This window comes from Stenotrophomonas sp. YJH_SMC_82 (assembly GCF_059368875.1).
This window is the reverse complement of sequence record NZ_JCAFSE010000003.1, coordinates 169902-225831: the sequence shown is the minus strand read 5'-3', so window position 1 is coordinate 225831 and position 55930 is coordinate 169902. Positions and strand designations below refer to the sequence as shown.

Here is a 55930-nt window from a genome sequence, read left to right as displayed (position 1 = left end):
TGCCGCCACCGTAATACGCGCTGTCGGTGTTGAGCCGTTCGCTCCAGCGCCCCGGTTGCGGCACCCCGACCCGGTAGCCGTCGCGACGCAGCGGGGTGAAGTTGCTCACCACCAGCAGGGTGCGGCCGCTGCCGGCAGGATCCCGGCGGATGAAGGCGTAGACGCTGTTGCGACTGTCGTCCGCCACGCTCCAGTCGAAGCCGCGTTCGTCGCGTTCGTCGCGATGCAACGCAGGTTCGGCGCGGAGCACGTTATTGAGGTCGCCCACCAGGCGCGACAGGCCTTGGCCCTCGTTGCTGGCCGCCCGTGCCCAGTCCAGTGCCGCATCGTGCGACCACTCATGGCCCTGGCCGAACTCGCCGCCCATGAACAGCAGTTTGCTGCCGGGGTGCGCCCACATGAAGCCGTAATACGCGCGCAGCTGGGCCAGCCGCTGTGCCGGCTCGCCCGCCATCTTGGCCAGCAGCGCGCCCTTGCCATGCACCACCTCGTCGTGGGACAGCGGCAGCACGAACCGTTCGGAGAAGGCGTAGACCAGGCCGAAGCTGATCTGGCTGTGGTGATGCGAACGATGGACCGGATCGCGCCCCAGGTACTGCAGGGTGTCGTGCATCCAGCCCATGTTCCACTTGTGGGTGAAGCCAAGCCCGCCCTCCTCCACCGGCGCTGTCACCCCCGGCCACGCGGTGGATTCCTCGGCGATCACCAGCACGTCCGGGAAGCGCTCCCGCAGCGTCTGGTTCATCCGCCGCAGGAAAGCGACCGCCTGCAGGTTCTCGCGCCCGCCCTGCTCGTTGGGTACCCACTCCCCCTCGGCACGGCTGTAATCCCGGTACAGCATCGACGCTACGGCGTCCACGCGCAGACCGTCGACATGGAAGCGCTCCACCCACTCCAACGCACTGCCGATCAGGTAGGCGGCCACTTCGTTGCGGCCGTAGTTGTAGATCAGCGTGTCCCAGTCGGCGTGCACCCCTTCGCGCGGGTCGGCATGCTCGTACAGCGCGGTGCCATCGAACCCGGCCAGGCCATGCGCATCGTTGGGGAAGTGCGCGCTCACCCAGTCCACGATCACTCCCACGCCGGCCTGGTGACAGCGGTCCACGAAGCGTGCGAAGGCCTGTGGCGTGCCATGGCGTGCCGTCGGCGCGTAGATCCCCAGCGGCTGATAGCCCCAGGAACCGCCGAAGGGATGCTCGCTCACCGGCAACAGCTCGATATGGGTGAAGCCAAGACCGGCCACGTACGGAATCAACCGGTCGGCCAGGGCATCCCAGTCCAGCGGCGCACCATCGTCGCTGCGCTGCCAGGAACCGGCATGCACTTCGTAGATCGACAGCGGTGCGCAGGTTCCGGCCAGGCGGCGGGCCGCCAACCAAGCATCATCGTGCCACTCCATTGGCCCAGCCGAAGGCACCCGCGATGCGGTCGCCGGTGGCAGCTCGGCCCAGCGCGCCATCGGATCGAACTTGTCGGGCATCACCCGGCCGTCGGCGCCGACGATGCGGAATTTGTAGCGGGCACCGGCCTGCACGCCCGGCAGGAACAGCTCCCACACGCCGGCGGTGTGACGCAGCCGCATCGGATGGCGTCGGCCGTCCCACCCGTTGAAATCGCCAACCACGGCGACCCGCTGGGCATTGGGCGCCCACACCGCGAAGCGCACGCCCGCAATGCCCTGCACCTGCATCGGCACCGCACCCAGCTGCCGCGCCGCATCGGCATCACCGGCATGGAACCGCTGCAGCAGGGCTTCGTCCAACAGTGGACCGAACGCATAGGCATCGTGCACCTGCTCCACGCCCTGTTCGAAATGCAGGGCAAGCAGCGGTATCGCCGCGTCACCGGCCGCGCCCTCGAACAGGCCGGGCAACGGGCCAGGGGACAGGTTCCAGCGCCGCCCATCGTCTGCAATCACCTCGACGCGCTGCGCATGCGGCACCAGCACGCGCAACTGGCGTCCGCCTTCTGGCTGGCGATGCGGGCCCAGCCAGGCGAATGCATCGGCCGGGCGCGCGTGGACGAGGTCCTGCAGCGCCGGGGCGATACGCTGATCCAATCCCGTCTCCGTGATCGCTTCATCCTCCAGGGCGGCCAGATGCAGGCTGTCGTGGCTCATGCGGCCACCTGGCAGGTCTGCTGGTACAGGGCCAGATACGCGCGACCGGCCGCATCCCAGCCACCCGGCCGCAGCATGGCGGCGCGGCGCATGGCCTGCAGCAGGCCGGGCAGGCGGAAGGTGCGCATCGCCCGTTCCACGCAGCGGCGCAGGCCATCGGCATTGGCGCCGTGGAACAGGAATCCGGTCACGCCATCCTCGACGGTATCCACCAGCCCGCCGGTCGCGTGTGCGATGGGCAGGCAGCCGAAGCGCTGCGCGTACATCTGGCTCAGCCCGCAGGGTTCGAAGCGTGAAGGCATCAGCAGGAAGTCGGCGCCGGCAAACATCTGGCGGGCCAGCGCCTCTTCGAAGCCGATGAATGCGCCCACCCGTCCGGGGTAGCGCCGGGCCAGCGCCTGCACCTGCGCTTCCACCTGCGGCTCGCCGCCGCCGATGATGACCAGCTGGCCGCCGGCCGCCACGATCTGCGGTGCCACGTCGCAGGTGATGTCCAGGCCTTTCTGGTGCACCAGGCGGGAGACCACCGCGAACAGCGGGCCGGTCGACGGCGCCAGCCCGAACGCCTTGCGCACCGCATGCGCGTTGGTGGCGCGCCCGGTCCATTCGCCGATGCCGAAATGGGCCTTGAGGTGGATGTCGCGGCGTGGATCCCAGCTGGCGTCGATGCCGTTGACGATGCCACTCAGGTGTCCGCCGGCCGCCCGGCGCGCCAACAGGTCATGCAGCCCGCAGCCGTCATCCGGGGCGGTGATCTGCTGCGCGTAGCGCAGGCTGACCGTGTTCAGCCGCGTGGCATTGGTGATGCCGCCCTGCAGGAACGACATCTGCCCGTGGAAGTGCAGTTCATCCAGGTGTTCGGCCGGCACGCCCAGCACCGGCGCAAGCGCGTAGGGAAACAGCCCCTGATAGGCCAGGTTGTGGATGGTCAGCAGGGTCGGCACGGCTGTCCGGTCCCAGCGTACGTAGGCGGCAGCCATGGCCACCGGCCAGTCATTCAGGTGCAGCAGCTGCGGCGCCCAGTCCAGCCCGGCGCGCCCGGCCGCAATCTCCGCAGCCGCATGCGAAAGCGTGGCGAAGCGGACCGCGTTGTCTTTCCACTCCTGTCCCTGCCCATCCACGTAGGGCGAGCCCTCGCGCTCGTACAGCCCAGGCGACAGCAGCACGTAGATAGGAAGGCCGTCGGCCTGCACCGCCATGCCGATCGTGCACGCGGGCAACCCGGCTCGGGCGCTGACCCGCCCCACCGGTCGCAGCTGTGGCAGGCGCTGCAGAACCTCCGGGTAGCCGGGCAGCAGCACGCGCGAATCACATGCACCGCGCACCGCACGCGGCAACGCCGCGGCCACATCGCCCAGTCCGCCGGCCTTGATGAAGTCGGCCATCTCGGTGGCGACGAACAGCACGCGCTGCACCAGTTCTGGGAGATCCAACGGTTGCGAGTGGCCGCGGCGAGTGCCGATCGGCACGGGCGTGAGCGGAGAGATCGCAACGGGTGAAGCGGACTGGGCGGCGCGGGCCATGGGGATGATCTCGGATGCTTCAGGCAGACAGACGCCAGCGGCGCCCGGACGGGCGCTTGTGCTGGGAAGGAAGTCGACGCAGGACGTGGGGGACGTCAGCGAGAGGCTCAGGACGACAATAGCCCTCCATGCGATCAATCAACCGTGAAGCCATGGCGATTTCTTTGTGACAAGGCGTCATGAGCTCAGTACACATGACAGGCGCCCGCCTCCTGCCCGTGTCTCTCATGTAGAGCCGAGCCCGCGCCCGGCTGCCGGCAATCCCGTTTGCCCCGTGAGCCGAGCATGGGCTCGGCTCTACAGGGATTCTTCCTGCGACACCCGGTCGCAGGCCATCGAGCGACGCGCTTGACCAATGTCAAACCGCCCGCCGCCGCGCGGGCGTATTTCTATGCAGGACCCGAACACGCCGGCACTGCCGGCATCCACAAGGACCCTGCGATGAGCTACACCCCCGACAACGCCCAGCTGCTGAACGCCATGCAGAACGTCATGGTGATCTCCACCACCGACCTGCAGGGCAACATCACCTACGCCAATGACCTGTTCTGCACGCTCACCGGCTTCGCCCGCGAGGAACTGATCGGCCAGCCGCACAGCATCGTGCGCCACCCGGACGTGCCCAAGGCCGTCTACAAGGACATGTGGGACACCATCAAGGCCGGCAAGACCTGGACCGGCATCGTGCCCAACCTTGGCAAAGGCGGCGTGCTCTACGTGGTCGACACCACCGTGCAGCCGCTGTTCGACGCCGACGGCAACATCACCTCGTACATCAGCATCCGCCGCGTGGTGAACGACCTGATGCAGAACTACGACCTGGTCGAGTTCAGCAAGGAAAAGTTCGACGACTTCTACGAGGCCGCGTGAACGCTCTCCCGACCAGTACGCCCTTCAGCCGCCTGCTGGTGGGTTTTGCGTCCGAGTCGGGCAACGCCCGCGCCCTGGCCCAGCGCCTGGGCGCGGGCCTGCAGCTGCACGGGCCGCAGGTACTCCCGTTCAACGACATCGACGTGGCCAGTCTCGGCCAAGGCGATGTGCTGCTGGCAATCTCCAGCTCGTTCGGCGATGGCGAACCGCCGGCCAATGGCGAGCAGTTCTTCGAAACACTGCGCCAGATCCCGACGCTGCGCGGCCTGCGCTATGCGGTGTTCGGCCTTGGTGACACCGGCTACCCCAGCTTCTGCGGCTTCACCAAGGCGCTGGATGCTGCATTGAGCGAGCGCCAGGCCCAGCCGCTGCTGCATCGGGTGGACGCCGACCTGGGCTACGAGCAGTTCTTCCAGCAATGGCAGCCGGTGCTGGGCCAGGTGCTGGAGGGTGACCTCAGCGCTGGCCAGCACCTGCACCTGCAGGTCACCGCCTATGGCGAAGACAATGCCTTTGCCGCGCGCATCCTCGAACGCCGCCGCTTGAACAGCAGCGACCCGGCCGCGTGGCACCTGCAACTGGACATTGCCGGCAGTGGCATGGCCTATCGCGCGGGCGACACCCTGCACGTAGTAGCCGAGAACGATCCTGCCCTGCTGCAGGCATTGGCCACCTGGTACGGCGACACCACCGCCGTGGCCGCCCTGCACGACCGCGAGCTGCGCCTGCTGAGCAAGGGCGTGCTGCGCGAACTGGCCCGGCTGGGCGGTAGTGAGGCACTGAAGGGCCTGCTGAAGGTCAGACAGAAGCGCGAGCTGGACGCCTACCTGCACGGCCTGGACCTGCTGGACGTGCTGCAGGACCACGCCACGCCGGACAGCGTGCCGCTTGCCCGGCTGCGCGAACTGCTGTCACCGCGGCTGCCGCGCGCCTATTCGATCGCCTCGCACCCGTGCGACGACCAGCTGAGCCTGTGCCTGCGCGAAGTGCGCTACACCCTGCGCGGCCGCGAACGCTTCGGCACTGCCACCGGCAGCCTCCTGCATGGAGGCGACCATGCCCGTGTGTACTGCCGCTCCAACCCCGGCTTCCACCTGCCCGATACCGGCGAGGCACCGCTGCTGCTGGTCGGTACCGGTACTGGCATCGCACCCTTGATGGGCCTGCTGCAGGAACTGCAGGCCAACGCCTGCGAACGCGAAGTGCACCTGGTGTTTGGCGAGAAGCACCGCCAGCACGACTACCTGTACCGTGACCAGCTGCTGGACTGGCGCACGCGTGGCGTGCTGGCCGGCCTGCATACCGCGTTCTCGCGCGATGGCGCCGAAAAGATCTATGTGCAGCATGTGCTGCAGCAGCGCGGCGATGAAGTGCGCGATGTGCTGGCCCGCGGTGGGCATCTGTACCTGTGCGGCAACAAGCGCCACCTGGAAAGCGCGGTGCGCGAGGCCATCGATGCCATCGGCGGTGAAGGCCACTGGGACACGCTGCGCAATGAGGGCCGCACGCACTGTGAATTGTACTGATCCGTTGATCCTGTAGAGCCGAGCCCACGCTCGGCTGCTGTTGGCGTTGTCGCGCAGAGCAGCCGAGCATGGGCTCGGCTCTACAGGTGCAGGTCAACCGTCGACAATGCGGCCGTCCACCACGCGCGCCACCTGCTGGCCGAACATGGCCACATCCTGCGGGTCATGGCTGATCAACAGCAGCGGAATGCCGGTCCTGTCCAGCACGGTCTCCAGCTCCTGGCGCAGATGATGGCGAAGATCATGGTCCAGCGCGGAAAACGGTTCATCCAGCAGCAGCGCCTGCGGCTGTGTCACCAGCGCGCGCGCCAGCGCGGTACGCTGGCGCTGTCCGCCGGAAATCTGTGATGGCAGCAGATCGCCCACCGTGTCGATGCGGAAGGCGTGCAACCACTGTTCCACCGCGTCGAAGCGCTGGCCGATCCGCGGATTCAACCACCCCTTCTGCAGCCCGAACGCCACGTTCTGGCGCACGCTCAGGTGCGGGAACAACGCGTAATCCTGGAACACGTAGCCCAGCCGACGGCGCTGCGGTGGCAGGTCCACGCCGGTGGCCGCGTCGAACAGGGTCTGCCCCTGCAGGCGCACATGGCCCTGGCCTGGCCGCAGCAGCCCGGCCACCGCCTTCAGGGTCAGGCTCTTGCCGGCGCCGGAGGGTCCGAACAGCACCACCTGCCGCTGCGTGCACTGCAGCGATACGTCCAACACGAAATCCTGGCCGGCCGCCTGCAGGCGACGCTGCACCTGCAGGTCAAGCCACATCACGCAGCTCCCGGCGACGTCCGCCCACCAACCGCGCAGCCAGCAACAGGATCACGATGCAGACCACCGAGGTCAGGATCACCAGCGCATTGGCCTTGCCGTCCTGACCGGCCTGCACCGCCTCGTAGATGGCGATCGACAACGTCTGCGTCCGGCCCGGAATGCTGCCGGCCACCATCAACGTCGCGCCGAATTCGCCCATCGCGCGTGCAAACGCCAGCAACAGGCCGGCAAGAATGCCGCGCCAGGCCAGCGGCAGCGTGACGCGGAGGAACACCGCCGCTTCGGACACACCCAGCGTCCGCGCGGCCTGCTCCAGCTGTCCGTCCACTTCCTCGAACGCCGCGCGTGCCGGCTTGAACACCAGCGGCAGCGAAGCCACCGCCGCCGCAATCACCGCAGCCTGCCAGGTGAACACCAGGTTGATGCCGAACCACGACTGCAGCCACGCGCCGATCGGGCCGTTGCGACCGATCAGCACCAGCAGGTAATACCCCAGCACCGTTGGTGGCAGCACCATCGGCAGGGTCAACAGCGAATCCAGCAGCTCACGGCCGGGAAAGCGCCGACGCGCCAGCAGCGCGCCCAGCGCCACGCCCAGCACCAGGTTGGCCGCGGTGGCCCAGCCGGCCACCTTCAGCGACAACCCCAATGCACTCCAGTCCAGATCCATGCGTCAGGGCTTGCCGAATCCGTGCCGGGCCAGGATCGCCTGGCCCTGCGCCGAACGCACAAAGGCGACAAACCGCTTGGCCTCTGCCGGCTGCGCGCTGGCCCTGGTCACCGCCAGCGGATAGGCGATGCGCCCGGACACCGGTACCGCGAAGGCACGGCGTACCCGGTCCGGCATCGCCTGCGCGTCAGTGGCATAGACGAAGCCGGCATCCACTTCACCGCGCGCCACGTAATCCAGCGACTGGCGCACGTTCTGCGTGGTGATGATCCGGCCCCGCACCGACGGCCACAGGCCGGCCGCTTCCAGCGCGCCCTTGGCATAGCGGCCGACCGGCACGCTGTCCGGGTTGCCCAGTGCGATGCGTTGCACGCCGGCACCGGCCAGGTCCTTCAAGCTGCGCGGCGCGGCCCTGGCCTGCGGCGGCGCCACCACCCACAGCGCGTTCACCGCGAACACCGCGCGGCTGCCGGCCGCCAGCAGGTCCTGCTGCTGGGCCTGGTCCATGGTGGCTTCATCGGCCGACGCGAACACATCCACCGGCGCGCCGCGGCTGATCTGCTGCAGCAGTACGCCAGAGGCGGCGAAGTTGAAATCGACCCTGGTTCCCGGGTGCGTCTTCTCATAGGCCGCACCCAGTTCGCGGAAGCTCTCGGTCAGGCTCGACGCCGCCGACACCGTCAGGTCGGCCGCCCAGGCCGGTACCGTGGCCAGCAGGCCCAGCCACAACAATGCCACTCGCTTCATGCCCAGCCCCCTGCCTGATCAGTCCAGTCCGGTGTCCCGGGCTACGGCCAGTTCCGCCAGCCGGTCCGGGTCCAGCAACAGCATCTCACGTTGGTTCACCGCAATCACACCGTCGTCGCTCAAGCGGCGCAGTACCCGGCTCACCGTCTCCGGCGCCATCCGCAGGTAGTTGGCGATCTCGGTGCGGGCCATGCTCAGGTTGAAACGGGTGGCGGAGAATCCGCGCCGGGCATAGCGCTCGGAAAGATCCAGCAGGAACGCCGCCATGCGCTCCTCGGTGCGATGGTTGGCGGCCAGCGTGGCGACCTTGCCGATCTCGGCGCTGAGCAGGCTGAACAGCCGCGCCTGCAACCCCGGCATGCGCGTGGCCAGCAGGCTCAATCGCGGAAACGAGATCCGGCACAGGTAGACGGTGTCCAGGGCCACGGCGTTGCAAGGGAAGCGCGCGCCGTGGATGGCATTGAGCCCGATCACCTCGCCCGGCAGGCTGAAACCCAGCACCTGCTCGTTGCCCTGGCTGTCATCGACGAACGTCTTGACCATGCCGGCACGCACCGCGGCGATCGAGTCGAATGGATCGCCGGCACGGAACAGGTAGTCGCCGGCCTGGAACGGGCCGACGTGGTCGACCAGCACATGCAATTCGCCCAGCGCGGTCTTGTCGTAGCCCTGCGACATGCAGGCGTCGGAGAACGCACAGGTGCTGCAGAAGTGCAGCGCGTCTCCGTCATCGGCTGCTGCCGGATTGGGCGTGGCCGGCCGGGACGCAGAGGGAGCGGAGGGGTTCAGAGGCATTGCAGCGAGGCAGGAACGAAGGCCCTCATCATACGACAGCGCACCGCCCGGCCCTGCGCAACGTGCACCTACTCTGGCGCGGGTTCGGAACGCCGCTGCGGGCCACGCTGCCGCATGCTGTCGCGCACGTCCACGTCGAACTGCAGCTGCAGCATGCTGTCGTCATCCAACGCGATACCGAAGCCCAGCCCATCCCGGCAGGGCAGCCTGCCCGCCAGCGACTCAACGGCCTGGCGAGGCAGTACCAACCGGCAGAATGTCCCGCCATCGAGCAGCACCGCCTGATCGCCGGCATGCAGCGACAGCGCCACGCCCCAGCCACCGCTGCCACCAAAGCGCGTCAGGTTCTCCACTGATTCGCCGGCCAGCAATCCTGCCAGTTCTTCTTCATCCACGCGCAGGCGCATCGATTGCTGTTGCAGCTGGACCTTCATGCTGTGATGGACTCCCATTCCGACGGGGTGTTGCAGTTGAGCAGCAACGCCCGATCCTCCGGTGCCAATGGCAGCCGGATTACGCCCAGGCGTTGCTGCAGGGCGCGCAGTGAACGGCGCGCCGTCGGATCCTCAATCAGCTCCTGCAGCACGCGGCGGCAATGATCATCGATCCGCAACCGCATAGGCAACGGTTCATCGTCGAATACCGTGCAGGCACGCCCTTGATCGGCCTGCAGCCGCTGCAACAGCGCGGGTGTCACCCGCGGCGTATCGACCGGCACCACCCAGGCGGGGCCGTCTGGCATCTGCATCGCCACACTGTAGAGGCCGCCCAGCGGGCCGCAGCGTGCGACCCGGTCCGGGATGCCACCAAAAGCTGGGTAGTCGCCGCTCACCCATACCCTCCCGGCGCCGGCCTGCAGCAGCAGGCCGCGCATGTGTTCCAGCAGCGTGCGGCCGTGCCAGGGCAGCAGCGCCTTGTCGCGGCCCATCCGACTGGACAGGCCGCCGGCCAGCACGATGCCATCAATGGGGATGTTCGTGATCGTGCGCATGGTCATGGCCGGGTTCGCCGTCCGCATGGCACAGGCTGCAACCCTCGCTCCACGCGCTGTCGCCGTCCTCGTAATGCTCCTGCTTCCAGATCGGGCACTGGTGCTTGACCACCTCGATCAACTGCCGGCAGGCGCGGAACGCCTCGTCACGGTGCGGGCTGCCGGCGGCCACCACCACCGCCACATCGCCGATGCCAAGCCGGCCCTTGGCATGCGCTACATACAGTTTCAGCTTCGGACCGAACGTGGCTTCGACCTCGGCGGCCAGGCGCTTGAATTCGTTCAGCACCAGCGGTTCGAACAGATCGTAGGTGATCCCGGTCACCCGCCGGCCCACGTTGACGTCGCGCACCTTGCCGATGAACACATCGATGCCGCCGAAGCCCGTATCGGAAACCGCCGCGATGCCCTCGGCCGGATCGATTGCCGCCTGCGCGCGGTCCACGACCTTGGCGATGATCGTCTCGCTCATCGCTCAGCCCCCGCTCACCGGCGGCAGGATCGCCACCCGGCCATCGTCGGGCAGCGCCTCGTGGTCGCGCAGCACGCGTTGCTGGTCGGCGAATGCCGAGTAATCCAGCAAGCCGGCACGGAAACCCGGCCAACGCAGCGGCAGCAGCTCGCGCAGCGCCTGGCGCAGATCGGCCACGGTGCCACCGGCTACATCCACGGCGATCTCGCGGCTGGCATCCAGATCGGAAAACGCACCGAACAATTGCAGATTCACCTGTCTCATCACGGCTCCTGGCTTGCCAGCTGCACAGGGTCCTGATGACCCCAGCCCTGCACGCGCACTGGCGTGCCGGCAGGGGCGAGACCGCCCTCGCCGTCCAGCACCACCCAGGCGTTGGCCTGCAGCATGGACATCAAACGGAACGACTCCTGCCCTGCCAGCACGCGCGCACTCAGGCGGCCCTGCGCGTCCACTTCCACCCGGGCCCGCGCATGGAAGCGCAGGCCCGGCGGCGTGCGCACGTCGGCCTGCAGCGGCAACATCAGCACCTGCTCCGGTGCCAGCCCCAGCAGGCGGCGCAGCACCGGCTCGACAAAGAAGCGCTGGCCCACCGCAGCGGAGACCGGGTTGCCCGGCAGGCCGAAATACAGCGCGCCATTGGGCAGCACCGCGAACAGCAACGGCTTGCCGGGGCGGATCGCCACCTTGTGGAACACGATGCGCGCACCCCGGCCGCGCAGCGCGTCGGGAATGAAATCGTAGCGGCCGGCCGACACCGCGCCGGTGCTGATCAACAGCTGCGCACCCGCGTCCAGTGCTTGATCCAGTACGGCATTGAAGGCGGCCACCTCATCGCCCACCGTGCCCTGCCAGACCACCTCGGCACCGGCGGCCTGCAGGCGGCCGACCAGGTACGGCCGGTTGCTGTCACGGATCTGCCCGGATTCCAGCGCCTGCGCCGCCTCGGTCACCAGCTCCTTGCCGGTGGCAATCACCGCCGCCTTCGGCCGTGCCACCACCGCCACCTGAGCCACGCCGATGGCATGCAGCAAGGTGCGCGCGTTGATGTCCAGCACCTGCCCGGACTGCAGCACGCGCTCGCCGTCGCTCACATCCTCGCCACGCAGGCGCACGTTCTGGCCCGGCTTCACCGATGCCTTCAGGGCGATGCGGGTCGGGCGTCCATCTTCGCTGGCGAGGATCTCCACATTCTCGACCGGCACCACCGTATCCAGCCCGACCGGCATGCGCGCACCGGTCATGATTTCCCAGGCACCCTCGCCGCCGTCGGCACCGGCATCGCCTGCTGCCTGCCAGCCCTGCACAGCGAATTCGGTACCAGCCTCGAACGTCGCGCCGTTGGCGCGCAGCGCGAAGCCGTCCATCGCCGAATTGTCGAACGGCGGCAGCGATTGTGCGCTATGGATGTCACGGGCCAGCGTGCGGCCCGCGGCCTCGTGCAGCGGCAGGCGTTCGGCCGGCAGCGGCGTGGCCGCGTCCAGCAGGTGCTGCAAGGCCTCGCTGTAGGCAATCATCAGTGGCCATCCCCCTCGACCATCGCCAGGGCGTGGCCCAGCACCGGCGCCAGGATGTCCAGGCACTGCGCCGCCGCCTTCGGGCTGCCCGGCAATGCAAACACGAGCATATTGCCCAGCTGCACCACCTCGGCGCGACTCAGCCAGGCCATCGGCGTGTGCTGCGCACTCAGCGCCCGCACCATCTGCGCCAGGCCATGCACCGGCCGCGCATTCAAGGAACGCAGCGCCTCCGGGGTCAGGTCACGCGGGCCCAGCCCGGTACCCCCGGTACACAGGCACAGGCGCACGCCCTCGGCAGCCAACGCCTGCAGGCGGCCCGCCAACGGCTCGATGCCATCGGGCAGCACTTCGGCGGCCACCACCTCGCCCCCCAGCTTCTTCAGCCCGATCACCAGGGTCGGGCCAGAGGCATCCTCATAGGTGCCTTCGCTGGCGCGATCGCTCAGCGTGATCACCGCGCAGGCCGCGCCTTCCAGGCCCTTCGGCGCACGCGGCTTGAACCGCTCACGCTCGGCCTCGTCCATGCCGTCCGGGTGCAGCCAGACACCGCGCTTGCCGCCCTCCTTGAACAGCAGGCGGATGCCTTCGATGCGCAACGCCGGCTCCACCGGCTTGCTCAGGTCGTACAGGGTCAGCAGCGCCGCGTTGACGCCGGCCAGTGCCTCCATCTCCACGCCGGTGCGCGCCTCGCTGGCGCACTCGCACCACACGCGGATCGCCTGCCGTTCCGGTACCGGCGCGCAGAACACCTGCACCAGTTCCAGCGGCAGCGGGTGGCACAGCGGCATCAGCATCGAGGCCATCTTGGCGCCCTGCAGGCCGGCAATCTCGGCCATCACCAGCGCATCGCCCTTGGGCAGGCGGCGCTCGACAATCAGCGGATAGGCCACTGGACCGGCATGCAGCTCGCCCACCGCCACCGCACGGCGGCGGCTGATGCGCTTGTTGCGGACATCGGCCATGTGGAAGGCCGCGTTCAATTCCCCACTCATCGTGTTGCTCATCCTCCGATGGAGGCCAGGTGCGGGGTCAGCCCGGTCTGGCCCTGGTGCAGTCCATGCCCGGCCGCTTTCAGGCCAAGCTGGGTGGTGATGCGTGCCAGCAGCGCGTCGTGGTCCTCATCGCGCTGCAGCAGCGGGCGCAGCGGCACGCCGAACTCGCCAAACAGGCACAGCCGCAAGTCGCCCTTGGCGGTCACCCGCAGGCGGTTGCAGCCCTTGCAGAAGTCACGCGAATATGGGGCGATGATGCCGATGCTGCCGCGATGGTCGGGGTGGCCGAACTCGCGCGCCGGGCCAGCATCGGCCGCGCGCGGACGCTCGTGCCAGCCCGCGGCCAGCAGCTGCTCGACCACCACGTCGGCGCGCAGGTGGTGGCGCTGGAAATAGGCTTCGTTGTCGCCGGTGCGCATCAGTTCAATGAAGCGCACGCTGAAGGGGCGATCGCGCAGGTAATCCATCCACTGCGGCAGCTCGTCGTCATTCAGGCCCCGCAGCAGCACCGCGTTGAGCTTGATCGTCGGCAGGCCCAACGCCTGCGCCAGCGCCAGGCCCTGCTGGATCTCCGGCAGGCGGTCGTGCCCGGTGATGGTGTGGAAACGCTCGCGTTGCAGGCTGTCCATGCTCACGTTCAGCGCGGTCAGGCCGGCCTGGTGCCAGCCCGGCAGGCGCCGCGGCAGCAGCGTGCCATTGGTGGTGATGGCCACCTTGCGGATGCCCGGAACCGCCGCCACGGTGGCGATGATCTCGTCCAGATCCTTGCGCAGGCTGGGCTCGCCGCCGGTCAGGCGGATCTTGCTCATGCCCAGCGCCGCAAAGGCCCGCACCAGGCGGCCGATCTCATCCACCTGCAGGAAACGCGGGCGGCCGTCGGCCTGGTACCCGTCGGGCAGGCAGTAGCTGCACCGGAAGTTGCAGGCTTCGGTGAGCGACAAGCGCAGGTACGGAAAGCTGCGTCCGAAGCTGTCGGTGAGTTGGCTCATGGCTGTTCCGCCTCCTGGTACCACCCTGCAGCCCTGCCCCTGAACGGGTTGTCGACCCCAGCCCGCAGAGTGCGCTGGGGCGTTGAAAGCGTCAACCCGGGAGGCACGCAGCCTGAATTGGTACCGCCTGTCGCGATAGGCCCTCCGCGCCCGTCCCGTTCGCCGTGACAACCTCGACACCTGTCGCAGATTGCACGCTGCGGGCGGATCACTACGCCAGCCAGCACTGGCGGGGCTTAACAGCGTAGGACAATGTCAAAAGCGTCTCCAATCGAGTGATGTTTGCAACTCTTCTGATTGGCATTGCACAGCGCCAGGGGCTCAGATGGCGTGCCACCGGAAAAGGGTGGCCGGGCTTCGAACACCCGAGTTGATGTTGATGTATGCGCTTGCCAGCCGGCGCCACCCTAGCGTGGCGCCGGCTGGCAATCCGTCTGCCGGCTATGGCGGGCGGTGCGTGGGGGCCTTCGGGCCCACCGGACTGACATCAACCCGGTGTTCGAACCACGTACCGTCCGCCACTTTTATGGGTGGCGGCTACCGATTGCCCTGCACGGAGCCTTGCCATGAACGAATCGGACCTCCCGCATCTGCACGCCCACCGCAGCACCGCCGGCGACGACGGTTCGCCTCCGGCTGCGCCAACAGTGGACAGGAACACCTTCATTGCCAATCTCCACCGCATCGGCTCCGGTGCGGCGGCCGACGGACAACCTTGGCCGGAGCGTCACCAGCTGCCCGGCCGCTGCCTGGCCCTGGCCGACGCCGATTGCGCGTTGACTGGGTTGCGGGTGGTGCTGGAAATGCTGCTGGCAGCCGAACGCACCCGGCAGAACGGCGAACCCGGGCAGTACGTGGGCGACCGCGTGATGGAGGGGTTGGTCATGGCCTGCCAGTCGTTGTGCGCGCAGGCGGTGGGGCGGTTGCAGGTGGGTGAGCAGTAGCCTCTATCGATGTCGCGCCTGCCCTCTTTTCGCCCCGGCGTTCGCCCGCTCAAATGCGACGCCCTTCGCCTTACTCACCCTGTGACGGCCGCTCCAGACTGGCGCGCGCCACCATTCTTCTGACGACACGACCATGCTGGCAAGGGTGATCAGGGCAATTGAATCACTCGCACTTTCAGAGCTGTGCAGACGGAGGCATCAGAAACCAATGCAGAATTTCAAAAGCACCTTGACGTTGCTCGTGGCCGCCGGTTGCTGCGTGGCCCCAGACATGGCGCACGCGTTCCAGCTGATCAGAGAAGAGGCAGATATCAGGCTTGTGGATGGCACACCCGCGATCTGCATCCCGGAAAAAGCGAAGGGCTCGTTCCCAGTGGCCAACCTGCTACTGCTGGAGTACTACACGCTCGAATCCGAAAGCTGGGCCATCCGCCTGAAGGACGATGCCAAGCCAATGAAGCTAAAGCCTGGCAACTGCATTGCATACGGCTCAATACCAGACGGCTACGAGCGGGATGGGCCCGACAACAGGGAGAATTTTCAACTGAAATTGAACACAACCTACTACTTTCAAGCAATTCGACAAATTCCAAATCTCTGGTATCTGCGTACCGCAATCTATGAGGCCACATTCTGTCTCAAGACAGATGCCGATGGAGCCCTCAGCATTCAGAAGAAATCAGCATGCCCCGACTTCAGCCGATGAAACTTCCCATCCCCGCAACAATCCTCGCCCTCCTGCTTCTGAGCAGCTGCGGCCACACCCCGGACCGGGAGTTACCGGACCGAAGCCTATCTCCCAGCACCGACGCAGGCGTGGTCAATGTGGCCATCAAAGTCCCTACTGAGCTCGAAACGATGGACGTGCGAGTCGTGTACCGTTCAAAGACTTGCACCATCACCAGCTACTCTGCCTCCGGAATTCCGTATGATCGAGATGGCTATCAGCGGATGGACTTGAAGCCCATCCAGCAGCGAGAGAGCAGACTGTTCGAGGCCAAAGTGCCGGTGAATGGAGGTGGCACCTGCAACTGGCAACTGAGCAATATCACCTTCGGCGCGGAGTACAAAGACACCTCCGCGTTTGGCGAGGGCATTCGATCCGGCCGTCCCGCCGGCATGATTGTCTTTTTTGATGACAACAATTCGCCCAACGGCCGCTGGGGTATCAAAGTCGACGGAGATCTGACAGTTGTGCGGGACTACTACCCATGGCTCAGTGAAAGGTTCCTTGGAGGCCATACAAAGTCAATGAGCCTGATCACGAACGGGGATTACCACCTAACTTACAAGGCACCTGATGCCCGCAATGTCCATTTCGAACCCATCCTACATTCGCAGTTTCTCACGCGATCCGTGGGACCTAAAGTCAAAGCCAAAGGCAACAGGACGATCTTCTACTATCCGGATGGCAGCAATTCGTTCGAAGCTTACAGCTGGCCGAATCACTCGAAACTGCAGGCAATCCGGATGGCAGCCGAAGCGCAGCGCCAGGCCCTGTCCGAGTCCGAAGGGTGAATCCCATGCGCAGCGCCCTTCAGCGAGGATCGCCTTCAGCAGGCGTCAGTGCTCGCTGAAAGCGCTCCTCAGATCGACGCCGATGATCGGCGAGAAGTCCACCTTGCACAGCTCCAGCTCGAAGAGCTGATCGTGATTGTCCAGGCACAGGGTGACTCTCACCGGCACGCCGTCGGCATCGGCAAGCATCGCCGTGGCAATGTCGCTTCCGAAGACCTGGGTCGTGCTGGACAGGAACACCACGCCCCCGAATCCGACAACCTCCACGTCCTCCACCTGGGCGAGCGCCAGATCCTTCAACAACCGTTCGGACAGCTCGGTCGTCTCGGGCAGCAGCCTGTGGATGAGGGAGACCTCGTCGGGGGTGAGGAATCTGGGCACGGAATGTCCTTCAGGGCACTGCATCCGCCATCGGCAGATGCTCGATCCGCCATGTTCTGGCGTAGATGAGAATGACGCTTCCGGTCGAGGTGGTCTCGATACGGAAACACTTCAGGCCGGACAACGGATAGCCGACCGCCTTCCAACGATCAAGGAGATCAGCGAGTCCCGGCGCGTCATCGTCGACCCTGGCGAACTCTATTCCCTCCTCCCCCAGTACGCCGAAGTTCATGAGCGCGGAGCACCCGTACGCTTCCGGGAAGCAAACGATTGACTCCCGACCGTCCGGCCAGCGCACGTGGACCTTTACCTCATCGCATACGCCTGGATTCCTTCTATCGATGTTGATGGCCAACAACGTGGCATCACACCATTCGAGCGCGTTGAAATCCTTCATCTACTGGAATTCCCCAAACCCATACAACAGAACGACCGAATCACCGCCGTCATCATTGCTGCGGCGTGTACGGGGTATTTCTTCAGCCTCGCAACGCCCTACTTCACGCAAGACGCCTTCAACGCGTGCCTAGCCTGTGCTGATCCGACATTGGCCGACACCAGCTGATCGACGAGTTGACAAGGGATTCTCTGTTCCCCGTGCATAGGGACGACAAACAGATCCCCATTGTCCCTCATTGTGTCCAACGCAACCCAAACCCTCGCTTGCGCGTCTATAGAGAACCCGGCGAGCAGATGCCCGCCCCTTCTTCATAGATCAGGTCGCCAACCGGCTGGCGTCTGTACTCCAGCTCTGCTCTCTGCAAAGCGGCATAAACCGGCTTCTCGCCCAGCTCACCTCGATGGAGTTTGCGAAATGAAAATAGCGCCGCACCCGTGAGAAGGATGAAGAGCAACACGTAAATGAATCTCATGGACTAGATTCCCGATCAGAGCTCTGGGATGCGCGAGGACGATCGCCGGTCACCGCTCCTGAAGCTCCCCAAGATTGAGATCCCGGGCATAGGACCGCCGACTACTGATCTGCACCGGCTTGGATGCGAACCTCCGGCCATCCCTGCATTCGACGGCGAATTGGTAGCTTCTGGGTTCCGGCCCTGCAACGACCATCATGTGGACCGAGAATGTGCTTCCAACCGGTTTCGACGAGACTACACCTTCGTCCTCCCCGAGCATACTCAGCTCACAATCTAGAGCGCGAACGTCACCCTGACCTGGCGGCACGCTTCCCGAGACGCGCACGATCATATCGCCACCCGATGTTGCACAGCCGGCCAGAACCAGACCGGCAACGACAGCGGCGGCATACCTCACCTTCGGCATCCCCGAATTCTCAGTACGCACTGCGACGTCTACGCCGATAGCCATTCAGGGATGCATCAATCTCATCAATAGATACCCGCCATGATACGAATGTAGTCGTCGAGCGAATCCACCCGCCGATCGACTGCAATACCACGCTTTTTTGCGAGCGATTGAAGCTCGAATATCAACACCCCATACCCCGAGTCCCAGCCATGAGCTTCACCAGGCGACAGTTCCTTCGAAAATCGATCTCCAGGACGGAGCTTCCCAGAGGGCAAACGAAGCTCGTCTGCAACATGCTCCAGCAGCTCCACTACGGTTTCCTGATCCAGGCCACTCTCCGCATAGTATCGGTCATGGAAGCCAGTTGGCGACAGCGCCTCCCTTTCTCTCAGGCTTTCCTTCATTTCCATTCGCCTCTATCCACCGCCTGCGCTGCAGCCACAATAGACCATGGAGCCGATATCCCAGAACCCCTCCCATACAGTCGTCACCACGACCACGCGCCCCAAAAGTCTTCCTGCCGAACTCCACGACGCTTGAACTGGACCGAATCGGCGTCCGTTTGCCGCGCGCTGCATCGCCTGCCCGGCCTGGGAACCCGCAGCATGCTGCCACGTCGTGGCATGCAACCGCAGAATTGGCAGCAGCGCTTGCCATCTGTGCGCCGGATGCGACTTCACAAGTTGTCGACGTACTTTCCGGCCCGCTAGCGCCAAGCTTGCCCCAGTCCCATCGCCTCTCCGAAACGCAATCGGCGAAGGTTGCCTGAAGCCCATGCGGATCATTTAGGGCAATCGGCATGGATCCAACATAGGCATAGGTGTTTACTCTACCTTCCAGCCCGATTGGATCACTCTGCGAGTACCGGCGCACCGCCGGGTCGTACTCGCGCTGGTAGTTGTAGAACAACCCACTCGCACTCGTCGCCTGCTGACCCGGGAAGCGCAGCGCCAGCTCGAACGACACACCATCCCCGTCCAAGTCGGCACTCGGAATCTGGTTGCCGAACACTTCGCTCTTTCTGCTCCGCGCCCAAGCCGGGACATCGGGCGACCGAGCGATTGCCACGCGCGGCCCACCCGGATGACATCGAGTGAGCGCAACTTCGGCTTAGCTGACCTATTGCGCAGACGCGCTGGCCCGATGCGTCAGCATCAGAGGCAGCGCCGACATCAAGGGAGGTCCGTACTGACGGAAACAGAGCCGTCTTCCCTCAGCCAGACGTTCACGTAGGTATCTGGGGGAGGTATCCGATTGATCGACGCCCCTGCAGGAAGGATCTCCCAGCTGGTGATCGAGCCGCAAACTGTTTTATGGATCAACCTGCGACTGTCCAACCCCCGTCTGGCCAGTTCGGTAACAACCACTTCGGGAGGCTGGCGATCAAAGCCTTTGTAGGCAGTGCAACTCTTTCCCGTCTGACCCATGGGGTACGTTGAACTCTCAACCTCATCCCGGCACCCCAGCTGGCCCAGAACGAGCGAGAGGATGGCTAGTATCCGAATGCATCGCATTGCCTGTTGCTCCTTTCCTTTACTGCCCTGCTGTAGGCCTTGTCTACTGCGGCGCCTCCGAGTCCTCCATCGCGCAGCCGAGTTGCACAGATCATCTGCTCTTGATATGCACGACACTCAAGCTCATTGGCCAGCTGCCGATGCTCGATCCCATCATATTCCCAGTCCTTTGGGAATGGGCTTGCACCTTTAGGCCTCCCCACGCAGGCATTAGGAACCCTCTTTTCCAATAACGCCTTATGGTTTCGCTCATGCATAACGGTGCATATCTTGTCGCAGCCTGAATTGCAGACACTGACCAGAAATCCTCCATTGCCATCACAAGTAACCATTCCCAGCTGTCCGCCGCACGTACTTGTATCGAACACGGGCTCAAGCCCAAGTGGGTCAGCCGCGAGAAGCGGAGAGGCATTCGAATACCCGTACGCGGAAATGCCGCCGGACAAGCCTATGGGATCCGCTTGCGTATAGCGTCCGGTCGCAGCGTCGTATTCCCGCTGGTAGTTGTAGAACAACCCACTCGCATCCGTTGCCTGCTGGCCCGGGAAGCGCAGCGCCAGCTCGAACACCACACCATCGCCATCCGGGTCGGCACTCGGAATCTGGTTGCCGAATACCTCGCTCTTGTTGCTCCACTCCCAGATTGCGACATTCCGCACCGGATCGATCACCACGCGCGGCGTACCCAGATGATCTGGTTGGACGTAGGCCAGTGCCGGCACGCCGGTAGCCGGCACATTGATCAGCGCCACCGGGTAGTTGTCCAGCCAGATCGCCTGTTGCTGCGCCTGGCCCGTGGCCGAGTAGTTGCCCAGCCATTGCCCTGCTTCGTCGTACAAGGTGATCTGCGCTGCGCCGCCGGCCGGGGCGCGCAGCACGCGCTCGCCGCGATGGTTGTAACCGTAGCTTTCCAGCACCGCACTGCCCTGCTTCACCGCGTTCATGCGGTTGGCATCGTTGTAGGTGAACGTCTTGCCGCCGATGCTGGTGGTGTTGCCCACCGCGTCATGGTTGCGCGCTTCGCCGTCCACGGCGGTCAGCCGGTGGCTGGTTGCGGGATAGGTGTAGCTGGCGGTGCCTGCCGAGGTGGTCAGCGCAGTGCGATTGCCGGTGGCGTCATAGGCATAGGTTTCAATCGGCGTGCCGGTCGTACCGTCCTGGGTCTGGGTCAGGCGACCCAGCGTGTCGTAGGCGTACTTGGCCAGCACCGTCGAGCCTGTGCCGTTCTTCAGTTCGGTGATTGAACCGACCGGGTCATAGCCATAGCCCAGCGACAGGCCGCCCGCGGCCGGGTCGTGCACCGCCTGCGGGCGATAGTCCAGGTCCAGCGGACGCTGCAGCTGGCGGCCGTTGCCATAGGTCCAACCGGTCGCCGGGCCGAAGGCCGCGTAGGTCACGTTGTTCACCACGATCTGGCGCGCCTGGCCGGGCCGGGTCAGGCCGATCTGGCTGACGCGCCCCTGGGTATCACGCACGTAGTCGGCAACGCTGCCGTCTGGGTAGGTCAACGCGGTCAGGCGACCCGACTTGCTGTAGGCGTAGCGCAGCGTGCTGGCGACGCCGTTGACGGTCTGCACCTTGCGAGTGACCTGGCCGAAGCGGTCGTGGCAGTACTGGGTGCTGCCATTGGCGTGCAGCACCTGCCCCAGGCGCCCCTTGGCAAAGCGCTCGTCGGCGGTGCACGCAGCAGGCGCCACGTCGTAACTGTAGCCCACGTCCAGATTGGGGTCCGGATAGGCGATGCCGATCAGGCGGTTGAGTGCATCGTAGTGATAGGTGGCAGTGACGCCACGTGCATCGGTGGCCGTCTTGCGGTTGCCGGCGGCGTCCACGGTGAAGCTGCTGGCGCCACTGTCCGGGCTGACCTGCCCGGTCAGGTCACCGAATCCGTTGTAGGCGTAGGTGGTATGCAGGCCCTTCGGGTCGGTGACCTGGGTGACCTGGTCCAGCGCGTTGTACTGGCTGCGGATCTCGGCGGCCACGCCACCCACGTCCTGCAGGGTCTGGGCCAGGCGGTTCAGCGGGTCGTACTGCTGGCTGGTCACGCGCTGCAGGGCGTCGGTCACGGTCTGCGGGTTGCCGTTGGCATCGTAGGCAAAGCCGGTAGCGTGGTTGCCTGCGTCCTTCAGTGCGGTCAGCTGGCCGAGTGTGTTGAACGTCCGTGCCAGGGTGCGGCGCAGGGTACCGCCTGCATCGAGCGTGTCTTCCTTGAGGCGATTGCCGGCATTGTCCAGCGTGTAGTGAATCGTGTTGCCCGCGTTGTCCTCGATATCGGTCAAGCGCAGCGCCGCATCGTAGACATAGGAAACGCTGCTGCCGTCGGGCTCGGTGATCTGTTGCACCTGGCCGGTCGGCCAGTAGCTGATCTGGGTGACCCGATTCTCGGCAGTGGTCGCGCCACGTACGGTGACCGAGGTTGGCCAGCCGCGAGCATGGTAGGTGTAGTCGGTGACCACGCCGTTGGCATCCTTGACCGACAACGGCCGCCCGAAAGCGTCGTAGGCCAGAGTCTCGACCGTCTGGCCCAGCGCATTGGTCACGCTGCGCAGGTCGCCCTTGCGATAGCTGCAGGCACCTCCGGTCGCGCACCCTGCATCATCCGCCGAGTAATAGGCATAGGTAACGGCATCGGCCACATCCGTGCGCGGGCCATCCACACTCTTCAGCAGCCCCTCCACCGGGCAGCTGCCTGCCGCTGCCACGTCAGCGGCTTCGCAGTACGTGTAGCTGGTGATGCGCGTCTGACCGGAAGCGGTGTCGGTCACCGTGTTGGCCGTCGGCTGGCGTCGGGAATTGAAGGCCGTGTGGGTTTCGCGGCTACCGATCCGGGTGGTCAGTACCGCATTGGTTTCGACGTCGCGCGCCGTGGTCACCACACGCTGCTCGGGCAAGCCGACCGCTTCGGTCACGGTATGGATGCTGACGGCACGACCGCTCACCGGATCGGTGCCTTGCGCATAGGTGTGCTTGGTCTGGATACCGCGGCGATCGGTGTAGGTATCCAGACGCCGGCGGAAGTCGACACTCTGGTCGTAGTAGGTCCGGCTGACGGTTCCCTGCGAATCACTCAGGCCGGTCACCTTGCGCGACGGAGCGGTGTCGCCCCCGGGTGTCAGGGTGTAGTCGGTCTGCCGCCCCAGCGCGTCGGTCACCACCGCACCACCATTGGGGCTGTAGGCCAGTGTCACGCCATCGGCACCGCCGGCATGTTGACTGGAGATCACACGACCGATGGAATCGTAGGTAAAGGTGCTGTAGCGGCGACCGTCCTCAGCGGTGATGCCGGTCAGGTGCTGGGGGAAGTCCTGGTTCTCGTAGTGATATGTCCGCACACCACCACCCGCATAGGTCACCGTGGCGACCTGGTTCTGCGGCGTGTAGGTATAGGTGGCGAGCGCAATGCCCTCGACCAGCACCGAACTGATCAGCGCCTCATAGTCGTTGGACTGGTAGACGAACTCCAGTGTGCGGCCACTGCTGTGGGTGACGGCCGCAAGGCGTTCGCTGTCGTCGTAGATATAGGTCAGGGACGTGCCATCCGCGAAGCGCTTGGCGGCCAGACGCCCGTCCGCGCCGAAGGTCGAGATGGAGCCCGCCGAGTACAGTGTCCAGTTGCCGTTCTGGACCAGACGGTCACCACTGTCGTCGTCCGCCTCATAGGCTTGGCCGATCTTCTTGAATGCACGCTGGAAACCGGTGCTTTCAATGATGCCCACGCTGTCAACGCCGTCCAGTGCCAGGTGGGCGCCCAGCGAATGGGTCCAGCCATAACCGAAGCCACCGGATGAGGTGGAGATGCCGGAGTGATAGAAGCGCGTCAGCGCGATCCAGCCCAGATCGAAGTCCGGCGCGATCTCGTACTTCTCGCCCGTTTTGACATCACATGGGTTGCCGACATTGCCGTCGCAGGTGCCGCCGTTGGAGGCCGGGTCCTTGTCGGGAATCGGACTCATGTTCGCCGCTGTATCGTTGCGGGACATGGGGCAGTTACCGTTGCCGCCGTCCTTGTCGCACTTCTGCGACTTCGATGTGATGGTCGCAACGAATTCTTCGCTGACGCAGGCGTTGTGCTTGTTGGACCACTGTGTGAGGGGAATCGGGCAGTTCAAGCGCCGGGTACGCGCGACCGCCACCGTTCCGGTGTACGGCGTGCAGGGTGATTCAGCCGTGTTGTTGCCAGCCATGGAAGTCAGATCGTAGTAGCGCGACTCGATGACACCTGCCTGATCGGGCGAAGCTGCAAACCACTCGCCTGACGGAGTTACCGCTGCACCGGGGCACACGGGATTGCTGGCTTGTTCGTCCGCAAGAAAATCGGCAACCATCGCCTCTTCCGTCGGAAATATGTCACGCCCTATGTAGGACCAGTCCGGGTCGGAGGGCTGCGACTTCCCCATCCAGTAGGTGATCGACGTATTGCCGTTCAAGTCCACAACTTTCGACTTGATCTTGTCGACAGACTGCCAGCCGAACTGGAACTCCGGCGGGAATGGACTGGGTGCGGGAAGGCTCTTGATCGCCTGCACCGCCTGCTGCTGGGTCTTATACTGCGTCGAATTGCCGCCGGGCTGCGAAATGCGCCAGGTAATCTTGCTTTCCTGCGCCTGCGCCACAGCAGGGGCGAAGCAGCCGAGGGCAACAATCGCCAGCGCGGCACGCGAGAGGGTCTTCAGTCGTTCCAACATCCCTGTTCTCCTTCCTGGACGAACACAGCGCCGGCGGGAACGAGAACGCGGAGCTGTGCCCACGCGTCATGCATCGGATCGTCCTTGGTCCGGAATGCGGCAGTGCCACATGCCGCCTTTATCGTCGAGGACGCTTGCACATTCAAGTGTGGAGTCGCGTAACCGATCACAGATTCAAGCATCCAACGCCATTCAGCGGTCTACGCTCCGCCCCATGACTTGCTGCACAGGGAGTCGGTGTTATACCTCACTACATTACCAGCACGACCTGTCGCGAGGTCGGCAGGCTGCGGCGCTCCGCTGCAGACCTGACCCATCGGAAGGGCTGGCACGCGTCACGGCCCAGGGGAATGGCAATGAAGAGCAGCCGAGTGACGTTGTGGGTGCTGGCCGCGATGATGGCCACTGCAGGCACCGCCCACGCAGGGGAAATCCAGGTGGATCGCGGCGCCTACGCGCTGCAGGCCGAAGAGACCGGGGCCGGCCCGATCACCGTGGTCTTTGAATCCGGATTCGGGCAGGGCGCGGGGGCCTGGAAGGAGGTGGTTGCCGGTCTGGGGCGCGACTACCACAGCATCACCTACGCCCGTGCGGGACTCGGCAAGTCCGGCAGCGACGGTCACCCCAAGCGCATCGATGCGCATCTGGCCGACCTCACGGCCGTGATCGATACGCTCGCTCCCGGTCGCCGCGTTGTGCTGGTGGGTCATTCCTATGGCGGCCTGCTGGCCACGGAGTTTGCACGCCGCCATCCGGAGCGCCTGCAGGGCCTGGTGCTGGTGGACCCGGCCACGATGGGGCAGCGCCATGCGTTCAAGCAGGCCGACAGTGCCCGCGTGCAGGCAGATGATGCCCAGCTGCGGGCGATGCTGCCGCCAGCCATGGCCGCCGACTACGCCGTGCTGACCGAACAGCTGGATGCACCCGGTGCGGAAACCCCGCGCACGATGCCGGACGTGCCAGTGGCGCTGCTGACTGCAACCCAGCTGGCTGCCGAACCGCTGTTCTTCGAGGAAACCGCAGCGGGCAAGGCGCTCTGGAAAGCACAGCACGCCCTGCTCTTCTCGGGCTTCACGCGCGGCTCGTACCGCTACCTGGCAACCGGCCACACCCTCCAGCGCGAGGAGCCTGCTGCGGTGGTGGCCGCGATTCAATCGGTCTCCGGCACCTCGAAGTAGCTGTTCCAGGCAGGGGCTTCCCGGGTTGTTCCCCGCTACTGCCCGCGCAGCCGAACCGCGAAGTACCGCGCCGGGGAAAGGCCAAGCGCCTTCTTGAACATCGTGATGAAAGCCGTCACCGACTCATAACCCAGCGTCTCGGAAACGCGTTGTACCGGTGCGCCCGCGGCAAGTTCCCGAATGGCGATGAGCAGGTGCAGCTGCTGCCGCCAGCGACCGAAGGACAAGCCCGTTTCGCGTTCGATGAGGCGGGTCAACGTGCGCTCGCCGAGGGCCAGGCGCACGGCCCACTGGCCGATGGTGCTGCGGTCTGCCGGATCCGCCGACAGCGCTGCAGCCAGCGCACGCACCTTCGGGTGATGGCTGACCGGCAGCGACAGATGCTCAGCCGGCATCTGTACCAGCTCGTCCAGCAACACCCGCGCCAGTCGGTCGGTGTGGCTGCCATGCGGATAGTCCAGCGGCGCGTCGGCCAGGTGCAGGATCATCTCGCGCAGCATCGGCGAGATGGCCAGCGTCACGCACTGCGCCGGCAGGTCGACGATGCCGGGCTCGACGAACAGGTAGCACAGGCGCGCGTTGGCGGTGGCGCGGTTGCTGTGCGGCATGCCGCCCGGAATCCAGACGCCACACTGGGGCGGCACGATCCACAGCGCGTTGGCCACTTCGCAGGTCACCGCCCCATGCAGCGCAAGAATCAACTGGCCCTTGCGGTGCTCATGCACGGGAATTTCCGCGTCGTGCTCGGCCACCTGCAGGCGGCTGGCGACCGCCGGGCGATCGGTCTCGTCCGGGTCCAGGTCAAAGCCGGGGAGCGAAATGCGAGCCATTCTCACATTGACCGGTTTTAGCGATTGATTGTCATTGTAGCGAAATTCGCCAGTGCGGCCGATCACTAGCATGAGCCGCATGCACGCCCCCACCCCTGCCCGTCTCCACGTGTTCCAGGCATTCGCTTGGTTGAAAAGCCCTGCCCTCAGGACCGACCAGGAGGCGGTGCTGTTCTCGCTCAAATGCCTGCTCGCCGCGTCGCTGGGGCTGTATGTCTCCCTGAGGATCGGCCTGAATCGCCCGTTCTGGGTGATCGGGACGGTCTATCTGGTGTCGCAACCGCTGTCCGGGGCGACACTCAGCCGCGGCCTGTTCCGCCTGCTCGGTACCGTGGGCGGAGCCGTCGCCACCGTCGTGCTGGTGCCACGTTTCGCCAATGCACCCCTGGTGCTGAGCGCCGCGCTCGCGACCTGGATGGCGCTGTGCCTGTATCTGGCGATGCTCGACCGCACGCCACGTGCCTATGCGTTCCTGCTGGCCGGCTATACCACCAGCCTGATCGGGTTTCCTGCGGTGATGGTGCCCGGAGAGGTGTTCACCATCGCCATCACGCGGGTGCAGGAAATCGCCATCGGCATCCTGGCCGCAACGCTGGTACACGCGCTGGTGCTGCCGCGCCGGGTCTCGATACGCGTGCACGCGCGGGTTGCTGCCGTGCTGGATGACGCGGAACGATGGACACGGGACATGCGCGCCGGTGCATCGGACACGGTGCTGGCGACGGACCGCTCGAAAGTGGCCGCCGACCTGCTCGAACTGCATGTGCTGTCGATCCACCTGCCCTTCGACAGTGCCCAAGGCGTGGCCCAGGTGCAGATCCTGCGTGCCCTGCATGACCGGATGCTGGACGTCCTGATGCTGTCCAGCGCGGTGGAAGATTCCATCGCCCGGCTGCGTTCACCACAGGCCAGCGCAATGGATGCAAGGGGCTGGCGCGATCTGCTGCGGGCCAGCCTGGTCGCGCAACAGGCCGAGCTCGACCTGGCCCACGCCGACTGCCGCGTGCTGCAGGCGCAACTGCACACCGCCCGCCCCGATTGGCGCCGGCATGTACCTGCCCGCCTTGCGCGACATACGCAGGGTGCGGTACTTCACCGGGATCATCGGCTTGCCCTGCGCAGCGCGCTGGGCGCGTTCGTCGGCATCCTGCTGAGCTGCGTGTTGTGGATCGTTACCGGCTGGTCGGAGGGCGCGACGGCGGTGTCCATCATCGGCACGGCGTGCGTGCTGTTCGGCACGATCGAAGCGCCTGCGCCGCATGTCATGCGCTATCTGGTGGGGTCATTGATCGGCGTTGCCGTCGGCCTGCTCTACGGTCTGCTGATCTTCCCCGCGCTGTCCGATGTCGTCGGCCTGATTGCCGCGCTGGCGCCTGCGCTGCTGCTGTGCGGATCGTTCCTGGCCCGGCCTCCCTTCATCATGGCTGCCCTGGGCGTGGTGCTGACGTTTCCGCTCATCGCGGGACTGGGCGCGACCAATACGGTCAACATCGTCGGCGCACTCAACAACAGCGTAGCGTTGTTCGTGGGTACGACAGTGGCACTGTGCAGCATGCAGCTGTTCCAGACCGCCGATGCGGGCCGCAACCGCGCACGGCTGGAGCGTTCGATCCGTCGGGATATCGCACGACACGCCGCCGGACAAGGTGGCGTGGCCCGGGCCTGGCTCAGCCGCATGCTGGATCGAATCGGGCTGCTCGCTCCCCGGTTGCGGGGCGGTTCCAGTGCCGCAGACGACCTGCGGGCATTGTTTGCGGACGTGCGTGCGGTACGTGCATCCAACCAACTCCGCGCACTGGACAAGTGCCAGGAAAACCCGCAGGTCCGGGTGCTTCATGCGGCGCTGATCGAACGCGTCGCCGCACATTTCAGGGTTCGTGCCCACGCGCCACGCAGCGTCGACGCCCATCTTCTGGAACTGCTCGACCGCATGCGCGAGGCAGCAGTGGCCAGCAGCGGGGATGATCGTGAGCATCTGTCGCACCTGCTCTGCGGATTGCGCCGCGACCTGCTGGCGCCTGCTCTCACCCTTCGGCACTGACCTCATGTTTTCTGATCTCTCCATTGATGGCGTGCTGATCCCCGGCCTGCTCGCCGTGGCCGCCGCCGCGCTGGCGCTGTCGATGCTGACCTCGCGCCTGCTCGCCAGTCTCGGTCTGTACCGCTTGTTCGCCGCGCGACCACTGGTGGGCCTGTCCCTGTTCGTGATCCTGGCGGAGCTGATGATCCGGCTCTCGCCCCTGCTCGAGAAATGAAATGAAACACCTGCTTGCTGTCATCGGGCGCTGGAGCGCTACGCTGGTTGTATTCGCGATTGCTGTCGTCGCCGCGCTGTCCATCTGGAAGCGTTACGAAACACGCCCGTGGACGCGGGATGGACGGGTCCGCGCCGATGTGGTGCGCGTTGCGTCGGACATGGGGGGGCTGGTCACCCAGGTGCTGGTGCACGACAACCAGCGGGTCAGCGCCGGACAACTGCTGCTGGTGCTGGATCAGCCACGCCTGGCTGCCGCGCTTGAGAAGGCCGACGCAGCGGTCAGCAGCGCACGCGCGACGCTGGCGCTGGCCCGCCGCGAATCGACGCGGGACAACGCACTGGGCAACCTGGTCGCCTCGGAGACACGCGAACGCAATGCGGCCAAGGTCGACACCGAGCTGGCCGCCCTGGCGCAGGCACGGGCCGAACAGCGCGTTGCCCAGCTCAACGTGCAACGCACCGAGGTGCGCGCGAGCACCGACGGCATCGTCACCAACCTGGACCTGCATGCGGGCGATTACCTGCAACCGGGCGCGCAGGCGCTGGCGCTGATCGACACCGGCAGCCTGCGCATCGAGGGCTACTTCGAGGAAACCAAGCTGGGCTGCATCACCGAGGGCGATGCCGCCGTGGCGCGGCTGATGGGCGACACCCGCGATGTCCGCGGACACGTTGACAGCATCGCCGCCGGCATTGCCGACGATCAGCGCTCAAGCACGCACAACCTGCTGCCGGCCGTGGCGCCGACCTATACCTGGGTGAGGCTGGCACAGCGCATCCCGGTACGCATCCGTATCGATGATGCGCCGCCGGATACGCGCCTGATCGTGGGTCGCACTGCGAGTGTGACCATCACGCCCTCGGCACCGGGAGCCTGCAAGTGAGCGTGCGGACAGTACGTGGTGGGCTGCTTGCCCTGTTGCTGCCCCTGACGGCCTGCGTATCCGGCCCCGACTATCACCTGCCTGCGAACGCCGTCGCAGCTTCACAACGGGCTGCGCGGGCGTTCGTCTCGGGCCAGGACCCGTCGCTCAGTCACGACGTGCCACCGGATCGGTGGTGGCACCTGTATGGCGACCCCCAGCTTGACGCCTACGTACGCGAAGCACTGGCGGCCAATACCGACCTGCGCGCCGCCGATGCCAACCTTCGGCGCGCCAGCGCCACCGTGCTGGAGTACCGCGCGCGCGGTGCCGTGCAAGCCGACGTGGATGCATCGGGCACGCTCACCCATGCCGGTGGCTACACCCAGGCATCGGCCGCGCCACAGTCGTATGCGCTCGGCCTTCACCTCTCCTATCCACTGGATCTTGCAGGCGGCATTCGCCGCGGCATCGAAGCCGCCAACGCCGACGCGGAGGCGGTTGCTGCGGCACGCGACCAGGTCCGCGTGGTCGTCGCTGCGGCCGTCACCCGTGCCTATCTCCAGGTGTGCACCCGCAATCACACGCTCGCTGCAACCCGGCAGGTGCTGGCGGTGCAGCGCGCCACTCTGGACGCAACCCGACGCCTGGCTGCAGGCGGGCGCGGAACGGACTTCGATGTCAGCCGTGCCGGTGCCGCCGTCAATCGCAGCGCGGCGGCGATACCGCACCTGCTGGCGGAACGGCAGGCCGCACTGTTCGAACTGGCCGCATTGATGGGCAGGCTCCCGGCGGACTATCCCAGGGAGGCCGAAGCCTGCCCCCAGCCCCCTGAGCTGGAGCAGGCGCTGCCGGTCGGTGATGGCTGGCAGCTGCTCCAGCGGCGCCCCGACATACGTGCCGCCGAACGCAGCCTGGCCGCCGCGACTGCAATGATCGGTGTCGAGACGGCGGGTCTCTATCCGCAGATCACCTTGGGCGCCTCTTCGGGCGTGGCCGGCACACCGGCGCATCTGCTGTCGGCCGACGGCTTCGGTGCGGGCATCGGTCCCGTGCTGTCATGGCACTGGCCCAACCGCCGCGTGGCCAAGGCCCGCATCGCAGCGGCCGGTGCCAACGCAGATACCGCGCTCGCGTCCTTTGACGGCGTCGTGCTGCAGGCACTGCGGCAGACCGAGACCGCGCTTTCTGCCTGCACGCAGGAGCTTGAACGCGAGCGCAGCCTGGCGCAGGCGCGTGGGGATGCAGCGCGGGCCGCCGGGCAGGCGCAGCAGCTCTACCGTTTCGGCAGGATCGATTTTCTCGACCTGCTTTCGGCCCAGGCCGCGCTGGCAGATGCGGAGTCCGCATTGGCCGTCTCGCGCGCGGAGCGCATTGACCGGCAGATGGATCTTTTCCTGTCGTTGGGTGGAGGCTGGGCTGCAACAGATTCAGCCCCGGGCGGGGTCCAGTGACCCGTTGCCTGGCAGCGGCTGCAGGCCGCGCCGTCTGTTCAGGAATGTACCGCCTACACCCGTATTCATTCACACTGACTGCCCTATATTCCCGCCACAGCGCCGCATGCTGCGGCCATGACGGAGGCATCTCCATGAAGACCACACGCTTGCTTGCCATCGCCTTGACCACCACCACCGCGTTGGCTGCGGCCCCCGCCTTCGCCGATCCGCCGCACCACGCCCGCGGCAACGGCCCGCCGCCGCATGCGGGCGGCCCGCATAACCGCGATGCGCCGCCGCCGGGCTGGCAGAAGAAGGCCTGGCGACGTGGCGAGCGCCTGCCGTGGGCCGAAGTGGACCGCCGCTACTGGGTAGACGATTACGCGCGCTATGACCTGCGCGAACCGGGCCGCGACCGGCGTTGGGTGCGCCAGTCCGATAACGAGTACCTGCTGGTGGAGATCGCCACCGGGCTGATCATCGACGCCCTGCATCGCTGAAGCGACCTGCAGCGTCCGCACACGCAGCGATTTACATCGGTGCAGACACCTTACGACCGGGGCCGCCCCGGTCGGCGGTGTCTGCGCCCACGGCGCCCCGCCCGCCTCCGCGGCCCGCCATGCAGGCCCTCCCGCAGCGCGATATACCCGCACATCAGCGCTGTGGCAAATAGCCCCATCGCCACCAGTATTTCGAATCCCCGATCACCAAAGAGCAGGCGGATGGAGGTCTCCAGTGAGCACAGCCTGCCGCAGCGCAGGCCGTGCTCGTTGAAGCCATGGATGAGCACCAGTACGCCCATCAACGTGCACCACGCCATCAGGGCCAGGCTTGCGATGAAGATGAAAGGTCGATGGATACGCATGCGCTTGCTGCGGTCGTCTACGGTGATGTCAGGCGCGACGTTGCGATCACGCGATCGGAAGCATCCAGTTCCACCGACCAGGCTTCGGTATCTAGTCCCAGCCGGTTCTCATACCACCATCGCTGCGCACAGCGACCACTGCATCCACGGCTGGCATAGCGGGTAAAGGGAACATCGGCGTGCTCCACCACGTCAGGGGGCCCCAACGCCCGCAGTACCTCGATCCTGCTCGCCCCGACCGGGACCGAGGCGAGCGCGTGGGAATGCCACGCTGAGATCGCCGAGCAACCGGCCACGTACGCCACGAACAGCCCGACCAGCCCCCACATCAGTGTCCTCATTGACAGATCCCCTCCTGCGCCGCGCGCCCGCGCATCATCCGCGCAGACGCTCTTCGACGTCAAACTTCAACGACAAGCGGACCTGTTGCAGCGCCCGGCAACCGTGCTAGCGTGCGCCGACCGATGATTCAGGATGAACGCAGGGACACCCGTCGATGGCAGGCAAGCGCCGGAAGGACAGGATCACGCAGGAGCACGGTCTGTTCGTGAAGCGGTACGGGCCCAAGGGCGGCGCCATGCCAAATCCAGCGACCGGCCCTGCGACTGGAACTGCGAGAGCGGCTCAAGCGTCTGGCGCCAGAAGAGCGGGTCAGGATGCTCCCCGGTGAGGACGACAACGATGATCAGCCCTGAAGGAATGATCCGGCGCGCCATCTTCGTGACGCTCTGCAGTGTGCTATGCGCCTGCGGCCTGGTTATGGACAGTTCGTTCGACACTCTGCGCGAGGCGCTTGACTCCGCCATGGTGAACAAGGGATGGATTCCCGGCTGGGTGCCCCACGAGGCGACCGACCTGCGCGAGGTGCACGACCTCGACTCGAACACCAGCGCGCTGGCCTTCACCAAGCCTCCTGCGATACCACTGCGGCTGCCTGCGGATTGCCAGGCAACGACATTCAGTCACGGCGATCCTGTTGCGTTCGATCGATACTGGTGGCCGGGCGACGGGACGCTCAAGTCGTCGTATCGCGTCTTTCGCTGCGCGCCCGAATCCGGAAAATCAGTCTTCGTCGCCATCAACAGGACCGAAGACCACGTGCTCTTCTGGCGAACCTACGCGCGGTGATGCGCCCGCGCCACCCTATTCCTCCCCAGGACCCCATGATGCCCAACGCACGTGCACGCTTCGTCGCCCTCGCCCTGTTGCTCCCGGCGTGGCTGCCGGCCTACGCCACGCAGAATGCCCCCGCCGACGTCAAGGCGATCGAACAGGTGGTCGAAGCGTTCCGCGCCTCGCTGATCAACAAGGACAAGCCGACCTACATGGGCCTGTTCTTCTCTGATAAACCGGAAGACATCGGCTGGCAGTTCGTTTCCGAGGATGTCCGCCTGCAGGACATCCGCAAGGCCAAGCCCGATGCGATCAAGGCACGGCAGATTCCCGCCAACAACTTCATCGCGCTGATCGACGGGGCGATGGCCTCGCCGAAGCCGAAGGAGGAGAAGTTCTCCAACACGAAGATCGAAACGGACGGCGATGTGGCCTCGGTCTCGTTTGACTACAGCTTCCACGACGATGGGGTGAAGACCAACTGGGGCAAGGAAATGTGGCAGCTGGTCCGCACCGAGCAGGGCTGGAAGATCTTCTCGGTGATCTACTCGATCCGCGATTCACGCAGCCCGGGCGATTGAACGTCGCTTGACCGGGCCGAACCCAGGCCGCGATCCATTCAGCAAGGGCATTGGCATTCGGCCATCGATCGGGCAGAGTTCGGCCACGCGCAAGGACGCATGCCATGACCCGCCTGCTGATCATCGAAGACAACCCCGAGCTGGTTGCCAACCTGTACGCCTTCTTTGAGCCGCTCGGCTACGTGCTGGACGACGCGCGTGACGGCGCCAGTGGCCTGCGCCGGGCCACGCAGCACGACTACGACGCCATCCTGCTGGACCTGATGCTGCCGCGCCTGGACGGCATGACGCTGTGCCAGAAGCTGCGCCAGGAGTTCCAGAACCCGGTGCCGATCCTGATGCTGACCGCGCGCGATCCGGTCGAAGACCGTGTGCAGGGCCTGGCCCTGGGCGCGGATGACTACCTGGTCAAACCGTTTTCGCTGGTGGAACTGGATGCACGGATCAAGGCCCTCGTACGAAGGGCACAGGGGCGCCAGGTCCAGAGCGTGCTGGCGTGGAAGGACCTGCAGGTGGACACGCGCTCGCCACAGGCCTGGCGGCAAGGCCGCTGCATTGCGCTGACGCCCACGTCGCACAAGCTGCTGATGTGCCTGGTGCGTGCAGCTCCCGCCGTGGTGCGCAAGCAGGAGATGGAATACCTGGTCTGGGGCGACGAGCCACCGGACAGCGGCGCGCTGCGAACCCACATCCATGAGCTGCGCCTGCAGGTGGACCGCAGCTTCGACACCGCGCTGATCACCACGGTGCACAGCGTCGGCTGGCGCATGCAGGCGTGAGCCCTGCCTCCCTCTACCGCCGCCTGAGCCTGCGCACCCGCATCACGATCTCGTTCGTGCTGTTGATGGCCGGTGCCATGGGCTTCATCGTACTGGCCGAACAGGTCGACTACGACCAGGTCCGGACTGCTGTCGTCGCACGGACCCAGCACGGCGAAGTGCAAAGGCTGCAGGCCGCGCTGGATCGTGGCCAACGCCCCGCCCTGCCACCAGGGACCCAGCTGTTCGATGCCCAGGACGTGCCTGTCGTGCTGCGCCAATACGGCCCGGGCTACCACGGCGAAGAGGCGCCCAACGAGTGGCACCTGCGTGTGTTCGACAGTGGTGGCCAACGCTACTACCTGCTGCAGGACGCCGCACCCTATGGCTATCTGGAACACCTGATCAATGCCTTTGCGGCACTGGTCATTTCGGTCTGCGTGTTCGGCGCCTTCCTCATCGGCCGCAAGGTCGCTACCCACGTCATCGCGCCCATCACACGATTGGCCGATGCGGTGCAGGACGGCCACAAGCCCTTTCCCTACCAGGACGCACGCGACGAGATCGGCGTGCTCGCGCGCGCCTTTGCCCGCCATAGTGACGAGCTCGAACGGTTCCTGCATCGCGAGCAGTGCTTCAGCGGCGATGCCAGCCACGAGCTGCGCACGCCCTTGGCCATCATCGGCGGTGCTGCCGAAACGCTGGCCTGCCAGCTTCCGGCCGACAGCCACCTGGTTCCCAGCGCGGCACGCATCCTGCGTACCGCCCAGGAGATGCAGCGCCAGCTGACCTGCCTGCTGCTGCTCTCGCGTGCCCCCGGCGCCGTGCCGCGCAACGCGGTGGCCCTGCGTCCGCTGCTCGAATCCTGCATGGAGCGCTGCCAGCCCTGGCTTTCCGGCAAGCCGGTGACCGTTGCGTTTGATGCCCGGCATGACGCCGTGCTGGTCACCAACGCGGATCTGGCGCACAGCATCATCTGGAATCTGCTGCGCAATGCCTGCCAGTACACCGAAAGCGGCGAGGTGCGAATCACCCTCCACGACACCGCACTCATCGTCGCTGACACCGGACCCGGCCTGCCGTCCAGCATCGACCCACGGCAGTTCCAGCGCTTCGCGCCGGGTGGCGCGCACAGCGGCGAGGGGCTGGGGTTGTCGATCGTGCAGCGCATCGTCGAGCACCTGGGCTGGACGATGACCGTGCAATCCTCCGGGCAGGGGTGCCGGTTCACCCTGCGCTGGCCCCGCCCCCCGCATCTGACGGATTCCTGACATCGGGCTGCACATGCTCCGGGCTGCTCCCCCGCTCTGGAGACGGCATGCAGCACCCCAAGGACAGCGGCAAGTACCCGCACGGCAAGACCGGATTGAGCCGCATCTTCCACACCCTCATCCATTCGCGCGATGGCTTCATCGCCACCTTTCGCGGCGAGGCGGCGTTCCGCCAGTTGTTGCTGCTGCACGCGCTGCTGATGGCGGCTGCGTTCGTGCTGGACATCAGCACGGTCGAGCGGGCACTGGTGCTGGCGGTCTGCTTCATCAGCCTGCTGGTGGAACTGCTCAACTCGGCGATTGAAGCCGTGGTTGATCGCATCTCGCTGGAGAAGCATCCGCTGTCCAAGAACGCCAAGGACATGGGCAGCGCCGCGCAGACCACCGCGTTGTTGATGGTGGGTGCGGTGTGGGGCGTGATCCTGCTGGGCTAGCCCGGCAATCCTGACAACTTCCTGATAAGGCCGTTTCGATACTGCGCGCACTCCTGTTCCGCGGAACCTGCTCGTGCGTCAATGCCTCCGTTTCCCGCGGTCCCATCCAATCGTTCTGGTCTGGGCCGCCGCACTGTTCTTCGCCACGATTGGAAACATTGCCCTCTGGAAGACGCTCTGGGGGCTGATCGATCTCAACAGCCTGCGCAGCATGCTGTTCCTGGCCAGCCTGCCGCCGCTGCTGTTCTGCCTGTTCAACCTGCTGCTGACGCCACTGCTGGCACTGCCATTCCTGCGCAGGCCGCTGCTGGTGCTGCTCGTTGTCGTCAGCGCCGCGTGCAGCTACTTCATGCTGCACTACAACGTGCTGATCGATCGCAGCATGGTGCAGAACGTGTTCGAGACCAATCAGGCCGAACTGAACGCCTATCTGTCGCTGCCGCTGCTGTTGACCCTGCTGGCGCTGGGCGTGCTGCCCGCTGCCGGGCTCGCCCTGGTGCGCACCACCAGCGGGGCCGGTTCGATACGTTCGCTGCTGGTGTGGCCGGCCAACGTCCTGGCGTCGCTTGTGGTGCTGCTGGTGATCGGCTTTTCGTTCTACAAGGACTACTCCTCGCTGCTGCGCAACAACCGCTACATCCGCGACCAGGTACTGCCGTTGAACGTGGTGCGCCATACCCACGGCTACCTGAAGAGCCTCTACAGCACCCGCCAGCAACCGTTGCGCCCAATCGGCACGGACGCGCGGCGCTTTCCGGGCCCGCGCCCGAAGCTGGTGGTCATGGTCGTCGGCGAGACCGCGCGTTCACAGAACTTCCAGCTCAACGGCTACCCACGCGCGACCAATCCCCGGCTCTCGCGCAAGGATGGCGTCATCAGCTTCAGTGATGTTTCCTCATGCGGAACCGCAACGGCGATTTCGGTACCGTGCATGTTCTCGCAGATGACCCGCCAGCAATACGACGACGTCCGCGCGGCGACCGAGGAGAACGTGCTGGACATCCTGCAGCGTACCGGCGTCGGCGTGCTCTGGCGCAACAACAACAATGGCGGCTGCAAGGGCGTGTGCGAGCGCGTGCCGACCGAGGACATGCCCGCACTCAAGGTGGCCGGCCAGTGCGTCAACGCCGACGGCACCTGCTACGACGACGTGCTGCTGCATCAGCTCGGCGCACGCATCGACGCCATCCATGGCGATGCCCTGGTCGTGCTGCATCAACTCGGCAGCCATGGACCGACCTACTTTGAACGGTATCCCGCAGCGTCGCGGGCCTTCAGCCCGACCTGCGACAGCAACCAGATCCAGCACTGCAGCAACGAGGCACTGGTCAACACCTATGACAACACCCTGGTGCATACCGACCAGGTGCTGGCGGAGACCATCGACCTGCTGCAGGGCTATTCGGACCACCGCGACGTTGCGCTGATCTATGTCTCCGACCATGGTGAGTCGCTCGGCGAACGCGGCATGTACCTTCACGGCACGCCCTACTTCATCGCCCCGCGCGAACAGACCCAGGTGCCGATGGTGATGTGGTTCTCAACGGAGTTCAGCCGCAACGCGGGCCTGGACATGCCCTGCCTGCGTGGGAATGCGCTGCGCCGCGCCTACAGCCACGACAATGTCTTCCATTCCCTGCTGGGCCTGTTCGGTGTCAGCAGCAGCGTGTACCAGCGCGATCTGGATGTCTTCGCCGGCTGCCGGGCGACGACCGGCGCGCCGCTCGCCACCGCGCCGGCCAAGCGGCACCGGCTGATGCCGGTCACCGCCCGGAACGTGGCGCGTTACTGTGCGGCCAGGGCGAAATCCAGGCCGGCGCATACCGCCGCCACCTGGGCGTCGTTGCATTCCTGCGGGTTGGTGCGCGGGCTGTCCGGGTAGACCTCGGTGGTGGTGGCAAAGCGTGCATCGGTGAAGCCGGCGCAGGCACCAATCGAACGCGATTCGCCCCAGACCACGCCCGGCGACTGCAACGGCAGGCCGACCAGGTTGCCCTCGGCGTCGGCCGGGGCGATATGGGTGACCGGGGCGACGGCGGCGATCAGGGCCTTCTGGAACTCGGCCTGCGGATCCTCGCTGTTGCCGATCACGTAGAAGCCGTCCGGAATGGTGTCGCGCTCGAACGGCTTGCCGTCGCGGGCGCAGCGGGCCGGATCGAACTCGTGCAGGTCGCTGTCGGTGGTCTCGTGCAGGTCCAGGTGCACCAGCAGGTTCGGCTTGCGCTCGGCCACCCAGCGCATCAGCGCGGCGGCTTCCTCGATCTGGCCGCCGTCACGGAAGCTGCGGTTCGGGTCGATGGCATCCGGGTTCCAGCGCTGGATGCGCTCGTAGCCCCATGGGCTGACGCACGGCGCCACGATCAGGTTCAGCCGGCCCAGGTAGCGCTCGGCCTGCTGTTCCAGGAACTGCAGGGCGCCATGCACGCCACTGGTCTCATAGCCGTGCACGCCGCCGGTGATCAGCGCGGTCGGCAGCGCCGGGTTCCAGTCGTGGTTGACCACGGCGAACAGCGGGTAATGGTCCGGCGCGTAGTCCAGCTGACCGTACTGGATCACATCGAAGCTGTCGTCCAGGCGTTCAAGCGCGGCCACCACATCGTCGTGGTAGCTGCGCTGGCGCTGCTGGCGGGCCCGCCACTGTGCGCGTTCCGCGTCGCCCCAGGGCTGTCCGGGGGTGCCGATCGGGTAGAACTGCGCAACAGTCATTGGGGAACTCCAAGGGTCGAACGGATGGGTGCAGCCGGACATTCTAAGCCTTGTCGCGCCCGCGGGCCTCTCCCCCCGGCCCCGCCTTCATCCAGGCCGGGTCATCTGGTTGTAAAATCAACGGTTTTTGGCCCCTCACCCCTTGATGGCGAACGCAGCGCAGCCGGTCCTGGGTGGACCGGAGTTCCTCCGCCTGCTCGCCCGTCTCAGCGACGGCGCGATGCCGGCCACCAGTCCCGCCCTGACCGATCGCCTCGGCCAGTGGGTGGACTGGAGCCGCGCCGTGGCCCTGTCCGGGGCGCTCGGCGGACGCATGCCCGAGCCCGGTGAAGCCGCCGAAGCGCTCGAGGATGTGCTGGCCGACTGCGCGCAGGCGCACGCCAGCCTGCTGGCCTCGATCAGTGAGGATGCCGAAGCCGAGCGCCTGCTGGACCTGGCCGAAGCCGCCGCTGTACCCAACTTCGCCTCGCTGCGCCAGCGCTATCGGGTGCTGCAGCAGGCCATCCAGACGGCCACCGGGCGCCTGCGCGGCCGCCTGCGCGACCAGCTGGTGCAGGTTTCACCCGAGCTGGCGCGGCTGGCCGAGGTCGATGCGGTGATGGAACAGACCCTTACCCCGCGCGAGCACAGCCTGCTGGCCACGGCGCCGGCGGTGCTCGGCGCCCGTTTTGAACGCGTGCACGGCCAGCCCGGCTGGCGCGCGGCCTTCCGCCATGACATGCGCACCCTGCTGCTCGCCGAGCTGCAGCTGCGCTTCCACCCGATCGAAGGGCTGCAAGACGCCCTGCGCTCCCACTGACCGGAACACCATGTCCAGAACTGCTTTCCATGTCGTTGTTTTCCTTGTCGGCCTGCTGGCCGTGTGCTGGATCGGCATTGGCTACGTTTCGGTGCATCCGCTGGGTGCAGCGGTGGCGGCGATCATCGCGGCCTGCTACATCGCCGGTGGCGTGGAGCTGTATCGCTACCGCCAGGCCAGCAACGGCCTGCGCAGCGCGCTGAACGACCTGTCCAGCGCGAAGGAGAGCCTCGCCCCCTGGCTGGAGCGCGTGCCGGCGGGCCTGCGCAACGCCGTGCGCCTGCGCGTGGAAGGCGAGCGCACCGCCCTGCCCGCACCGGTGCTGACCCCATACCTGGTTGGCCTGCTGGTGCTGCTGGGCATGCTCGGCACCCTGCTGGGCATGATGGACACGCTGCGTGGCACCGGTCTGGCGCTGCAGAGTGCGACCGACATGGCCGCGATCCGCGGCTCGCTGGCCTCGCCGGTGCAGGGCCTGGCGGTGGCATTCGGTACCTCGATCGCCGGTGTGGCCAGCTCGGCCATGCTCGGCCTGCTGGCGGCACTGCTGCGTCGTGACCGCCTGCAGGCCGTGCAGCAGCTGGACCGCGCCATTGCCGGCGACCTGCATCCGTACTCGCAGGCCTGGCAGCGCGCCGAATCGCTGCGCCTGCTGCAGGCACAGTCTGCGGCGCTGCCGGCGCTGGTCGACCGCCTGCAGGCGATGACCAGCACTTTTGAACAGCACAGTGCGGCCGCCAATGAGCGCCTGCTGGCCGGCCAGGCCGAGTTCCTGACCCAGAGCCAGGCCCTGCAGGAACGCCTGGCCGTCTCGCTGCAGCAGTCGCTGCGCGAAGGTGCCGAAGCCAGCGCCGCCGCCATCGGTGGTGCGCTGCAGCCGATGGCCGAAACCACCCTGGCTGGCCTGGCCCATCACGGCGAAGCACTGCATGCCCGCGTCGAGCAGGCCGTGCAGCAGCAGCTGGCCGGCCTGAGCGAGGGTTTCGAGCGCAGCCGCGTCGCCACCGAGGCCAGCTGGGCCAAGGTGGTGAGCGAGCAGACCCAGGCACAACAGGCGCTGGTCAGTGATCTGCGCCAGCACCTGCAGGCCTTCAGCGATGGCCAGGGCACGCACGCCGAAGCACTGGTCGCGCGTATCGGCGAGCGCCTGCAGGCCGATGCCCGCGGCAATGCCGAGGCATGGCGCGCCGCCGCCGAACAGCAGCAGGCACTCAACAGCGCGCTGGTCGAACGCCAGCAGCAGGCGTTGCTGGCCTCCAGCGAGCATCTGGACGCGCGCGCGCAGGCGCTGCTACAGGCGCTGGAGCAGCACCACAGCACCAGCCAGGCGCTGCTGCAGGACCACGAACTGCAGCGTTCGCAGCAGTGGCAGGCCGCGCAGGCCGCTGCCGCGGCCGCGCACGCCGAACTGCAGGCTGGCCTGGACAGCCGCGAGCAGCAGCGCCAGGCGCGCTGGGACGCGATCAGCGCCGAGCTGCAGCAGGCCCACGCCGCGCTGCAGGCGCAGCTGCAGGCCGGCGACGAACAGCGCCTGCAGCGCTGGAGCGAAGCCTTGCAGCACGTTTCCAGTGACCTGGCCGAGCGCCTGCAGGCCAACGGCGAACACCTGGCTGCGCAGCAGCAGCAGGTCTGCGACACCCTGGCGGCCACCGCACAGCAGATCGGCGAGAACGGTCGCGCGCAGGCCAGCGCCACGCTGGCTGAAGTGTCTACCCTGCTGCAGACCGCCGCGGCCGCGCCCAAGGCTGCTGCCGACGTCATCAACGAGCTGCGCAGCACGCTGTCCGAGAGCCTGGTGCGTGACAACGCGATGCTGGAAGAGCGCGGCCGCCTGCTGGCCACCGTGCAGACCCTGCTGGATGCGATCAATCACGCTTCGCACGAGCAGCGCACCGCTGTGGACGCACTGGTCGGTGGCTCGACCGAGCTGCTGGAGCGGGTTGGCAATCGCTTCACCGACCATATCGCCGCAGAGACCGGCAAGCTGGATGGCATTGCCGCAGCGCTCAACGGCAGCGCTGCCGAAGTGGGCCAGCTGGCCGGCACGTTCGGCGAAGCGGTCGCGCAGTTCGGCAGTGCCGCCACCGAGCTGTCCGGCCGCCTGGAACAGATCGGCGGCGCACTGGATGCCTCGCTGGCCCGCAGCGACGAGCAGCTGGCCTACTACGTAGCCCAGGCGCGCGAGGTGGTCGACCTCAGCCTGCTGTCGCAGAAGCAGGTGATGGAAGAACTGCAGCAGCTGGCCGCGCGCCGCGGCAAGGCCGGCAGCGCATGAGCGACGAGCTGGAGGTCGACGGCGGTTCGCATGCCCCGATCTGGGCAGCCTTCGGCGACCTGATGTCGGTGCTGCTGGGCGCGTTCGTGCTGATACTGGTCGGTGTGGTCGCCGTGCAGCTGGAGCTGTCGCAGCGACTGGACCAGGAAGTGAAACAGCGCCAGGCCGAAGCCAAGCGCCTGCAGACGCTGGAGCAAGCGTTGGCTGGACCGCTGGCGGCCGGCCGCGTGACGCTGGTGGATGGCCGCATCGGCATCAGCGGCAGCGTGCTGTTCGCGCTGAACTCCGACCAGCTGCAGCCGGAAGGCCAGGAGCTGCTGCGCAGCCTGGCCGCACCGCTGGCCGCCTACCTGGGCAGCCGCGAAGAGATCCTGATGGTCAGCGGCTTCACCGATGACGCGCCGGTACGCGAAGGCAACCGGCGTTTCGCCGACAACTGGGAGCTGTCGGCGCAGCGCTCGCTGACCGTGACCCGCACCCTGATCGCCGATGGCGTACCGGCTGACGCCGTGTTCGCCGCTGCGTTCGGCAGCGAGCAGCCGGTCAGTTCCAATGCCGATGAGGAAGGCCGCGCACGCAACCGTCGCGTCGAGATCGCGCCGATTCCCAAGCCCAAGGCCCCGGATGCCAAGTAAGTCGCCAGCGCTCGAAGGCCTGCGCGCACTGGTGCGCGACCTTGATGCAGGGTCGCGCTCGCTGCCGCATTACCCGCAGGTGCCGATGCTGCAGCAGGCGCAGCGCGAGTGGACGGAGCTGCGCAGCGAACTGCAGGTGCGCCGCTCCCTGCGCACCGAGGCCCCGGCTGACGGCGGCCCGCTGAACTCGGCGGTGCTGGTGCAGCGCATGCTGGACACGATGCAGGCCACCAGCCCCGGCTACCTGCGCCACTTCATCGACTACGTGGACACCTTGTCCTGGCTGCAGGCACTGCAGGATGGCGCCGCCAGTGGTGCGGATAGCGCAAAGCCGAAGCGCACGCGCAAGCCACGCCAGACGCCGAAGGAGTAGCGCCGGCTGCTGGCCGGCGGCTACGCGTCTCCGCGCGGGTCATGGGGTTGCCGGCCAGCGGCCGGCACTACCATCGCGGGTGCTCTGTGCGCCGGAACACGATCTGCGCTGCGCTTCGGTTCTGCCGTGGTACTGCCGGCCGCTGGCCGGCATCAGACCGGACCGAACACGGCCGAAGCGCACTCAAGCGGCGCTGAACGGCGAATGGCCGCGCTGAACATTGACTGGTAGTGCCGGCCGCTGGCCGGCATCACACCCAGACCGACCACGCATGCGGATACTCGCCAATCTGCCCAGCAAGACCGGCGCGTACCGGATTCCCCAGGATGTACAGCGCTTGCCGCGCCATCGACTCCTCGGCCCTCACGGCATGATCGAAGTAGCCGGGCTGCCACACCGTACTTCGACGGCCCGCCAGGCGATTCAGGGCAAGCGCGCTCGACGATTTCATCCGGCGTGCGATGTCTGGAAGGTCAGCTGCGCGCAGCTCGAACATCCAGTGGACGTGATCCGGCATGGCGACCCATGCGTGTGACCGTACGAGCCCGCGCTGCTCGATGTAATCGAACTGGTCGATCACACATGCTGCTGCAGCTTTGCTTTCAAGGAGCCGGCGGTGCTGATGCGTGGTAGTTGTCAGAACGTAGACCTGGCCGATGATCGAGTAACGGCCCAGGCGGAGGCGATGGCTGCTCATGCGCCATGGTGGGTCGATCATTGCGCGTTGGCTGTCGGGCCATGGCTCGACGGGGGTTGGGAGATGTCTGAAGGTGAATGAGGTTGCCGGCCAGCGGCCGGCACTACCGGGGGCCGTAGGTTGCCGGCCAGCGGCCGGCACGACCACAGCCGGCAGGCGGCCGTCGGGGCTCAGCCGCGCAGGGTGGCGCCGCCGTCGACGTACAGGTCGCTCATCGCCACGTGCCCGGCCTGTTCCGAGAGCAGGAACATCACCGAGTGCGCGATGTCCTCGGGGGTGGCCAGCTTGCGCAGTGGAATGCCGGCCTTGTAGGTCTCCAGGCTGCCGGCGATCACCCGCTCGGCACCGTGCTCGTCCTGCCACATGCCGGTCTGCATCGGGGTCAACGTCGATCCCGGGGCGACGATGTTGCAGCGGATTCCCAGCGGCGCCAGTTCCAGCCCGAGGCAGCGGGTGAACATGGTGGCGGCGGCCTTGGATGCCGCATAGGCGGCCATCCCGTGCCGCGGCACACCGGCCGCATTCGAGCTGACGGTAACCATCGCGCCCTGTCCGCGCGGCGACATCACCCGCGCCAGAGCACGCCCGACATGGAACACGCCGTCGGTGTTCACCGCGAACACCCGGCGCCAGTCGTCATCGCCGGTCTCGGTCACGCCGCCCACATGCAGCACACCGGCCACGCTGGCGGCCAGCATGATCGGTCCGATGCTGGACTCGACCCGATCCACCAAGGCGTCGACGGCCGCACTGTCGGTCACGTCAAGAGCAAACGCCTGCACACGTGCATCCGCGAACATGGGTGCTTCGCAATCAGTCGCCACCACGGTGCAACCGGCCGCGGCCAACAGCCGTACCAGTGCCTCACCGATGCCCCCGGCGGCACCGGTCACCAGCGCCACACGACCTTCAAAACCGGTCAATTGCATGTTGCGGTCTCCTGTTGCTCGTCCCAGTGGCGCAACCGCGCCGACAACCACGGTGCCAGCTGCGCCACCGCATCGCGGCCGGTCAGTTCGGCGTGCAGGAACGGCAGTTCCAGTGCCTGCACCTTGCGCGCGTGGCTCCGCCACAACGCCGACTGCAGCTGTGGCCGCGCCTGGTGATCCCGGCCAGCGCGGACGTGCACCAGCGTGCCCTCGAACGGCCGGTGGATATGTTCACGGATCAGCCGATTGGTACCGGTCACCGCGCGCACCACGCCGTCAAGCACCACATCCGGCAGGCTGCCCAGTGCACTCCCGCCGCGACGCAGGAACGCGAGTATGCGTTCCCGGCTGTCCAGTTCCGGATGCGCATCCGGGTCATGGCCGGCAATCGCCAGTAGTGCCCGCAGTGCGGCGACGGCGTCCGGTTCAGGCTCGGCCCGCCAGCACTCGCTGGGATAGGCGTCCAGCAGCACCAGTTCGCCGACGTCGCGGCCGATCTCATGCAGCCGCACCGCCATCGCCTGGGCCAGGATGCCGCCCACCGACCAGCCCAGCAGATGCACCGGCCCCTTCGGCTGCAGTGCGACCACGCGCTGTACGTGGTCGTTGGCCATCGCCTCGATGCTGCTCGGCAGTGGCAGCCGCGCGTCCAGTGCCGGCGACTGCAGGCCATACACCGGGCGGGCTGGTTGCAGTGCCCGGGCGAGCGTGCGGTAGTTCCAGGCGATGCCACCGGCCGGGTGCAGCACGAACAGCGGCGTGGGCCCGGCAGCGTCGGTTGCGGCCAGCGCGATCACCGGCCCCAGCGCGTGATCGGCCAGCGCGGGTGGCGCGGCAATACGAACCGCCAGCGCGGCCACGGTGGGCTGGGCAAACAAGGCGCCCAAACCCAGATCGCAGCGCCAGCGCTGCTCGATCGCCAGCAGCAGGTGCACCGCCGACAGCGAGTCACCGCCGAGACTGAAGAAGTCCGCATCCACCGCCACCGGCGCCTCACGCCCAAGCGCCTGTGCGAACAGCAACGCCAGCTCCTGTTCCAACGGCGTGCGCGGCGCCAAGCCGGCAACTTCACGTTGCGGTGGCTTCGGCAACGCATTGCGGTCGAGCTTGCCGTTGGCGGTCACCGGCCAGTGGTCCACACCAACGATGGCCGAGGGCACCATGTAGTCCGGCACACGCGTGGCGAGGTGGCTGCGCAGCATTACGGCATCGGCAAGCGCGGTCGGCACATAGGCCACCAGACGCGCTTCGCCGGGAGCATCCTGGCGTAGCAGCACTTCCACCCGCTCCATGCCCGGCAGTTCGCGCAAAGCCGCCTCGATCTCGCCCAGTTCGATGCGCAGGCCGCGCAGTTTCACCTGATGGTCGCTGCGGCCCAGGTACTCCACCGCACCATCGCGGCGCCAGCGCGCCACGTCGCCGGTGCGGTAGATGCGCTCGCCCGCCAAGAAAGGATCGGCAAGGAAGCGTTCGGCGGTCAGATCGTCGCGACCGAGATAGCCGCGTGCCAGCTGCACGCCGCCCAGGTACAGGTCACCGGCCACACCGACCGGCACCGGCTGCATCCGGGCGTCCAGCACGTACAGGCGGGTGTTCCAGACCGGGAAGCCGATCGGCACCGGCCGCGAGCAATCCTGCGCTGACGCCGGCCAATAGCTGACATCTACTGCGGCCTCGGTCGGGCCGTACAGGTTGTGCAGTTCTGCGCGCACGCGCGCATGGAAGCGGTCGCGCAACGCAGCGTCCAGCGCCTCGCCACTGGTGAATACGCGGCGCAGCTGCAAACCTTCGGAGGCCGGCGCAGCGAGGAAGGCGTCGAGCATCGACGGCACGAAATGCGCGGTGGTGATGCCATGGCCCCGGATCAAGCGCGCCAGTTCAGTGGGATCGCGATGCGCATCGGGCCTGGCAACCACCAGCGTTGCCCCGCACAGCAGCGGCAGGAAGAATTCCCAGACCGAGACATCGAAGGTGGCCGGGGTCTTCTGCAGCACGCGGTCATCGGCGCCGATGTCGTAGTGCTCGCGCATCCACAGCAGGCGATTGACGATCGCGCGGTGTTCGACGACCACGCCCTTGGGCTCGCCGGTCGAACCGGAGGTATAGATCACATAGGCGGCATCGCTGGGCGCAGGATCCGCCCATGGCGCCGCAAAACTCAGCGCGGTCCACTGCTCCGGCGCGAGCACCGGCACACCGGCCATGCGCGCCGATACGTCTGGCGCAGCCAGTACGCACACCGGCTGCGCCGACGCAAGAATACGTGCCAACCGCTCGTCAGGATGGGCAAGGTCCAGCGGAAGATAGGCCGCGCCTGCGCGCAGCACCGCGACCAGCGCGAGCACCAGTTCCAGCGAGCGCGGCAATGCCACCGCGACTACGCTGCCCGGGCCGACGCCCATCCCGCGCAGTTGTGCGGCAAGCGCGAAACTGCGCGCTTCCAGCGTTGCATAGTCGAGCGTAGTGTCGCCGAACACCAGCGCCGGCGCGTGCGGATCCCGATCCATGCCCTGCTGCAGCAGTTCAACCAGGGTAGTCTCGGGAAGCGCGTGCGCGGTGGCATTGAAACCGTGCAGCACCTGCTGCGCCTCCTCAAGCGTCGCCAAAGGCACGGCTGCGATATCGTCAGCCTGCAATGCTGCCGACACGAAATGCAGCAACCGCGCTGCATGCGCCTCGACATCCTCGCGACTGTACAGCGCGGGATTGGCCTCGATCTCCAGATCGAGAAGGTGCTGGCCATCGCCACGGAAGCCCAGTGTCAGATCATCCACCGGCCCGGTGCACAGCACCTCCAGCGTCGCCTGCACGCCGGCCAGCGCCAGCGGCTTGTAGAACGGCTGCACATTCACCAGCGGACCGTGCAGGCGCTGCTGCGCGCCGACCAGCCCCAGGTCCCGGCGCAGCTGCTCACTGCGGTAACGGCCGCGCTTGCGACCCTGGCTGAGCTGCCGGCCCAGGCCGCGGATGAAGGCCTCGACGCTGCCCTCGCCGGCCGCTACGCGCAGCGGCAACACGTTCATCGCCATCGCCGGCACCCGCGCCGACGCGTTGCCGAGCCGGCCCATGTAGGGCACGCCCAGCACCACTTCATCGGCGGCGCTCATCCGCCGCAGGTACTCGCCCGCCAGCGCGGCCAGCACATCCGGCCAGGGCTGCAGCCAACGTGCCGAGGCCTGCAGCAGCTGCTCACGGAAGGCCGCATCGAGCGGCTGCACCCAGCGCAGCGCATCGTCGCTGGCCGCCACGGTACCCGCCAGGCCCACGCCCGCCGGCGCCCCCTGCAACTGCTCGCGCCACCAGCGCCCGGCCTGCGCACGACGCGGGTCGGCACGATAGGCGGCGTCATCCGCCAGCACGCCCGCCAGCCCTGGCAGCGGTTCAGCCATGCGACCGGCATGCAACGCGCACACGCGATCGGTGAACAGCGCCATGCCGTAGCCATCGGCGGCCAGATGATGCACGCGCAGGTACCAGACCCAGCGCTGCCCGCCCAGGTCAAACAACACCTGCTGACTGATCCGGTCACGGGTGGGATCGACCGGGCTCAGACGGTCGGTGTGCATCAGGTTGCGTGCCGCAGCGGTGGGATCCGCCGCGGCGGAAACATCGCGCACCGAAAGCAGCGGCACGTGTGCCGGGTCATGCCACTGCAGCGGCTGGCCATCGGCCCCTTCGGCAAAGCGCAACGCGAAGGCCTGGGCCTCGCCTGCAGCCTGGTCTGCCGCTGCAATGAACGCGGCCACGTCAAACGGGCCGTCGATCCACACCGCATGTGCGGTGTTGAACGACGGATTGTCCGGTGCCAGCCGCTGTGCGAACCACAGTCCGGCCTGGGCCTCGGTCAATGCCACCGGTGTGGCCAGCGCAGCGGCGTTCATGCGTTCTGCGCGGCCTGCAGTTGCTGCACCACAGCCCACCACTGGCGCAGCGTGGTGTGCTCGGCCAACTGTGAGAACTCCAGCGGCAATCCGGTGTTGCCCCAGGCCAGGACCAGGCCGAGCATGCGCATCGAGTCCAGGTCCAGGTCGATCAGGTTGTCGTCGTCACCGATCTCTGCTGGCTCGCACTCCAGAACGCGCGCCACGTCGGCACGCATGCGCTCCAGATCCAGCACCTCACCCGTGGCAGCCATCACAGCACCTCCAGCAGCTGGTCGGTGGTCATCGGCACCCCGCTGGTGCGCGCAATCCAGTGCAGCGCCTGATCATGATCGGCGCGCGAGAAGTCCGCCACGGCATCGGCGGCGATGAAGGCCTCGATATCACGCTGGAACGCTTCGACCACGGTCGCGGTGCAGCCGATATGCGCGTATACGCCGGTCACCAGCAACTGGTCGCGGCCACGCACCCGCATCAGCGTCTCCAGGTTGCTGCGCTGGAACGCGCTGTAGCGGTGCTTCACCAGCACGTGCTCGCCAGGCTGCGGTGCCAGTGCCTCGATGATTGGTTCATGGTCGGCGCTGCGGCGCATGCCTGGTCCCCACAGGTCGGCCTGCAGGCCACGGTCACGGCGGTCCTGGTCGCCATGCTGGGCGGTGTAGAACACCGGAATGCCGTGCGCGCGGCAATGCGCCAGCAGCCGTGCGATGTTGTCCACTGCCGGCCGCAGCGGTGCGTTGCCGGCGTCGAATGCGGCCAGGAAATAGCGCTGCATGTCGTGCACCAGCAGGGCGGCACGATCGCGCTGCGGGCGCCACGGGCCGCGCGCCTGCGGCAGTTCGGCGGCAGTCGGCAAGGGGTAATCGGTGATACGGGGCAGCGCCATCAGCGCGTTCCTCCTGTCTGTTGCAGATGACGCGCACGCAGCTGCGCGCGCAGTTCGCGGCGGCTGATCTTGCCGACCGCGGTGGTATCGAAACTGTCGACGAACACGACCTGGTCGGGCACCTTGAACGCGGCCAGGCCGCGCCCGCGCATCCAGGCCTTCAGCGCCGGCGCCTTGAACGGCTCGCCCTGCGCAATCACGAACGCGCAGCTGCGCTCACCGAGATACTCGTCAGGAATGGAGACCACGGCGGCGTCGAACACGCCGGGGTGGGCCAGAAGGTGATCTTCGATCTCCTCGGCGGAGATTTTCTCGCCCGCCCGGTTGATGTGGTCACCGGCACGGCCCTGCACCACCAGGTAGCCTCCGGGCAGCTGCTGCACGCGGTCGCCGGTGCGGTAGAAGCCGTCGTCGGTGAACGAACGCGCATTGGCCACCGCATCGTTGTGGTAGCCACGGATGGTGTACGGGCCGCGGGTCAGCAGATGCCCTACCTCGCCTTCCGGCACCGGCTGGTCATGGTCATCGACCACGCGCACCTCGTCGTCCGGGCTGATCGGCCGGCCCTGGCAGGCTACGATCAGTTCTTCCGGATCATCCAGCCGTGTGTAGTTCACCAGGCCTTCGGCCATGCCGAACACCTGCTGCAGCGTGCAGCCAAGACCGTCAATCACCCGCCGTGCGGCTTCCGGCACCAGTTTGGCCCCGCCTACCTGCAGTACCTGCAGGCTGGACAGGTCGTGCTTGCTGGTGGCGGCGGCCTGTGCCCACAACAGCGCCAGCGGCGGCACCAGCCCACAGCAGGTCACTTGCTCGCGCGCGATCAGCGGGAAGGCCGCGTCCGGCCCCGGACCGGGGCTGAGCACCACGCGGGCACCGGCATACAGCGCGCCGAAGAAACCGGGCGAGCTCATGGGAAAGTTGTGCGCGGCCGGCAGCGCGACCAGATACACGCTGTCGCGGTCGATGCCGCAGAGGTCATTGCTGGCACGGAACGAGTAGATGTAGTCGTCGTGGGTGCGTGGAATCAGCTTGGACAGCCCGGTGCTGCCGCCGGAGATCTGCAGGAACGCCACCGACTGCGGGTCCGGGTCGGCCGGCAGCTGGTTGCGGTCTCCCTGCAGCGCCTCGAGCGCGGTGAACTCTGCTGCATCGCCATCGATGACCACGTGGCGCAGCGCCGGCACCTCGGCCTGCAGCGCCCGCGCCAGCCCGCGATGATCAAAGCCATCGTGCAGGTCGGCAGTGATGTAGGCACTGGCTTCGGCCTTGTTGGCGAAGTGCACCAGCTCGGTGATGCGGTGCGCCGGCAGCGCATACACCGGCACCAGGCCGGCGCGGAACAGCCCGCATACGGTGGCGATGAACCCGGCGGTGTTGCCCAGCTGTACCAGCACCCGCTCACCGGGTTGCAGGCCGAGTGCCAGCAGTCCGGCACCGATGCGACCGGCCTCGTGCCACAGCTGCGCGTAGCTCAGGCGCACATCGCCAGCGACCACGGCGATGTCATCAGCGTAGCGTTCCGCACGCTCACGCAGGAACGCCGGGAAGGTCTCGCCGCGCCAGTAGCCCGCCTCGCGATAGCGCGCCACCAGCGCATCGGGCCATGCCTGCTGCAGTGGCAGGCGGGAAGAAACAGTGGGCGTGTTCATGCAGCAGGCTCGATGACGGGCGCGGCGTCGTGGACGCCCAACGCGTTCAACAGGGCGGCAAACTTCGCCGCGGTTTCGGCGACCTCGGCCTCGGGCTGCGACTGGGCAACGATGCCGGCGCCGGCGTACAGGCGCAGCTGCGTGCCCTGCAGGCGTGCGCAGCGGATCGCCACATACCAGTCACCATCCCCTTGCGCATCCAGCCAGCCGACCGCACCGGCATAGAAGCCACGCGGCACCGGCTCAAGCTCGCGGATACGCTGCAGTGCCGCCAGCCGGGGTGTACCGCAGACCGCCGGCGTTGGATGCAACTGCGCCAGCAGCTCGGCCGCCGATGTCTTCGGATCCTTCAGGGTGGCGTGGATGCGGGTGCCGAGATGCCACATGCTGGCGGTGGCATGCAGCACCGGGCGCGGCTGCGCATCGATGTGGCTGCAGTACGGCGCCAGGCCCTCGATGATGGCCTCGACCACGTGGCGGTGCTCGTCATGGTCCTTGTTCGAAGCCAGCAGCGCCTGCGCGGCGCGCTCGTCCTCGGCGGCATCGGCACTGCGGCGCGCGGACCCGGCCAGCGGGTGAGACAACAGCTCGGCGCCACGCTTGCGCAGCAGCAGCTCCGGTGTTGCGCCGACCAGCCAGGCCGGTGCGTGCCCCGGTTCAACCGGAAGCGGCACCGCATAGGTCGCCACCGAGGGATCCGCGCCCAACCGCGCCAGCAGCACCTCTGGAGACAGCGCATGGCGGCTGTGCGCCAGCAGGCTGCGCGCCAGCACCACCTTGTGCAGGTCCTGGTCGGGCGCGCGCAGCGCCTTCACTGCCTCGGCAACCGCGGCTGCATAGTCCTGCGCTGCGGGCTCCGCCTGCAGCGGGCCCTGCAGCGCCGGCGCCGCCCGTGGTTGCAACGGCAGGGCCGGCAGCAGGCGCTCAGGCTGGTACAACGCGTCGTCGGCACGCGGTTCGAATGGCACCGCACCGACCAGCAGGCCCGGACCGCCACGCTGCTGGGCGAAGAAGGCCGCAACGCGCTCCGCCAGGGTTGCCAGCGCGCCACCCGGCAGCGCGAGGCGGCAACCGCGTGCGTGCACATGCTGGCCGGCATGCTGCAGCAGGAACAGCGACGCGTCGTCAGTGCTCTCCAGCGGCGCGGGCGCAGCCTCCGGCCACGCGCCCTGCATCAGGGAATCGTTCATGGGGTCTCCTTCATCCGATGCGCTGCAGCCAGCGCGCACAGCAACAGCAGCAGCGCGCCGACCAGCAGATATGGCAGGCTGGGCCCGCCGCGATACAACAGCGTGCCGAGCATCGGCCCGGCCACCATGCCCAGCCCCTGCGCGGCAGCGACCGTGCCCGCCGCGGCACCCTGCTCGTGCGCTTCCACCGCGTCGGCGGCCAGCGCCTGGAACGAGGGGAATACGAAGCCCATGCCGAACGCGGCCAGCGCGTATGCCGCCGGCAACTGCCAGCCCTGCTGCACGCCCGCCACCGAAGCAAAGCCAATGCCGGAAATCAGCGCGCCGAGGATGATCCAGCGGCGCGGATGCACCTCCAGCTTCATCACCAGCGCCTGCGCCAGGATCAGGCCGATGCCGACCGCGGTCAGCGCGATGCCGGCCATGCGTGCACCAGCGGCAGCATCCAGGCCCAGGCGATCAATCGCGAAAAAGCCCACCGTCACCTGCGCGATGGTCACCGAGACCATGGCGATGAGCGCCGCCAGCTGCGGCAGGCGCAGGCGCGGGTCGAGGCGGCTCATCGGCGCGCGGCGCTGTGCGGACGCGCCAACCACCGGCGGTGTGGCCGGCAGCCGCCAGGCCAGCAATGCCAGTGCCAGCAGCGGCAGCAACGCGGCCACGTACAGCGCCAGCGAAAGGTTGGTATAGGCAAGCCAGCCGGCAGCGGCCGGCCCGAGCACCATGCCCAGCGCATTGGCGCTGCCCAAGCGGGCGAGGAATTTCGCACGTTGGCCGGTCGGTGCCTTGTCGGCGATGAGCGCGGCTGCGGTGGGCGGCACCGCCGCGTAGAACAGGCCGATCAGGCCTCGCGCACCGACCAGCACCAGCACCGATACCAGTACCGGCGGCACCGCCTGCAGGGCAACGTCGATGAACACTGCCAGCGCGATGTAGACCACGGTGTAGGCGCTCATCGCCAGCATCAGCACGCGCTTGCGGCCGATGCGGTCGCTGAGCTGGCCCCATGGGCGAGCGGCCAGCATCCACAACGCGCCCGCGGCGGTGACCGACAGTCCGGCATGCCACTCGGACAGCCCGAGCATGCGGACCACCGGACCGATCACGGCGACGAAGGACATCATCGCCATGGTGCCGATCAGGGCGGCCACTACCAGCGCCGGCAAGCCGGGAACGACGGGACGTGCGTGCATGGAACACCAGCCGTAACAGGAAGGGATCGCCGGGCGCACGTGCGCCCCGCCCGGCGCCGGCCCTGCTCAGGACCGGACGCCATCCTCAAATGATAACGGCTCGTATTTGCATTTGATACCCATTCTCTTGAACGGGCACGCAACAGCGACTTCAGCGCACCGCGCGCAGGCCCAACAGGCCACGGCGCTTGAACCACCATTCCAATGGCAGCGTCACCAGCGGCGGGATGGCTGCCAGTAGCGCCAGCGCACTGGCCCACCACGGCCAGCGCAGGCGCAGCGCCGCGAACAGCGTCACCGCCACATAGAGCAGGAACGCCACGCCGTGCAGGGGTCCGAACAGCTTCACCAGCGCCACGTTGGCCATGGGGCCGTACTTCATACACATGCCGATGAGCAGGCCGGCCCAGGTCACGGCCTCGATGAAAGCGACCGCGGCGAACAGGCGTCCGCTCGGGTGCATGGGGGAACGTTGGGTCACACGGGGCTCCGGCAGCGGGGTATCAAATGCGAATGATACGCAGATGCACACTGCATGTAGAGCCGAGCCGTGCTCGACTGCTGGAGCGTGTCCACCAAGGTGGACACCTACCGGGGCATATTCGGCAGAACCTGCTCCCCGATCTCACGCAACACCGCGTCCATCGGCCGCCCGTTGTCGACCAGATTGAACATCACGTGCGCCACGCCCTGCCCATGCACGCGCAGCAGATAGTCACGCAGGCCATCGCGGCCGACCTTCAGGCCCAGCGGCAGCGGCTCGGCTGGCGCCTGCGGATCTGCCTGCAGATCCAGAAGCATCGACTGCACGAATGGCTTGCCCGGCCCACCGCGCTGCACCAGCGCCTGCTGCCACAGGCCGATGCGCCCCTCCTGCGCGGCCTCCTCACGATGATAGGTGGCCCAGCCTTCGGCCTCGCGCGCGATCCACTGCAGGCTCTGCCGCGCGGTACCCACCACCAGCATCGGGATGCGGGTTGCCGGCGCCGGCAGCACGTCGAAGCCACCCGTGGCCTGCAGTACGGCGGTCCGCGCATCGGCCTCCGGTGACAACGCCGCGCGCAGCAACGTCCAGCGCTCACGGAAGGTCGTCGCCCTGCCCTCCAGATCCTCGCCGAAGGCGGCGAATTCTTCCGGGCGGTCACCCGAACCCAGGCCCAGCACGAACCGCCCTGCACTGATCCGGTCCAGGCTCAAGGCCGACTTCGCCACCTGCAACGGCTGGCGCAACGGCAACACGATGGCGGCGGTACCGACCGCGATGCGCGTGGTCGCGGCGGCCAGCATGCCCAGCCACAGGAAGGGGTCGTCCAGCGCGCTCACCGTCGCGTCCGGACCCTGCGGCACCATCAACGGTACATCGCGCGCCCACAACGCGGCGAAACCAAGATCGTCGGCCAGCCGCGCAATGCGCCGCGCCGCGCCCGGATCGGCCAGCCCATGCGCCGCAACGGGCGTCATCAGGCCCAGGCTCAGTCCCTGTTGCGGAAACAACGAAGCGTAGGCGGGATTGAATTCACTCATGGGACCAGCTTAGCGTGCAGGCAACCGGCGACGATGACACGCCACACGCCACAGGAAGAACGCTGCATGCCGAGGATCCGCCCCGCCCACATCGATGACCTGCCCGCGATGAGCGCGGTATGCCTGGCCGCATTCACTGCGGCCGTCGCGCCCTCGCTCAGCGCGGCCGGCATTGCTACGTTCGGCAGTGTCGCCGCCGCCGATGCGTTCGCTGCACGCCTGCAGGGTGACAACCACATCCTGGTGGCCGAGCAGGACGGCCGCATCCTCGGCGTGGTAGAGCTGAAGGAAGGCCGCCACCTGGCGATGCTGTTCGTCGATCCCGCCTGCCAGGGCCAGGGCATCGGCCATGCCCTGTTCGAAGCCGTGCTGCCGCACCTGCGCACACCGGTGCTGACCGTGCGCGCCTCGCTCAACGCAGTGCCTACCTACCTGCGCTATGGCTTCGTGCTGGACGGTGATGTCGGCGAGTTCAACGGGCTGGTGTACCAGCAGATGGTGCGGGCAGCCGCCTGAGGACAGCGGGTGTCATGCCCCGCTGCACGGCCGATATAAGCAAACTGAATCAGCACACTCCCCGGCCATTCCTACAATGGACTGTCCCCCCTTCGAGATGCCGCCGATGCGCGTCGCGCTTTCCGTGTTGCTGCTGGCTTCGGCGCTGAGCGCCTGCACCCCGGCCCCGGTGTCCACCGCCAGCTCCGCCGAGGCGCCCGCGCCGGCGTCCGCCATCGCCTGGCGCCAGGGCGATGTGGACGATGCCTTCGCCGAGGCCGCCGACAGCGGAAAGCCGGTGCTGCTGTACTGGGGCGCGGTCTGGTGCCCGCCGTGCAACCAGCTCAAGGCCGGCCTGTTCAAGGACCCGGCGTTCATCGCGTTGACCGGCAAGTTCGTGCCGGTCTACCTGGATGGCGACGAGGAAGGGGCACAGGCCTGGGGCGAACGCTTCGGGGTGCGCGGCTATCCGACCCTGATCGTGCTGGACCCACAACGCACTGAGCTCACCCGCGTGGCCGGCGGCAACGACGCGGCCGAACTGACCCGTGCGCTGACCGTCGCGGCCGGGCGCCGCAGCGCCATCGCCGCCACCCTGGCGACGGCACTGGCCACGCCGGACAGGCTGGCCGCCGAAGACTGGCAGGTGCTGGGCGACTACGGCTGGGAAGTCGACGCCAACCGCCTGGCCGGCGAGCGCAGGAGCCAGGATGTGCTGCGCCAGCTGTCCAAGGCCGCACCCGACGCGGCGCTGCAACGCCGCTTCGCCCTGCTGGCCCTGGCCACCGCCGACACGCCCGCCAGCTCGCCCACCGAGGTGCG

The 55930-nt window shown here is 66.9% G+C and carries 55 protein-coding genes and 1 pseudogene (2 of these 56 only partly in view); 23 read left to right on the top strand and 33 right to left on the bottom strand.

Features of this window, described 5'->3' with window-relative positions:
- Together AC5P53_RS13720 and glgA are read right to left on the bottom strand one after the other, a co-directional pair.
- Positions 1-2119, bottom strand: partial view of a 1,4-alpha-glucan branching enzyme gene (locus tag AC5P53_RS13720; RefSeq protein WP_164110448.1) — the 5' portion only. 116 nt of this gene lie to the left of the window's left edge; 2119 of the gene's 2235 nt are visible here — the first part of the coding sequence; the start codon lies at positions 2117-2119; the stop codon falls past the left edge of the window.
- Positions 2116-3642 (bottom strand): glycogen synthase GlgA, encoded by a 1527-nt coding sequence (gene glgA, locus AC5P53_RS13715; protein ID WP_080354736.1) that lies wholly within the window; start codon positions 3640-3642, stop codon positions 2116-2118. The genes AC5P53_RS13720 and glgA overlap by 4 nt, the downstream gene beginning before the upstream one ends.
- A gap of 441 nt (positions 3643-4083) precedes the next feature.
- On the opposite strand from glgA, the gene AC5P53_RS13710 reads away from it, so the two are divergent.
- Together AC5P53_RS13710 and AC5P53_RS13705 are read left to right on the top strand one after the other, a co-directional pair.
- Positions 4084-4512, top strand: a complete 429-nt coding sequence (locus AC5P53_RS13710) for a PAS domain-containing protein (protein ID WP_005409905.1) — start codon at positions 4084-4086, stop codon at positions 4510-4512.
- Positions 4509-6038 carry a diflavin oxidoreductase gene (locus tag AC5P53_RS13705; protein WP_241886920.1) on the top strand — a complete coding sequence of 510 codons (1530 nt, stop codon included), beginning with the start codon at positions 4509-4511 and terminating at the stop codon, positions 6036-6038. The genes AC5P53_RS13710 and AC5P53_RS13705 overlap by 4 nt, the downstream gene beginning before the upstream one ends.
- A 93-nt stretch (positions 6039-6131) precedes the next feature.
- Here AC5P53_RS13705 and AC5P53_RS13700 read toward each other — a convergent pair whose 3' ends face one another.
- From AC5P53_RS13700 to moaA, 11 genes are all read right to left on the bottom strand, one after another.
- Positions 6132-6800, bottom strand: a complete 669-nt coding sequence (locus AC5P53_RS13700) for an ATP-binding cassette domain-containing protein (RefSeq protein ID WP_241886921.1) — start codon at positions 6798-6800, stop codon at positions 6132-6134.
- Complete coding sequence (gene modB, locus AC5P53_RS13695; protein WP_046430995.1) at positions 6790-7473, bottom strand: molybdate ABC transporter permease subunit; 684 nt, start codon at positions 7471-7473, stop codon at positions 6790-6792. Before modB ends, AC5P53_RS13700 begins: the two co-directional genes overlap by 11 nt.
- A 3-nt stretch (positions 7474-7476) precedes the next feature.
- Complete coding sequence (modA, locus tag AC5P53_RS13690) at positions 7477-8220, bottom strand: molybdate ABC transporter substrate-binding protein (protein WP_241886922.1); 744 nt, start codon at positions 8218-8220, stop codon at positions 7477-7479.
- A gap of 18 nt (positions 8221-8238) precedes the next feature.
- Positions 8239-9015, bottom strand: a complete 777-nt coding sequence (locus AC5P53_RS13685; RefSeq protein WP_241886923.1) for a helix-turn-helix domain-containing protein — start codon at positions 9013-9015, stop codon at positions 8239-8241.
- Between the two features lie 68 nt (positions 9016-9083).
- Entirely contained in the window at positions 9084-9449 is a 366-nt protein-coding gene (locus AC5P53_RS13680; RefSeq protein WP_014647390.1) for a hypothetical protein, read from the bottom strand.
- A complete protein-coding gene (gene mobA, locus AC5P53_RS13675; protein ID WP_134966348.1) occupies positions 9446-10012 on the bottom strand; it encodes a molybdenum cofactor guanylyltransferase in 567 nt (188 codons plus the stop codon). The genes AC5P53_RS13680 and mobA overlap by 4 nt, the downstream gene beginning before the upstream one ends.
- Complete coding sequence (locus AC5P53_RS13670) at positions 9978-10478, bottom strand: molybdenum cofactor biosynthesis protein MoaE (RefSeq protein ID WP_046431002.1); 501 nt, start codon at positions 10476-10478, stop codon at positions 9978-9980. Before AC5P53_RS13670 ends, mobA begins: the two co-directional genes overlap by 35 nt.
- Before the next feature lie 3 nt (positions 10479-10481).
- Positions 10482-10742 (bottom strand): MoaD/ThiS family protein, encoded by a 261-nt coding sequence (locus tag AC5P53_RS13665; RefSeq protein ID WP_005409914.1) that lies wholly within the window; start codon positions 10740-10742, stop codon positions 10482-10484.
- Entirely contained in the window at positions 10742-11995 is a 1254-nt protein-coding gene (locus AC5P53_RS13660; RefSeq protein WP_241886924.1) for a molybdopterin molybdotransferase MoeA, read from the bottom strand. The genes AC5P53_RS13665 and AC5P53_RS13660 overlap by 1 nt, the downstream gene beginning before the upstream one ends.
- Positions 11995-12990: a bifunctional molybdenum cofactor biosynthesis protein MoaC/MoaB gene (moaCB, locus tag AC5P53_RS13655; RefSeq protein WP_241886926.1), complete on the bottom strand. Its 996-nt coding sequence runs from the start codon at positions 12988-12990 to the stop codon at positions 11995-11997. Before moaCB ends, AC5P53_RS13660 begins: the two co-directional genes overlap by 1 nt.
- 8 nt (positions 12991-12998) lie before the next feature.
- Positions 12999-13979, bottom strand: a complete 981-nt coding sequence (moaA, locus tag AC5P53_RS13650) for a GTP 3',8-cyclase MoaA (RefSeq protein ID WP_049439440.1) — start codon at positions 13977-13979, stop codon at positions 12999-13001.
- Between the two features lie 566 nt (positions 13980-14545).
- On the opposite strand from moaA, the gene AC5P53_RS13645 reads away from it, so the two are divergent.
- The 3 genes from AC5P53_RS13645 to AC5P53_RS13635 all read left to right on the top strand — a co-directional run bounded on the left by AC5P53_RS13645 (position 14546) and on the right by AC5P53_RS13635 (position 16441).
- Positions 14546-14923: a hypothetical protein gene (locus AC5P53_RS13645; RefSeq protein WP_241886928.1), complete on the top strand. Its 378-nt coding sequence runs from the start codon at positions 14546-14548 to the stop codon at positions 14921-14923.
- A gap of 208 nt (positions 14924-15131) precedes the next feature.
- Entirely contained in the window at positions 15132-15629 is a 498-nt protein-coding gene (locus tag AC5P53_RS13640) for a hypothetical protein (protein WP_241886930.1), read from the top strand.
- On the top strand, positions 15626-16441 hold the full coding sequence (locus AC5P53_RS13635) for a hypothetical protein (RefSeq protein WP_445391729.1): 816 nt from the start codon (positions 15626-15628) through the stop codon (positions 16439-16441). Before AC5P53_RS13640 ends, AC5P53_RS13635 begins: the two co-directional genes overlap by 4 nt.
- Before the next feature lie 45 nt (positions 16442-16486).
- On the opposite strand, the gene AC5P53_RS13630 is transcribed toward AC5P53_RS13635, so the two are convergent.
- The 6 genes and pseudogenes from AC5P53_RS13630 to AC5P53_RS13605 all read right to left on the bottom strand — a co-directional run bounded on the left by AC5P53_RS13630 (position 16487) and on the right by AC5P53_RS13605 (position 24287).
- Positions 16487-16822, bottom strand: a complete 336-nt coding sequence (locus AC5P53_RS13630; protein WP_134709321.1) for a DUF6984 family protein — start codon at positions 16820-16822, stop codon at positions 16487-16489.
- 10 nt (positions 16823-16832) lie between these two features.
- Positions 16833-17219: a hypothetical protein gene (locus AC5P53_RS13625; protein WP_241886934.1), complete on the bottom strand. Its 387-nt coding sequence runs from the start codon at positions 17217-17219 to the stop codon at positions 16833-16835.
- A gap of 274 nt (positions 17220-17493) precedes the next feature.
- On the bottom strand, positions 17494-17694 hold the full coding sequence (locus AC5P53_RS13620) for a hypothetical protein (protein WP_495227422.1): 201 nt from the start codon (positions 17692-17694) through the stop codon (positions 17494-17496).
- 474 nt (positions 17695-18168) lie between these two features.
- Entirely contained in the window at positions 18169-18498 is a 330-nt protein-coding gene (locus tag AC5P53_RS13615; protein ID WP_241887027.1) for a hypothetical protein, read from the bottom strand.
- Between the two features lie 352 nt (positions 18499-18850).
- Positions 18851-19174, bottom strand: a pseudogene (locus tag AC5P53_RS13610) (RHS repeat-associated core domain-containing protein); the annotation flags it as partial.
- Positions 19175-19580: 406 nt separating this feature from the next.
- The gene (locus AC5P53_RS13605; RefSeq protein ID WP_445391731.1) at positions 19581-24287 is read right to left on the bottom strand and encodes an RHS repeat-associated core domain-containing protein; all 4707 of its coding nucleotides are present in this window, start codon (positions 24285-24287) and stop codon (positions 19581-19583) included.
- Positions 24288-24643: 356 nt separating this feature from the next.
- Between AC5P53_RS13605 and AC5P53_RS13600 the strand changes: the two genes are divergently transcribed.
- Positions 24644-25465, top strand: coding sequence for an alpha/beta fold hydrolase (locus AC5P53_RS13600; RefSeq protein WP_241886940.1), 822 nt, complete (start codon positions 24644-24646; stop codon positions 25463-25465).
- 35 nt (positions 25466-25500) lie between these two features.
- Here AC5P53_RS13600 and AC5P53_RS13595 read toward each other — a convergent pair whose 3' ends face one another.
- Positions 25501-26295 carry an AraC family transcriptional regulator gene (locus AC5P53_RS13595; protein ID WP_014647399.1) on the bottom strand — a complete coding sequence of 265 codons (795 nt, stop codon included), beginning with the start codon at positions 26293-26295 and terminating at the stop codon, positions 25501-25503.
- 166 nt (positions 26296-26461) lie between these two features.
- On the opposite strand from AC5P53_RS13595, the gene AC5P53_RS13590 reads away from it, so the two are divergent.
- From AC5P53_RS13590 to AC5P53_RS13570, 5 genes are all read left to right on the top strand, one after another.
- The gene (locus tag AC5P53_RS13590) at positions 26462-28336 is read left to right on the top strand and encodes an FUSC family protein (protein ID WP_241887026.1); all 1875 of its coding nucleotides are present in this window, start codon (positions 26462-26464) and stop codon (positions 28334-28336) included.
- Between the two features lie 4 nt (positions 28337-28340).
- A complete protein-coding gene (locus AC5P53_RS13585; protein WP_014647401.1) occupies positions 28341-28550 on the top strand; it encodes a DUF1656 domain-containing protein in 210 nt (69 codons plus the stop codon).
- Between the two features lies 1 nt (position 28551).
- Entirely contained in the window at positions 28552-29436 is an 885-nt protein-coding gene (locus AC5P53_RS13580) for an HlyD family secretion protein (protein WP_046431015.1), read from the top strand.
- Entirely contained in the window at positions 29433-30869 is a 1437-nt protein-coding gene (locus AC5P53_RS13575) for an efflux transporter outer membrane subunit (protein WP_197574577.1), read from the top strand. The genes AC5P53_RS13580 and AC5P53_RS13575 overlap by 4 nt, the downstream gene beginning before the upstream one ends.
- Positions 30870-31003: 134 nt before the next feature.
- Positions 31004-31351, top strand: coding sequence for an RcnB family protein (locus AC5P53_RS13570; protein WP_049439424.1), 348 nt, complete (start codon positions 31004-31006; stop codon positions 31349-31351).
- 50 nt (positions 31352-31401) lie between these two features.
- On the opposite strand, the gene AC5P53_RS13565 is transcribed toward AC5P53_RS13570, so the two are convergent.
- Both AC5P53_RS13565 and AC5P53_RS13560 read right to left on the bottom strand, forming a co-directional pair.
- Complete coding sequence (locus AC5P53_RS13565; protein ID WP_164077156.1) at positions 31402-31716, bottom strand: hypothetical protein; 315 nt, start codon at positions 31714-31716, stop codon at positions 31402-31404.
- 17 nt (positions 31717-31733) lie between these two features.
- Positions 31734-32045, bottom strand: coding sequence for a hypothetical protein (locus AC5P53_RS13560; protein WP_495227421.1), 312 nt, complete (start codon positions 32043-32045; stop codon positions 31734-31736).
- 352 nt (positions 32046-32397) lie between these two features.
- On the opposite strand from AC5P53_RS13560, the gene AC5P53_RS13555 reads away from it, so the two are divergent.
- From AC5P53_RS13555 to AC5P53_RS13530, 6 genes are all read left to right on the top strand, one after another.
- Positions 32398-32844, top strand: coding sequence for a YbbD-related protein (locus AC5P53_RS13555; protein ID WP_241886944.1), 447 nt, complete (start codon positions 32398-32400; stop codon positions 32842-32844).
- A 35-nt stretch (positions 32845-32879) separates the two neighbouring features.
- Positions 32880-33410, top strand: a complete 531-nt coding sequence (locus AC5P53_RS13550; RefSeq protein ID WP_241886946.1) for a Cif family virulence factor — start codon at positions 32880-32882, stop codon at positions 33408-33410.
- Between the two features lie 104 nt (positions 33411-33514).
- On the top strand, positions 33515-34189 hold the full coding sequence (locus AC5P53_RS13545; protein WP_014647407.1) for a response regulator transcription factor: 675 nt from the start codon (positions 33515-33517) through the stop codon (positions 34187-34189).
- On the top strand, positions 34186-35439 hold the full coding sequence (locus AC5P53_RS13540) for a sensor histidine kinase (protein WP_241886948.1): 1254 nt from the start codon (positions 34186-34188) through the stop codon (positions 35437-35439). Before AC5P53_RS13545 ends, AC5P53_RS13540 begins: the two co-directional genes overlap by 4 nt.
- A 47-nt stretch (positions 35440-35486) precedes the next feature.
- Complete coding sequence (locus AC5P53_RS13535) at positions 35487-35873, top strand: diacylglycerol kinase (RefSeq protein WP_014647409.1); 387 nt, start codon at positions 35487-35489, stop codon at positions 35871-35873.
- Positions 35874-35946: 73 nt separating this feature from the next.
- Positions 35947-37755, top strand: a complete 1809-nt coding sequence (locus tag AC5P53_RS13530; protein WP_241886950.1) for a phosphoethanolamine--lipid A transferase — start codon at positions 35947-35949, stop codon at positions 37753-37755.
- On the opposite strand, the gene AC5P53_RS13525 is transcribed toward AC5P53_RS13530, so the two are convergent.
- Positions 37659-38579 carry a M14 family metallopeptidase gene (locus tag AC5P53_RS13525; protein WP_032962492.1) on the bottom strand — a complete coding sequence of 307 codons (921 nt, stop codon included), beginning with the start codon at positions 38577-38579 and terminating at the stop codon, positions 37659-37661. The two genes, AC5P53_RS13530 and AC5P53_RS13525, sit on opposite strands and share 97 nt — an antisense overlap.
- A gap of 145 nt (positions 38580-38724) precedes the next feature.
- Between AC5P53_RS13525 and AC5P53_RS13520 the strand changes: the two genes are divergently transcribed.
- Genes AC5P53_RS13520 through AC5P53_RS13505 form a run of 4 tightly spaced genes read left to right on the top strand, consistent with a single transcriptional unit; the run spans position 38725 to position 42661 of the window.
- A complete protein-coding gene (locus AC5P53_RS13520) occupies positions 38725-39378 on the top strand; it encodes a DUF3348 family protein (protein ID WP_241886952.1) in 654 nt (217 codons plus the stop codon).
- A 10-nt stretch (positions 39379-39388) separates the two neighbouring features.
- Positions 39389-41653 (top strand): DUF802 domain-containing protein, encoded by a 2265-nt coding sequence (locus AC5P53_RS13515; RefSeq protein WP_241886954.1) that lies wholly within the window; start codon positions 39389-39391, stop codon positions 41651-41653.
- A complete protein-coding gene (locus tag AC5P53_RS13510) occupies positions 41650-42288 on the top strand; it encodes an OmpA family protein (RefSeq protein ID WP_014647413.1) in 639 nt (212 codons plus the stop codon). Before AC5P53_RS13515 ends, AC5P53_RS13510 begins: the two co-directional genes overlap by 4 nt.
- Positions 42206-42661: a DUF2894 domain-containing protein gene (locus tag AC5P53_RS13505; RefSeq protein WP_495227420.1), complete on the top strand. Its 456-nt coding sequence runs from the start codon at positions 42206-42208 to the stop codon at positions 42659-42661. Before AC5P53_RS13510 ends, AC5P53_RS13505 begins: the two co-directional genes overlap by 83 nt.
- Before the next feature lie 250 nt (positions 42662-42911).
- Here AC5P53_RS13505 and AC5P53_RS13500 read toward each other — a convergent pair whose 3' ends face one another.
- The 10 genes from AC5P53_RS13500 to AC5P53_RS13455 all read right to left on the bottom strand — a co-directional run bounded on the left by AC5P53_RS13500 (position 42912) and on the right by AC5P53_RS13455 (position 54613).
- Entirely contained in the window at positions 42912-43358 is a 447-nt protein-coding gene (locus AC5P53_RS13500; protein WP_495227419.1) for an REP-associated tyrosine transposase, read from the bottom strand.
- Positions 43359-43528: 170 nt separating this feature from the next.
- Positions 43529-44287: a 2,3-dihydro-2,3-dihydroxybenzoate dehydrogenase gene (locus AC5P53_RS13495; RefSeq protein WP_241886957.1), complete on the bottom strand. Its 759-nt coding sequence runs from the start codon at positions 44285-44287 to the stop codon at positions 43529-43531.
- A complete protein-coding gene (locus tag AC5P53_RS13490; RefSeq protein ID WP_241886959.1) occupies positions 44278-48168 on the bottom strand; it encodes an enterobactin synthase subunit F in 3891 nt (1296 codons plus the stop codon). Before AC5P53_RS13490 ends, AC5P53_RS13495 begins: the two co-directional genes overlap by 10 nt.
- Positions 48165-48422: a phosphopantetheine-binding protein gene (locus AC5P53_RS13485; RefSeq protein ID WP_049439394.1), complete on the bottom strand. Its 258-nt coding sequence runs from the start codon at positions 48420-48422 to the stop codon at positions 48165-48167. Before AC5P53_RS13485 ends, AC5P53_RS13490 begins: the two co-directional genes overlap by 4 nt.
- Positions 48422-49054 carry an isochorismatase family protein gene (locus tag AC5P53_RS13480; protein ID WP_241886960.1) on the bottom strand — a complete coding sequence of 211 codons (633 nt, stop codon included), beginning with the start codon at positions 49052-49054 and terminating at the stop codon, positions 48422-48424. The genes AC5P53_RS13485 and AC5P53_RS13480 overlap by 1 nt, the downstream gene beginning before the upstream one ends.
- The gene (locus tag AC5P53_RS13475; RefSeq protein WP_049439392.1) at positions 49054-50706 is read right to left on the bottom strand and encodes a (2,3-dihydroxybenzoyl)adenylate synthase; all 1653 of its coding nucleotides are present in this window, start codon (positions 50704-50706) and stop codon (positions 49054-49056) included. Before AC5P53_RS13475 ends, AC5P53_RS13480 begins: the two co-directional genes overlap by 1 nt.
- Positions 50703-51896 carry an isochorismate synthase gene (locus AC5P53_RS13470; protein ID WP_046431041.1) on the bottom strand — a complete coding sequence of 398 codons (1194 nt, stop codon included), beginning with the start codon at positions 51894-51896 and terminating at the stop codon, positions 50703-50705. The genes AC5P53_RS13475 and AC5P53_RS13470 overlap by 4 nt, the downstream gene beginning before the upstream one ends.
- Entirely contained in the window at positions 51893-53089 is a 1197-nt protein-coding gene (locus tag AC5P53_RS13465) for an MFS transporter (RefSeq protein ID WP_049439387.1), read from the bottom strand. The genes AC5P53_RS13470 and AC5P53_RS13465 overlap by 4 nt, the downstream gene beginning before the upstream one ends.
- Before the next feature lie 151 nt (positions 53090-53240).
- Positions 53241-53552, bottom strand: a complete 312-nt coding sequence (locus AC5P53_RS13460; protein WP_495227457.1) for a DUF3817 domain-containing protein — start codon at positions 53550-53552, stop codon at positions 53241-53243.
- Positions 53553-53677: 125 nt separating this feature from the next.
- Complete coding sequence (locus AC5P53_RS13455; protein WP_075077145.1) at positions 53678-54613, bottom strand: TIGR03571 family LLM class oxidoreductase; 936 nt, start codon at positions 54611-54613, stop codon at positions 53678-53680.
- A 66-nt stretch (positions 54614-54679) separates the two neighbouring features.
- Between AC5P53_RS13455 and AC5P53_RS13450 the strand changes: the two genes are divergently transcribed.
- Together AC5P53_RS13450 and AC5P53_RS13445 are read left to right on the top strand one after the other, a co-directional pair.
- Positions 54680-55129 carry a GNAT family N-acetyltransferase gene (locus AC5P53_RS13450; protein ID WP_032962518.1) on the top strand — a complete coding sequence of 150 codons (450 nt, stop codon included), beginning with the start codon at positions 54680-54682 and terminating at the stop codon, positions 55127-55129.
- Between the two features lie 97 nt (positions 55130-55226).
- Positions 55227-55930, top strand: partial view of a thioredoxin family protein gene (locus AC5P53_RS13445; protein ID WP_041863549.1) — the start only. 817 nt of this gene lie beyond the right edge of the window; only the first 704 of its 1521 coding nucleotides appear in the window; the start codon lies at positions 55227-55229; its stop codon lies off the right edge, out of view.

Excerpts from the sequence above, each read along its gene's own strand:
- AC5P53_RS13555 (WP_241886944.1), top strand. The coding sequence starts at position 32,398 with ATGATCAGCCCTGAAGGAATGATCCGGCGCGCCATCTTCGTGACGCTC.
- AC5P53_RS13660 (WP_241886924.1), bottom strand. The coding sequence starts at position 11,995 with ATGATTGCCTACAGCGAGGCCTTGCAGCACCTGCTGGACGCGGCCACG.
- AC5P53_RS13465 (WP_049439387.1), bottom strand. The coding sequence starts at position 53,089 with ATGCACGCACGTCCCGTCGTTCCCGGCTTGCCGGCGCTGGTAGTGGCC.
- AC5P53_RS13560 (WP_495227421.1), bottom strand. The coding sequence starts at position 32,045 with ATGTGGGGGCTGGTCGGGCTGTTCGTGGCGTACGTGGCCGGTTGCTCG.
- AC5P53_RS13470 (WP_046431041.1), bottom strand. The coding sequence starts at position 51,896 with ATGAACGATTCCCTGATGCAGGGCGCGTGGCCGGAGGCTGCGCCCGCG.
- AC5P53_RS13625 (WP_241886934.1), bottom strand. The coding sequence starts at position 17,219 with ATGAAGGATTTCAACGCGCTCGAATGGTGTGATGCCACGTTGTTGGCC.
- AC5P53_RS13500 (WP_495227419.1), bottom strand. The coding sequence starts at position 43,358 with ATGAGCAGCCATCGCCTCCGCCTGGGCCGTTACTCGATCATCGGCCAG.
- modB (WP_046430995.1), bottom strand. The coding sequence starts at position 7,473 with ATGGATCTGGACTGGAGTGCATTGGGGTTGTCGCTGAAGGTGGCCGGC.
- AC5P53_RS13525 (WP_032962492.1), bottom strand. The coding sequence starts at position 38,579 with ATGACTGTTGCGCAGTTCTACCCGATCGGCACCCCCGGACAGCCCTGG.
- AC5P53_RS13495 (WP_241886957.1), bottom strand. The coding sequence starts at position 44,287 with ATGCAATTGACCGGTTTTGAAGGTCGTGTGGCGCTGGTGACCGGTGCC.
- moaCB (WP_241886926.1), bottom strand. The coding sequence starts at position 12,990 with ATGAGTGGGGAATTGAACGCGGCCTTCCACATGGCCGATGTCCGCAAC.
- AC5P53_RS13570 (WP_049439424.1), top strand. The coding sequence starts at position 31,004 with ATGAAGACCACACGCTTGCTTGCCATCGCCTTGACCACCACCACCGCG.
- AC5P53_RS13585 (WP_014647401.1), top strand. The coding sequence starts at position 28,341 with ATGTTTTCTGATCTCTCCATTGATGGCGTGCTGATCCCCGGCCTGCTC.
- AC5P53_RS13505 (WP_495227420.1), top strand. The coding sequence starts at position 42,206 with ATGCCGATGAGGAAGGCCGCGCACGCAACCGTCGCGTCGAGATCGCGC.
- AC5P53_RS13665 (WP_005409914.1), bottom strand. The coding sequence starts at position 10,742 with ATGAGACAGGTGAATCTGCAATTGTTCGGTGCGTTTTCCGATCTGGAT.
- AC5P53_RS13490 (WP_241886959.1), bottom strand. The coding sequence starts at position 48,168 with ATGAACGCCGCTGCGCTGGCCACACCGGTGGCATTGACCGAGGCCCAG.
- glgA (WP_080354736.1), bottom strand. The coding sequence starts at position 3,642 with ATGGCCCGCGCCGCCCAGTCCGCTTCACCCGTTGCGATCTCTCCGCTC.
- AC5P53_RS13680 (WP_014647390.1), bottom strand. The coding sequence starts at position 9,449 with ATGAAGGTCCAGCTGCAACAGCAATCGATGCGCCTGCGCGTGGATGAA.
- AC5P53_RS13535 (WP_014647409.1), top strand. The coding sequence starts at position 35,487 with ATGCAGCACCCCAAGGACAGCGGCAAGTACCCGCACGGCAAGACCGGA.
- AC5P53_RS13515 (WP_241886954.1), top strand. The coding sequence starts at position 39,389 with ATGTCCAGAACTGCTTTCCATGTCGTTGTTTTCCTTGTCGGCCTGCTG.
- AC5P53_RS13475 (WP_049439392.1), bottom strand. The coding sequence starts at position 50,706 with ATGAACACGCCCACTGTTTCTTCCCGCCTGCCACTGCAGCAGGCATGG.
- AC5P53_RS13450 (WP_032962518.1), top strand. The coding sequence starts at position 54,680 with ATGCCGAGGATCCGCCCCGCCCACATCGATGACCTGCCCGCGATGAGC.
- AC5P53_RS13645 (WP_241886928.1), top strand. The coding sequence starts at position 14,546 with ATGAACGAATCGGACCTCCCGCATCTGCACGCCCACCGCAGCACCGCC.
- AC5P53_RS13595 (WP_014647399.1), bottom strand. The coding sequence starts at position 26,295 with ATGGCTCGCATTTCGCTCCCCGGCTTTGACCTGGACCCGGACGAGACC.
- AC5P53_RS13710 (WP_005409905.1), top strand. The coding sequence starts at position 4,084 with ATGAGCTACACCCCCGACAACGCCCAGCTGCTGAACGCCATGCAGAAC.
- AC5P53_RS13635 (WP_445391729.1), top strand. The coding sequence starts at position 15,626 with ATGAAACTTCCCATCCCCGCAACAATCCTCGCCCTCCTGCTTCTGAGC.
- AC5P53_RS13510 (WP_014647413.1), top strand. The coding sequence starts at position 41,650 with ATGAGCGACGAGCTGGAGGTCGACGGCGGTTCGCATGCCCCGATCTGG.
- AC5P53_RS13605 (WP_445391731.1), bottom strand. The coding sequence starts at position 24,287 with ATGTTGGAACGACTGAAGACCCTCTCGCGTGCCGCGCTGGCGATTGTT.
- AC5P53_RS13480 (WP_241886960.1), bottom strand. The coding sequence starts at position 49,054 with ATGGCGCTGCCCCGTATCACCGATTACCCCTTGCCGACTGCCGCCGAA.
- AC5P53_RS13580 (WP_046431015.1), top strand. The coding sequence starts at position 28,552 with ATGAAACACCTGCTTGCTGTCATCGGGCGCTGGAGCGCTACGCTGGTT.
- AC5P53_RS13520 (WP_241886952.1), top strand. The coding sequence starts at position 38,725 with ATGGCGAACGCAGCGCAGCCGGTCCTGGGTGGACCGGAGTTCCTCCGC.
- AC5P53_RS13620 (WP_495227422.1), bottom strand. The coding sequence starts at position 17,694 with ATGAGATTCATTTACGTGTTGCTCTTCATCCTTCTCACGGGTGCGGCG.
- AC5P53_RS13700 (WP_241886921.1), bottom strand. The coding sequence starts at position 6,800 with ATGTGGCTTGACCTGCAGGTGCAGCGTCGCCTGCAGGCGGCCGGCCAG.
- AC5P53_RS13455 (WP_075077145.1), bottom strand. The coding sequence starts at position 54,613 with ATGAGTGAATTCAATCCCGCCTACGCTTCGTTGTTTCCGCAACAGGGA.
- mobA (WP_134966348.1), bottom strand. The coding sequence starts at position 10,012 with ATGACCATGCGCACGATCACGAACATCCCCATTGATGGCATCGTGCTG.
- AC5P53_RS13545 (WP_014647407.1), top strand. The coding sequence starts at position 33,515 with ATGACCCGCCTGCTGATCATCGAAGACAACCCCGAGCTGGTTGCCAAC.
- AC5P53_RS13600 (WP_241886940.1), top strand. The coding sequence starts at position 24,644 with ATGAAGAGCAGCCGAGTGACGTTGTGGGTGCTGGCCGCGATGATGGCC.
- AC5P53_RS13460 (WP_495227457.1), bottom strand. The coding sequence starts at position 53,552 with ATGCACCCGAGCGGACGCCTGTTCGCCGCGGTCGCTTTCATCGAGGCC.
- AC5P53_RS13670 (WP_046431002.1), bottom strand. The coding sequence starts at position 10,478 with ATGAGCGAGACGATCATCGCCAAGGTCGTGGACCGCGCGCAGGCGGCA.
- AC5P53_RS13550 (WP_241886946.1), top strand. The coding sequence starts at position 32,880 with ATGATGCCCAACGCACGTGCACGCTTCGTCGCCCTCGCCCTGTTGCTC.
- AC5P53_RS13685 (WP_241886923.1), bottom strand. The coding sequence starts at position 9,015 with ATGCCTCTGAACCCCTCCGCTCCCTCTGCGTCCCGGCCGGCCACGCCC.
- AC5P53_RS13485 (WP_049439394.1), bottom strand. The coding sequence starts at position 48,422 with ATGGCTGCCACGGGTGAGGTGCTGGATCTGGAGCGCATGCGTGCCGAC.
- moaA (WP_049439440.1), bottom strand. The coding sequence starts at position 13,979 with ATGAGCCAACTCACCGACAGCTTCGGACGCAGCTTTCCGTACCTGCGC.
- modA (WP_241886922.1), bottom strand. The coding sequence starts at position 8,220 with ATGAAGCGAGTGGCATTGTTGTGGCTGGGCCTGCTGGCCACGGTACCG.
- AC5P53_RS13640 (WP_241886930.1), top strand. The coding sequence starts at position 15,132 with ATGCAGAATTTCAAAAGCACCTTGACGTTGCTCGTGGCCGCCGGTTGC.
- AC5P53_RS13565 (WP_164077156.1), bottom strand. The coding sequence starts at position 31,716 with ATGCGTATCCATCGACCTTTCATCTTCATCGCAAGCCTGGCCCTGATG.
- AC5P53_RS13615 (WP_241887027.1), bottom strand. The coding sequence starts at position 18,498 with ATGGAAATGAAGGAAAGCCTGAGAGAAAGGGAGGCGCTGTCGCCAACT.